This window comes from Acidobacteriota bacterium (assembly GCA_020845575.1).
Lineage (GTDB): Bacteria > Acidobacteriota > Vicinamibacteria > Vicinamibacterales > Vicinamibacteraceae > Luteitalea.
Genome location: JADLFL010000067.1, coordinates 57672 through 109526, shown reverse-complemented (window position 1 = coordinate 109526; position 51855 = coordinate 57672). Strand labels below are relative to the sequence as shown.

At 68.2% G+C, this 51855-nt stretch carries 48 protein-coding genes (1 of these 48 cut by a window edge); 33 read left to right on the top strand and 15 right to left on the bottom strand.

Features of this window, described 5'->3' with window-relative positions; translation table 11 throughout:
- Positions 1-579: 579 nt before the first annotated feature.
- Positions 580-2913, top strand: coding sequence for a CRISPR-associated endonuclease Cas1 (cas1, locus tag IT182_17780; protein MCC6165200.1), 2334 nt, complete (start codon positions 580-582; stop codon positions 2911-2913).
- A gap of 709 nt (positions 2914-3622) precedes the next feature.
- A complete protein-coding gene (locus IT182_17775) occupies positions 3623-3817 on the top strand; it encodes a hypothetical protein (GenBank protein MCC6165199.1) in 195 nt (64 codons plus the stop codon).
- 113 nt (positions 3818-3930) lie between these two features.
- On the opposite strand, the gene IT182_17770 is transcribed toward IT182_17775, so the two are convergent.
- Together IT182_17770 and IT182_17765 are read right to left on the bottom strand one after the other, a co-directional pair.
- Complete coding sequence (locus tag IT182_17770) at positions 3931-5058, bottom strand: trypsin-like peptidase domain-containing protein (GenBank protein ID MCC6165198.1); 1128 nt, start codon at positions 5056-5058, stop codon at positions 3931-3933.
- Positions 5059-5061: 3 nt separating this feature from the next.
- A complete protein-coding gene (locus IT182_17765) occupies positions 5062-5448 on the bottom strand; it encodes an Hsp20/alpha crystallin family protein (GenBank protein MCC6165197.1) in 387 nt (128 codons plus the stop codon).
- An 86-nt stretch (positions 5449-5534) separates the two neighbouring features.
- Between IT182_17765 and efp the strand changes: the two genes are divergently transcribed.
- Both efp and IT182_17755 read left to right on the top strand, forming a co-directional pair.
- The gene (gene efp, locus IT182_17760) at positions 5535-6098 is read left to right on the top strand and encodes an elongation factor P (protein ID MCC6165196.1); all 564 of its coding nucleotides are present in this window, start codon (positions 5535-5537) and stop codon (positions 6096-6098) included.
- The gene (locus IT182_17755; protein MCC6165195.1) at positions 6099-6680 is read left to right on the top strand and encodes a thymidine kinase; all 582 of its coding nucleotides are present in this window, start codon (positions 6099-6101) and stop codon (positions 6678-6680) included. It begins immediately after the preceding gene.
- 6 nt (positions 6681-6686) lie between these two features.
- Here IT182_17755 and IT182_17750 read toward each other — a convergent pair whose 3' ends face one another.
- Together IT182_17750 and IT182_17745 are read right to left on the bottom strand one after the other, a co-directional pair.
- Complete coding sequence (locus IT182_17750; protein MCC6165194.1) at positions 6687-9368, bottom strand: hypothetical protein; 2682 nt, start codon at positions 9366-9368, stop codon at positions 6687-6689.
- Between the two features lie 117 nt (positions 9369-9485).
- Positions 9486-9863, bottom strand: coding sequence for a hypothetical protein (locus IT182_17745; GenBank protein MCC6165193.1), 378 nt, complete (start codon positions 9861-9863; stop codon positions 9486-9488).
- 169 nt (positions 9864-10032) lie between these two features.
- Between IT182_17745 and IT182_17740 the strand changes: the two genes are divergently transcribed.
- Complete coding sequence (locus IT182_17740) at positions 10033-10293, top strand: hypothetical protein (GenBank protein MCC6165192.1); 261 nt, start codon at positions 10033-10035, stop codon at positions 10291-10293.
- A gap of 66 nt (positions 10294-10359) precedes the next feature.
- Here IT182_17740 and IT182_17735 read toward each other — a convergent pair whose 3' ends face one another.
- Genes IT182_17735 through IT182_17725 form a run of 3 tightly spaced genes read right to left on the bottom strand, consistent with a single transcriptional unit; the run spans position 10360 to position 11747 of the window.
- Complete coding sequence (locus IT182_17735) at positions 10360-10923, bottom strand: hypothetical protein (GenBank protein ID MCC6165191.1); 564 nt, start codon at positions 10921-10923, stop codon at positions 10360-10362.
- Between the two features lie 18 nt (positions 10924-10941).
- A complete protein-coding gene (locus tag IT182_17730) occupies positions 10942-11154 on the bottom strand; it encodes a hypothetical protein (protein ID MCC6165190.1) in 213 nt (70 codons plus the stop codon).
- A complete protein-coding gene (locus IT182_17725; protein MCC6165189.1) occupies positions 11151-11747 on the bottom strand; it encodes a CDP-alcohol phosphatidyltransferase family protein in 597 nt (198 codons plus the stop codon). The genes IT182_17730 and IT182_17725 overlap by 4 nt, the downstream gene beginning before the upstream one ends.
- Before the next feature lie 60 nt (positions 11748-11807).
- Here IT182_17725 and uvrC point away from each other — a divergent pair, with 60 nt between their 5' ends.
- The 6 genes from uvrC (at position 11808) to IT182_17695 (ending at position 18113) form a co-directional block, all read left to right on the top strand.
- Positions 11808-13766 (top strand): excinuclease ABC subunit UvrC, encoded by a 1959-nt coding sequence (uvrC, locus tag IT182_17720; protein MCC6165188.1) that lies wholly within the window; start codon positions 11808-11810, stop codon positions 13764-13766.
- A 43-nt stretch (positions 13767-13809) separates the two neighbouring features.
- Positions 13810-14442 carry a site-2 protease family protein gene (locus tag IT182_17715; protein MCC6165187.1) on the top strand — a complete coding sequence of 211 codons (633 nt, stop codon included), beginning with the start codon at positions 13810-13812 and terminating at the stop codon, positions 14440-14442.
- A complete protein-coding gene (trpS, locus tag IT182_17710; protein ID MCC6165186.1) occupies positions 14328-15428 on the top strand; it encodes a tryptophan--tRNA ligase in 1101 nt (366 codons plus the stop codon). Before IT182_17715 ends, trpS begins: the two co-directional genes overlap by 115 nt.
- Before the next feature lie 68 nt (positions 15429-15496).
- Positions 15497-16309 carry a segregation/condensation protein A gene (locus IT182_17705; GenBank protein MCC6165185.1) on the top strand — a complete coding sequence of 271 codons (813 nt, stop codon included), beginning with the start codon at positions 15497-15499 and terminating at the stop codon, positions 16307-16309.
- The gene (scpB, locus tag IT182_17700) at positions 16306-17178 is read left to right on the top strand and encodes an SMC-Scp complex subunit ScpB (protein ID MCC6165184.1); all 873 of its coding nucleotides are present in this window, start codon (positions 16306-16308) and stop codon (positions 17176-17178) included. The genes IT182_17705 and scpB overlap by 4 nt, the downstream gene beginning before the upstream one ends.
- A gap of 17 nt (positions 17179-17195) precedes the next feature.
- Entirely contained in the window at positions 17196-18113 is a 918-nt protein-coding gene (locus IT182_17695) for an rRNA pseudouridine synthase (GenBank protein ID MCC6165183.1), read from the top strand.
- Positions 18114-18149: 36 nt separating this feature from the next.
- Here the strand turns inward: IT182_17695 and IT182_17690 are convergent, their stop codons facing one another.
- On the bottom strand, positions 18150-19307 hold the full coding sequence (locus IT182_17690) for a hypothetical protein (GenBank protein ID MCC6165182.1): 1158 nt from the start codon (positions 19305-19307) through the stop codon (positions 18150-18152).
- Positions 19308-19352: 45 nt separating this feature from the next.
- On the opposite strand from IT182_17690, the gene IT182_17685 reads away from it, so the two are divergent.
- From IT182_17685 to IT182_17650, 8 genes are all read left to right on the top strand, one after another.
- Complete coding sequence (locus tag IT182_17685) at positions 19353-19628, top strand: hypothetical protein (protein MCC6165181.1); 276 nt, start codon at positions 19353-19355, stop codon at positions 19626-19628.
- Positions 19625-20281, top strand: coding sequence for a nucleotidyl transferase AbiEii/AbiGii toxin family protein (locus tag IT182_17680; GenBank protein MCC6165180.1), 657 nt, complete (start codon positions 19625-19627; stop codon positions 20279-20281). Before IT182_17685 ends, IT182_17680 begins: the two co-directional genes overlap by 4 nt.
- Positions 20282-20341: 60 nt before the next feature.
- Positions 20342-20992 carry a (d)CMP kinase gene (locus IT182_17675; protein ID MCC6165179.1) on the top strand — a complete coding sequence of 217 codons (651 nt, stop codon included), beginning with the start codon at positions 20342-20344 and terminating at the stop codon, positions 20990-20992.
- 433 nt (positions 20993-21425) lie between these two features.
- The gene (locus IT182_17670; protein MCC6165178.1) at positions 21426-23114 is read left to right on the top strand and encodes a 30S ribosomal protein S1; all 1689 of its coding nucleotides are present in this window, start codon (positions 21426-21428) and stop codon (positions 23112-23114) included.
- 65 nt (positions 23115-23179) lie between these two features.
- The gene (locus IT182_17665) at positions 23180-23512 is read left to right on the top strand and encodes an integration host factor subunit beta (GenBank protein ID MCC6165177.1); all 333 of its coding nucleotides are present in this window, start codon (positions 23180-23182) and stop codon (positions 23510-23512) included.
- A gap of 7 nt (positions 23513-23519) precedes the next feature.
- Positions 23520-24020 (top strand): HIT domain-containing protein, encoded by a 501-nt coding sequence (locus tag IT182_17660; GenBank protein ID MCC6165176.1) that lies wholly within the window; start codon positions 23520-23522, stop codon positions 24018-24020.
- Positions 24021-24197: 177 nt separating this feature from the next.
- Entirely contained in the window at positions 24198-25334 is a 1137-nt protein-coding gene (locus tag IT182_17655) for an acyl-CoA dehydrogenase family protein (protein ID MCC6165175.1), read from the top strand.
- A 2-nt stretch (positions 25335-25336) separates the two neighbouring features.
- The gene (locus IT182_17650; GenBank protein MCC6165174.1) at positions 25337-26026 is read left to right on the top strand and encodes an HAD family phosphatase; all 690 of its coding nucleotides are present in this window, start codon (positions 25337-25339) and stop codon (positions 26024-26026) included.
- Between the two features lie 83 nt (positions 26027-26109).
- On the opposite strand, the gene IT182_17645 is transcribed toward IT182_17650, so the two are convergent.
- Positions 26110-26925, bottom strand: coding sequence for a PEGA domain-containing protein (locus tag IT182_17645; protein ID MCC6165173.1), 816 nt, complete (start codon positions 26923-26925; stop codon positions 26110-26112).
- Between the two features lie 50 nt (positions 26926-26975).
- Between IT182_17645 and IT182_17640 the strand changes: the two genes are divergently transcribed.
- A complete protein-coding gene (locus IT182_17640) occupies positions 26976-28568 on the top strand; it encodes a SpoIIE family protein phosphatase (protein ID MCC6165172.1) in 1593 nt (530 codons plus the stop codon).
- A 9-nt stretch (positions 28569-28577) separates the two neighbouring features.
- Here IT182_17640 and IT182_17635 read toward each other — a convergent pair whose 3' ends face one another.
- On the bottom strand, positions 28578-29738 hold the full coding sequence (locus tag IT182_17635; GenBank protein ID MCC6165171.1) for an acyl-CoA dehydrogenase: 1161 nt from the start codon (positions 29736-29738) through the stop codon (positions 28578-28580).
- A gap of 36 nt (positions 29739-29774) precedes the next feature.
- On the opposite strand from IT182_17635, the gene IT182_17630 reads away from it, so the two are divergent.
- Both IT182_17630 and IT182_17625 read left to right on the top strand, forming a co-directional pair.
- Positions 29775-31910 (top strand): VWA domain-containing protein, encoded by a 2136-nt coding sequence (locus IT182_17630; protein ID MCC6165170.1) that lies wholly within the window; start codon positions 29775-29777, stop codon positions 31908-31910.
- Between the two features lie 144 nt (positions 31911-32054).
- Positions 32055-32306 carry a type II toxin-antitoxin system prevent-host-death family antitoxin gene (locus IT182_17625; protein MCC6165169.1) on the top strand — a complete coding sequence of 84 codons (252 nt, stop codon included), beginning with the start codon at positions 32055-32057 and terminating at the stop codon, positions 32304-32306.
- A gap of 170 nt (positions 32307-32476) precedes the next feature.
- Here IT182_17625 and IT182_17620 read toward each other — a convergent pair whose 3' ends face one another.
- On the bottom strand, positions 32477-33472 hold the full coding sequence (locus tag IT182_17620) for a c-type cytochrome (GenBank protein ID MCC6165168.1): 996 nt from the start codon (positions 33470-33472) through the stop codon (positions 32477-32479).
- A gap of 355 nt (positions 33473-33827) precedes the next feature.
- Between IT182_17620 and IT182_17615 the strand changes: the two genes are divergently transcribed.
- From IT182_17615 to IT182_17590, 6 genes are read left to right on the top strand one after another with little or no spacing between them, the layout of a single operon-like run.
- The gene (locus tag IT182_17615; protein MCC6165167.1) at positions 33828-34703 is read left to right on the top strand and encodes a response regulator; all 876 of its coding nucleotides are present in this window, start codon (positions 33828-33830) and stop codon (positions 34701-34703) included.
- A gap of 52 nt (positions 34704-34755) precedes the next feature.
- Positions 34756-37359: a valine--tRNA ligase gene (valS, locus tag IT182_17610; protein MCC6165166.1), complete on the top strand. Its 2604-nt coding sequence runs from the start codon at positions 34756-34758 to the stop codon at positions 37357-37359.
- 8 nt (positions 37360-37367) lie between these two features.
- Positions 37368-38213: a carboxylating nicotinate-nucleotide diphosphorylase gene (gene nadC / locus IT182_17605; GenBank protein MCC6165165.1), complete on the top strand. Its 846-nt coding sequence runs from the start codon at positions 37368-37370 to the stop codon at positions 38211-38213.
- Complete coding sequence (locus tag IT182_17600; protein MCC6165164.1) at positions 38210-39088, top strand: biotin--[acetyl-CoA-carboxylase] ligase; 879 nt, start codon at positions 38210-38212, stop codon at positions 39086-39088. Before nadC ends, IT182_17600 begins: the two co-directional genes overlap by 4 nt.
- The gene (locus tag IT182_17595; GenBank protein ID MCC6165163.1) at positions 39085-39846 is read left to right on the top strand and encodes a hypothetical protein; all 762 of its coding nucleotides are present in this window, start codon (positions 39085-39087) and stop codon (positions 39844-39846) included. The genes IT182_17600 and IT182_17595 overlap by 4 nt, the downstream gene beginning before the upstream one ends.
- Positions 39839-41143, top strand: coding sequence for a class I SAM-dependent RNA methyltransferase (locus IT182_17590; protein MCC6165162.1), 1305 nt, complete (start codon positions 39839-39841; stop codon positions 41141-41143). The genes IT182_17595 and IT182_17590 overlap by 8 nt, the downstream gene beginning before the upstream one ends.
- A 51-nt stretch (positions 41144-41194) precedes the next feature.
- On the opposite strand, the gene IT182_17585 is transcribed toward IT182_17590, so the two are convergent.
- From IT182_17585 to IT182_17575, 3 genes are read right to left on the bottom strand one after another with little or no spacing between them, the layout of a single operon-like run.
- Positions 41195-41872, bottom strand: coding sequence for a gamma-glutamyl-gamma-aminobutyrate hydrolase family protein (locus IT182_17585; protein ID MCC6165161.1), 678 nt, complete (start codon positions 41870-41872; stop codon positions 41195-41197).
- A complete protein-coding gene (argS, locus tag IT182_17580; protein ID MCC6165160.1) occupies positions 41869-43896 on the bottom strand; it encodes an arginine--tRNA ligase in 2028 nt (675 codons plus the stop codon). The genes IT182_17585 and argS overlap by 4 nt, the downstream gene beginning before the upstream one ends.
- A gap of 26 nt (positions 43897-43922) precedes the next feature.
- Positions 43923-44531, bottom strand: coding sequence for a molybdenum cofactor guanylyltransferase (locus IT182_17575; GenBank protein MCC6165159.1), 609 nt, complete (start codon positions 44529-44531; stop codon positions 43923-43925).
- A gap of 20 nt (positions 44532-44551) precedes the next feature.
- Here IT182_17575 and IT182_17570 point away from each other — a divergent pair, with 20 nt between their 5' ends.
- The 4 genes from IT182_17570 to lnt all read left to right on the top strand — a co-directional run bounded on the left by IT182_17570 (position 44552) and on the right by lnt (position 49152).
- Positions 44552-45133 (top strand): hypothetical protein, encoded by a 582-nt coding sequence (locus IT182_17570; GenBank protein MCC6165158.1) that lies wholly within the window; start codon positions 44552-44554, stop codon positions 45131-45133.
- Positions 45130-46782, top strand: coding sequence for a tetratricopeptide repeat protein (locus IT182_17565; GenBank protein ID MCC6165157.1), 1653 nt, complete (start codon positions 45130-45132; stop codon positions 46780-46782). Before IT182_17570 ends, IT182_17565 begins: the two co-directional genes overlap by 4 nt.
- Positions 46783-46927: 145 nt before the next feature.
- On the top strand, positions 46928-47641 hold the full coding sequence (locus tag IT182_17560) for an SPOR domain-containing protein (protein ID MCC6165156.1): 714 nt from the start codon (positions 46928-46930) through the stop codon (positions 47639-47641).
- A 14-nt stretch (positions 47642-47655) separates the two neighbouring features.
- A complete protein-coding gene (gene lnt, locus IT182_17555; protein ID MCC6165155.1) occupies positions 47656-49152 on the top strand; it encodes an apolipoprotein N-acyltransferase in 1497 nt (498 codons plus the stop codon).
- On the opposite strand, the gene IT182_17550 is transcribed toward lnt, so the two are convergent.
- Positions 49145-50965, bottom strand: coding sequence for a glycoside hydrolase family 2 (locus tag IT182_17550; GenBank protein ID MCC6165154.1), 1821 nt, complete (start codon positions 50963-50965; stop codon positions 49145-49147). The two genes, lnt and IT182_17550, sit on opposite strands and share 8 nt — an antisense overlap.
- 116 nt (positions 50966-51081) lie before the next feature.
- Between IT182_17550 and IT182_17545 the strand changes: the two genes are divergently transcribed.
- A protein-coding gene (locus IT182_17545; protein ID MCC6165153.1) for a leucine--tRNA ligase crosses the window boundary here: on the top strand, positions 51082-51855 show its 5' end (the start). The gene runs 1806 nt beyond the window's last position; the window shows 774 of its 2580 coding nt (coding positions 1-774); it begins with the start codon at positions 51082-51084; its stop codon lies off the right edge, out of view.

Here is a 51855-nt window from a genome sequence, read left to right as displayed (position 1 = left end):
TGTGCGCGCTTCCAACGCGGCACGCTGCTCAGAACTCAACTCAATCGTCGGGGCCACACGCATCGCAGATCTCCTGATAGGGATACGACGTGCAGCCCTTATTGTTTACTATTTCGGTCGCACTACAACTAGACGTTCATTGATGTAAGCGTCGTCACAACTCTCCATGTTAGCGCTCCTCGCCGTGACTCCTGTTACACGTTCTCGGGCGTTCTGAGAAATCTTCAGTCCTGTTGTCGCAAACGCTCAACCTGTGCCTGTGCCGGGGGCGTTGCGAAACTCTTCCTTTTTGTAGCGGAAAGATTGGCACATCGCGCGACGTCGCACAAGTGAGCAGGCCGTCTCGGCTCTCACCTGGACCGCTTCGGACGTCAGGTTGTCGCAAGTCGTCGCGACCATCCGTTCCTGCACCGAATTTCGACACCTCGGGCGGAGCCTTTCGTCGGAGTGCCGACGGACTGCGCCTGGCTGGCGGACAAAGGGGCCGGCGCTCGGCCGGCGTTGCCGTTGGAGGCGAGAACGCGTTGCCGGAATCGCGTGTGTTGTGATAATGATAATTATCAACGCGAGGAGAGTGACATGGCGGTATCGGGACGCGGATTCTGTGCGGCGGTCGCGGACCTGGCGCGGCTGCGGGAGGCCTGGAGGCGGGTGGCGGCCGCTCGCGGATCGGGCGGCGTGGACGGCGTGACTGTCGATCAGGTCGATCCGGCCACGGTGCTGCCGCAGCTGTCCGGGCAGTTGCTCGCCAGCCACTATCGCCCGTCGCCGCTCAGGCGCGCGGCCATGCCGAAGTCGTCCGGAGGCGTCCGGCTGCTCGGCATCCCGACGGTGACCGATCGCATCGTGCAGTCGGCCGTCGCCGCGCTCTTCGAGGAGCGATGGCCCGCCGAGCACCACCAGGCGAGCTTCGCGTATCGCACGGGGAGTAGCGCGAAGGCGGCCGCCACGGCGTTCGAGGCGCTCCTCACGCCCGAGTGCTGGGTGATCACCGCCGACATCGAGCGCTTCTTCGACGCCGTCGACCACACTATCCTGCTTGGTCTGCTCCGTGGGCTCGGCCTGGAGCGTGATGGCCTTGCGCTGATCGAGTCGTGGATTCGGGCGCCAATTCTGGACCGTACTGCGCGATACCAGCCGGTCAGAGGCATCCCCCAGGGCGGACCGATTTCTCCCGTGCTGGCCAATCTGTACCTGACCGCGTTCGACAGAGCGCTCGAACAGCGTCGCAGCCGTCACGTCCGGTATGCCGATGACTTCGTGATCGTCGAGGCATCCGAACCGGCCGCGCGCGCGACGTTGACGTTCGTGGCCGAGTGGTTGGACCGGGAGCGACGCCTCACCATCAAGCCGGCCAAGACGCAGTACGTCCGCCTGGCCGAGGGTTGTTCGTTCGTGGGCTTCTGGTTCACGCCCGGTGCACGGGGCATCCCGCTGGCCAAGCGCCAGGAGTTCATGTCGCGCATCACGTCGCTCACCGACACGATCGCATCGGGCGGAGACCTCGCGACACTCGTCGAGGAGCACAACGAACTCGTCGTGGGATGGCGGGCGTACTACTTCGGGGTGAACTCGCATCTGGATGGACAGCTGACGCAACTGGACCAGTGGCGCTCCGAGCGCGGCAGGCGCGCACTGGGGGCGCGGGGGCTCGACAGCGCCTTCGTGGACGTCATCCTCCAACGCCTGGTTCGTCCGGTTGCGACTCCGGTGGCCCTGGACCCGTACGCGAACGCTGTTGCGGCCGTGTCCGCGATCCCGGGCTTCGACTGGCTGCCAGACGACACGGGTGTCGACCCGTGGCGCATGCGCCTCGAACCCGTCGGCGCCAAGCCGCCGCGCACGAGCACCAAGTCACTACGCGTGCAGGCCCAGAGTGCCACGCAGCTTCCGGCGCTGCTCGCGGGACAGGCCCTGCATGTCCCCACGCATGGGGCCTATCTCTCGAAGCACCACGGCACGCTCGTCGTCCGCCGACAGAAGACCGCCGTGTTCGAATGCGCGTTCAACGACGTACGGCATGTGGCGATCGAGGCGGAGGGCGTGGGCCTGTCAGGGAGCGCGTTGGCGGAGTTCGCGCGCCGGCGCGTCAGCGTGCTCGTGTGCCGGAGCAACGGACTGCCGCTCGCGCGCATCGTTCCCGTCCGGTGCGAGACACGCCCCGGACTGGCCGAGAGACAGGTGTCCATGCGCGTCGGCCCACGCGGGACGGCACTGGCGATTCAGCTGCTCACCGCGAAGATCCTCAATCAGCGCGCGTTGCTGCTGTATCACTCGAAGTACCCGTCGCGTCCGGACGCGCTGCGGCGGCAACTCATCGAAACGGCACGGCAACTCGACGCGGCGGCGGGTGAATTGCAGATGTACGCCGGGCGACCGCTGCCAGACGTGCGTGCGCGTCTGCTCCTGATCGAAGCGCGCGCCGCGCTGGCGTACTGGCGTGCCTTTCGGCTCCTGGTGCCCGCGACCTACGGCTTCCCCGGCCGTCGCAAGCAGGACGCGACCGACCCGGTCAACGCGGCGCTGAACTACGGGTACTGGACGCTGACGGGACGGACATGGCAGGCCCTCGAGACGCAGGGACTGCATCCCTACATCGGCTTTCTGCATACGAGTCGGCGCGATCTCCCGGGGCTGGTCTTCGACGCGATGGAGGAGTTCCGCGCGCCTCTCGTCGATCGGGCCGTGCTGGCACTCCTCGGCCGTCGCGCCGTGCTGACGATGAAGGCCGACGGCGTCCTGCGCACGCGTGCCAGAGTCCGGATCGCGCGTGCCATGAATCGAGCGCTCGGACGCCGTATTCGCGGCCGTCCGTCGCGGACCGTCCTCGAGCGCATCCACGTCCAGGCCAAACGCGTCCGGTTGGCCGTATCGAAGGACGCGCCGTACCGCGGCTTCCGCATGCAATGGTGACGTTGGTCATCGTCAATGTCGGTCGCCAGTCGGGATTGGCGGCGATCGAGCGAGAACTGCGACGAACGGGATTCGTCATGGCATTTCCGTGCGTCTTCTGGCGCCGCTCGGCCGATACCGGTGACGGAGCGTGGATCGCGAGGGCACGCCGGACCCTGAAAGGGGAGTGGTACCGCGTCGCGGTGATCAAGGTGCCTGACACGCGATGGGCGAGGACGAAGTGGCTCCATCCGGCGGTCGCCGGTTCCGGAGGTGGACGTGGAACTCGAAGCGCTCGCGTTGTATCCGATGGTCATCAACGCGCTCCGCGGCAGGCCAGGCGTGTCGCTTCGCCAGAGACGGGACGCGCTCTGGACACAGGTGCGCTGCGGCGTCGAGACGATGAGTGACGGGCGTTCGTTCGCCAGACCGTCCCTCGATGTCGGGAGTGACCCGGGCCGGCCGGTCTTCGCGTTGCGGATCGAACTCGTGCGCGGGCGTGACGCTCAGACGGCCGGGGTGGCGATTCCGTTGCAGCCCGCCGCCGAGTCGAGGAGCGCGGATCCTGAACAGCGAGTACTGGCGCCGATCTTCATCTCGCCGGAGAAGATCCTGTTCGAGTTTCGCCGGGCGGAGGTGCTCTTTGTCGGCGCTGACGGCCGGGCCGAACTCCGCTTCGCCGCCATCGACATCATTCTCCGGAGAGATCGGCACGAAGACACTGTGGTCCGTGGACACGACGTTCGTGTCGCTCGTCACACGATGCGAGCAACACATCGGCGGGCTGATCGACATGTTTCCACAAGCCACCAATCGCCCGCCGCCAAGACAACGGTCGGTGCCACGCGGCGACGTGCGTCTGTCGTTTGCCACGCGGACACCCGATCCTGGCAACAAGGGCGGCGGTTCCGGCGGAAAACCGTGATCGTGGCCAGTGCCGCTTTGCGCCTTCGCGCTCTACCCTTTCTGCTTTGGTCCTTCCGCCTTTGTCGCTGTCCTTGTCCGTTACCCCTTACCCTTTTCTCTTTGTCCCGATCCCTATCGTGGCCTGGCCGGCGCTTCGGTGATCGGGACCTTGATGTCGAACTCATCGCGTGCGCGGCGGACGCGGAGGGTGGCGACCGAGCCGACCGGAGTGGTGAGCATCGACCGCTCGAACCCTTCGGTGTTGGTGATCGGCGTGCCGTTGAAGCCGATGATGACGTCGCCCGCGCGCAGCCCGGCGGCCCAGGCGTCGCCCGCGTTGCGGATGCGGTAGATCACCACGCCGTCGAGAGAGGTGACGTTCAGATCCTGCGCCAGGCCCGGATTGAGCGGCGCGATGCGCAGGAGGCCGGCGATGGTGCCGCGGCTCACCTTGCCTGTCTGCTCCAGTTGCGTCGCGATGTCGCGCGCGAGATTGCTCGGCACCGCGAAGCCGATGCCCTGGTAGCCGCCGCTCTCGCTGTAAATCCACGTGTTGATGCCGATCAACTCACCGCGCCGATTGACCAGCGCGCCACCCGAATTGCCCGGGTTGATGGCGGCGTCGGTCTGGATGTAGTCGGCCACGACGGAGATCTGCGCGTTGGTGCGGCCCAGAGCCGACACGATCCCGAGCGTCACCGTTTCGCCGAGCTGATACGGGTTGCCCACCGCCATCACCCACTCGGCGACGCGTAAGCGGGAGCTATCGCCCCACGTGATGGGCTGGAGCGTGGGCTCCTTGACGCGCAGCAGGGCCAGGTCCGCGTGCGGATCGACACCGACCAGTTCCGCCGGTCGCTCCCGCCGGTTCCACAGCACCACACTCAACTGCGTGGCCTCCCCGATCACGTGCGCGTTGGTGAGCACGTACCCGACGTCGCCCTTCTTGCTGATGATGACGCCCGAACCCGCGCTCTGCATCGGCTGCTCGTCGAAGAAGCCGAACGGCAGCCGTACCTGTCGCGACCCCACGGCCGAGACGTTGACGACGCTCGGGATGACGCGTTCGGCGACGTCGGCCAGTTCGGGCAGGCTCCCGTTCGATGCCGAGCCGCGCGACGCGACGGGCTGGGCCGGTGCGGGTGCGGCGGGTGCGGGCTGGGCGTCGGCCTCGCCGGCCGGGCCAAAACGCCCCGTCACAACCATGCCGGCGACGAAACTGGCCACCACGAGCGCGAGTGGGAGCAGCAGGCGGCGCATGGATCAGCCGACCTCGACCCGTCGTCCGGCGGATTCGGACACCTTCGGCAGCGTGACCGTCAGAATCCCATCCTTGAAGTCGGCCTGCACGGCGTCGACGGCCAGCGGGCCGTGGAAGGTGAATCGCCGCACGAACTGTCCGTGACCGCGCTCGAGCCGGACGTACCCCGCCGGTTCGCAGCCCGGGCTCGCTCGGCGGCCTTTGATGGTGAGCGTGTCGTGCGTGGCCGCCACCTCGACATCCTCGCGGCGCACCCCCGGCAACTCGGCCACGACGATGAAGGCCGCGTCCGTCTCGCTGACGTCAGCAGGAGGTGTCCAGCCCGAATCGCCTCGACGATCGGCCTGTCCGGCCCGGCTGCGGTATTCGCGGAGCGACTCCCAACGCATGGGCATCATCGTAGCAAACCGCCGCGTGCTACCATCCTGCGGTTTGCGTACTCGACCGGGCGCGTGCCGGTCTGTCCAGGAGTGTCATGAGTTCCGTCGCCGCTACCCGTCTTCGCAAGGGCAACCTCATCAAGCACAACAACGAGTTGTGCCGCATCGTCGAGACACAGCACGTCACGCCAGGCAACCTTCGTGGTTTCGTGCGCGCCAAGATGCGCAAGGTCAAGGACGGGACGATGTTCGAGCACCGGTTCCGCTCGGAAGACATCGTCGAGCGCGCCATGCTGGACGAGCGCGAGATGCAGTACCTGTACAAGGACGGCGACACGTTCTACTTCATGGACACCTCGTCGTACGAGCAGATCGGGATGTCCGAGGAGGCGCTGGGCGACTCGATGCACTACCTCCTGCCCGAGACGACCATCAGCGTCGAGTTCTACGAGGGCAACCCGGTGGGCATCGAACTGCCGGTGACCGTCGATCTGAAGGTCACCGACACGGTACCCGGCATCAAGGGCGCCACCGCCAACGCGCAGACCAAGCCCGCGACGCTCGAGACCGGATACGTGGTGACCGTACCGGCGTTCGTGGACGTGGGCACCGTCGTGCGCGTCAGCACCGAGACAGGGGAGTACCTCTCCAGGGTGTAGATGGATCAGTCTTCTCAGCGTCCCACCCCGTCGTCCGGGTGGATCGAGGTCATCGTCGGCAGCATGTTCAGCGGCAAGAGCGAGGAGCTCATCCGCCGGCTGCGCCGCGCGCAGATCGCGAAGCGCCGCGTGCAGGTGTTCAAGCCGGCGATCGACGTCCGCTACTCCGAGACGCACATCACGTCGCACAGCGAGATGCGCCTGCCGTCGATGGCGCTGCGCTCGTCGGCGGAGATCCTTGCGAGCGTGGCCGACGACACCGAAGTCGTGGGTATCGACGAGGGGCAGTTCTTCGACGTCGACCTGCCGGCCGTGTGTACGACGCTCGCCGATCAAGGCAAGCGCGTCATCGTCGCGGGCCTGGATCAGGACTACCTGGGCCGCCCGTTCGAGCCGATGCCGCAGCTGCTGGCGATCGCCGAGTACATCACCAAGACTCTGGCGATCTGCATGGTGTGCGGCGAACCCGCCAACCACACCCAGCGCCTCGTGAAGAGCGAGGCCCTCGTGCTCGTCGGCGCCACCGATTCCTACGAAGCCCGCTGCCGCCGCTGCTTCGATCCGACCCTCGCACAAGAGTGACGGGCGTCAGTGCCTGGCGGGCAGTTGCGCGTCCAGATGCTCGAACTGCTCAGCGAGTCCGGGATACGTGTCCCTGAACTGCTGCTGCATCAGTGACTGCACCTTCGTCAGAAAGCCCGAGCCGAGGTGCAGGCGGCTGAAGCCCGGGGCGACGATGTGCTGGGCGAGGAACGGTCCCGCGAACATCGCGTAGGTGCCGCTGAAGAGCAGGGCCCAGACGTGATAGAGCGGGTGGCGCTTGAAGTCCTTCAGCGTCACCGCCAGCGTGAAGTCCGTTTCGCCGGCCGCGAAGGTGAAGTGCGTGGAGTCGCCCGGCAGCGACTTGCCGGCCCCCACCACCGAGATCGTCATCGCGATGAGCATCGACTTGAAGTAGTAGTCCTGCGCGGCATCGAGGTACGAGCGCAGCGCAGCCTCCAGCGTATCGGCGTCGGCCGGATATCGGCGCTGCAGCGTGCCGAACAGGACCGTGGTCTGCTCGACCCTCGCCGTGAATCGCTCCGGGATGATGCGGGTCGGATCGTCGGCGAAGTGACCGGCGCGTCTGGCCACGTCGATCTCGGGATACGTACGCGCCAGGGTCCGCATCTGCGTGTCGAGCTCGCCGAGGTACATGTCGGTCAGCCACGTGGCGTGCGCGACACAGTCGGCCCAGTTGTCGGCGAACATGCCAATCGCGTTGTTGTAGAGCACCGACACGACCTCGCGCGATCGCAGCGGCATGGCCGTGAACCAGTCGGCCGCATACATCGCGCGCTCCGATGTCGCCAGCAGGAACGGCAGGTGCAGGCCCTGGAGGAAGACGACGAACATCGTGTCTGTCAGTGCCGGCCCGACACGGGCGTGCCAGTAGTTGACGTCGAGGAGCTGACGGACCTTCGGGTTGCGCCGCAGCACGTTCAGCGCGGTCATGACCGTCGGCGTCTCGCCGCTGCGCGCCAGTTCCTGTCGGATCTCCTCTTCCAGTTGCGGGCCGATGTTCTGTCTGATGTCGCGCAGTTCCGCGACGAACCTGTCCAGTCCTGCCTCGTCCACGATCGACGCCAGCCGGATCTGCAGATCCTTCAGATTCTGTACGGCCTCGTCTCTCCGATACGGATACGGCGCCTTGCCCGACGCCTTCTCGCCGACGTTGCGGTCCTGTTGCGCGAAGACCTCCGCCCGCGTGACGGTCACCTCCTGCGCGGGCCCGTCAGTCCGGGGCGCGAAGAGACGTTGGACTGCCGTGCGGCCGACAGACTCGTGGAATCGGCGCACCGCCTCCTGCAGTTCGCCGACCGCTTCGCGCGTCTTCCGCGTGTCGAGCACCGTGTCGCTGAGGAACGGATCGACAGCAGACGTGATCAGGGCCTCGATGTCCGAGAGCACCTGCTCCAGGATCGAGAAGTTCACGCCCACGCCTTCCACGGCTTTCGTCGTGGTGCGCGACCGTCGCGTACCAGCTACCTTGGCCGAGACCTCGGGGGCCACCGTGGCGAAATAGACGATCAGGTTCCGCCACGTCTCCCTGAGGAAGTTCTTGATGTAGACGCCACGCGCGCGTGTGTAGAGCGGACGCTGGATGCCCGCCCGCCGCGCGGCGAACGTGGCCCGCTCGAATCCGATGAGCACCGTGTAGGGCACGAGCGACGGCAGCGCCTGCAGGAAGTCCAGGCCGTACGTCTGATACAGCCCGACGAGCGGCCCCGGATCCCCGAGTGCGGCTTGCGCATCGTCACAGGCGGTCGCCATGAGCAGCGTCATCAGGTCGTGCGTGTGATCGGTCGATGCGCGCAGGAGTCCGGCCGCCAGCTCTGCGCGACCGTGGAACCCCTGGGCCGCCAGCAGCGCTTCGACGCGCCGGTTCACGACGGGGTTGTCGCTCCGGGCGAGTGTCTGTCGCACGTGCGCGACGAGATCGTCGCGCGTCAGGTCCTCGCGCTCGGGCGGAAGGAATCGCTCGTAGATGGTCCTGAACGCCAGCCGCACCTCGCGGAACTCCTCGTTGCCGATGGCGGCGTTGCCGAAGGAGCTGAGGGGGATCTGCGTGGCGGCGGCCAGCAGTGTGAGCTGCACGATGCTGCTGGCGATGGTCTCCTCGGGATCCGTGCTGATGCTCGTGTCGTCGGCCTCGGCCATGTGCATCGCCGTCATCTCGCTCGAGACGATGCCGCGCGCCACGCTCGTGAGACCCATGAGCAGGGCCACGCCGACCAGCGTCGTCTCGATCTCGTGGAGCGTGCGATGCCGCACGTCGGGGCCGAAACCGGTGAGGCGCACGACGTTCATCACCGCGGCGAGGATCAGGTTCGCGAGCGGGAACGTGTGCGCATGGGCGTGGCCCACGTCGTGGCTCTCGGAGGATGTCGTCAGGCCGACGAGCCCGTCGAGGCGCTGAAGCAAGCGCGAGACGTAGGAGTCATCCTGCAGGGCGATGCCGCCCATGGCGTCGGCGAAGTTCAGCGTCCCGAGGAGATCGAGGAACTGGAGCGCCACGGGGGCGTTCGCCAGATGCGTGGCCAGCGCGTCGATCTCGGCGTCGCTGGCGTCCTGCGCGAAGGCGGCATCGACCGTGGCGCCCGGCATGCCAGAGACGCCGGCGGCTATCGCGGCGGCGATCGCCGCGCGCAGGAACGCGCGCCGTTGTGGTACCGCGTCGTGTGCGGCGACCGTCTCGGCGTCATCCTGAGGGGCGCGGCCATCTGTCATCGCGCATGATTATGGCCGCGTACCGGCGATGTCGAATCATCGATACGCCATAGGGGCGTCAGCGGTGAGGCGGTCGGCGAGGGCCGGCTCTCCGCGCCCGGCCCGGTGTCGTACCTGTTACACCGGCGACGTCGTCATCGTGATGCCCCACCACAGCGCGAGCACGGCGTAGGGCACGAGGAGCACGAAGGCGTACGACCCGAGGTCGCCCGCGGTCGAGAGGCGCAGCAGCGTGAGGCTGCCCATCATGAAGTGGAGCAGGTTGGCCAGCACCAGCGGTCGCTGATAGATGCCGCCGATGCGCTGGTTGCGCGCGAGCCAGTCGAGCCACGCGAACGCCAGTGCCATCGCGCCGGTCAACCGCGCGAGGAGCACGACAGGGCCCGTTGCCCGCTCGCCGACCTGCGCGAGCAGTTCCTGCGGCATGAACGTGAGCGCCAGACCGATCGCCACGAGGAAGGCAGCACTCGAGAGGCACAACCACTGTGTCCGCATCGCGGCCCATCGTCAGGCGATGTCTGCCTCACGTCAAGCGACACGTAGCTGCCAGGCTCTCTGCAACACGTAGCTGCCGGACTTTGTCCGGCAGTCAGTGATGCCCGCCCGCCGGATGGAATCCGGCGGCTACACGCGTGCGACACCACTTCGGATTGGACGACGAGTGATGCCGGTCGACAAGTTCAGGCACGTCGGCGACATGGAACGCGCGAACTGGCTGCCGCCGGGCGATCCGCGACTGTTCCGCGCGATTCGCGCGACGTGGACGCTCGCGGATCGGATCGCCCGACCCCACTTCCCGCCAGGGGTCTACAAGCACAGGACCGCCGCATCCGCAGACGCGCTGCGCGCCGAGTGGGAGCAGGCGAACTTCGAGGCGTTCCACGCCCGCCGCGCGCAACACGCGGCAGGCGACGCCACGCGTTGACCGTGCGCCACGGGCTGACCTGTCCGCCGTAGCCAGACGGGCGAAGGTGGAAGCCCGTGTCTCCGCTCACGCGTCGTCCCTGTCGTCGTGCGCGCCGAGGTCGAGAGATTTGCCCCAGAAGTCGATGTCGTGGTGTGCGATCTTGTCGCGCAGCAGGCGGCGGGTGGCGCCGTAGAACTCGGTGGGCACCGCGAGCGTGCGCGCCACCTGCTTCATGCGCGGGATGAGAACGAGCGTCAGCTGATCCTCACCTTCGCGCCACGTCAGTCCGCCGATCTCGTGGTAGGGCAGGAAGCCGCTGTCCACCCACACGCCGTCCTGATAGAAGCCGCGGCCGATCCTGATGCTCAGCGGGACGAGATACCCGTAGTAGGTGAGCATCATCGCTTCGCCGAAGACGGCCGTTGGCGGGAGGCGCAGGTACAACAGCTTGAAGATGAGCACCATGCCGAGCATGGCGGCCATGGCGAGCGAGAGACCGTAATAGCGTGGAGTGGGGCAGGGCCACGTGAGCAGGGCTCGCGAGCGCATGCGCAGGAAGCGCACGACGTCCACGAGGATGCGCACGTTGGCCACGAGAAACCCTGCGCCGAGGACCAGCAGTACGCGCGAGAGCAGGGTGTCTGGCACGGCGGCGACCGGGAAGCGTCAGGGCTCGAGGATCCAGCCCAGCAGACCCATCCCTCGGGCCATCGGGTCGCCCAGCCAGTCAGGTGGGGTCAGCCACACGAAGGCGAGGATGGCCAGGACCATGAGGTCGTACGGAATCGTGGTGCGTTCGTACGTCCAGTAGAAGACGCGCCAGACGGCCAGCAGCGGCAGGGGCAGGCGTTCTTCGATCGGCACCCGAGGTTCGCTCATGCCGCCACCTTCCGAGCTTCGAGCTCACGCCATGTGTGGTAGATGCGGCCGGCCACCGTCAGCGCCGACAGCACGAGGATGACCCAGAGCACGGCCGCCATGCGATTGGTGAACGCGCCGATCATGAACAGCACGATGCGCTCCGGACGCTCCATGAAGCCCACCTTGCACTTGTCGATGAGCGACTCGGCTCTGGCCCGGGTGTAGCTCGTGAGGACCGTGAAGGTCATCGCCAGCGCCGTCACGAGCACGTAGTCGGCGCGCTGCAGCGACGCGTACAGGTAGACGAGCCCGAGAAACAGCGCCAGGTCCGAGAACCTGTCCATCACCGAGTCCCAGAACCCGCCGAACGCGCTGGCCGTGCCCGTCTGGTGTGCCACCTTGCCGTCGATGTAATCGAAGATGTTGGCGGCGACGATGATGAGGCCGGCGAGGAAGAACCGTCCGAGCGCCAGCGCCCACGCCCCGGCGAGATTGATGCAGACGCCGATGAACGTCAGGACGTTCGGGTGGATGCGCAGCGCCACGCAGAGGCGGATGATGGCGCTCAGCGGGAACCAGAAGATCGCGCCAACGGCGCTCGTGAAGGTCATGTGCCCGCCGCTTATAATGGAGGGTCCGGGTCGCCTCCTGCAACTCGACAGGGAAGACGCATGGCGATAGAAGACCTCAAAGCCCAGATCGCGCGTCTGCCCGAACAGCCCGGCGTCTATCTCTACCGCAACCAGGCGGGAGACACCATCTACGTGGGCAAGGCCCGCGCGCTGCGCGACCGGGTGCGCAGCTACCTCGGTGCCCGCGGCACCTCACCGAAGACCGAGGCCCTCCTCGACGAAACGCACGGCCTCGACGTCATCGTCACCGACTCGGTGGTCGAGGCGCTGGCGCTCGAGAACAACCTGATCAAGGAACGGTCGCCGAAGTACAACATCAAGCTGCGCGACGACAAGACGTATCCCTACCTCCGGCTGAGCGAGTCCGAGGCGTTCCCGCGCGTGTCGGTGGTGCGGCGGGTGGCCAACGATGGCGACTACTACGCCGGCCCGTTCATGCCGGCGTCGCTGGCGTGGCAGACGCGCAATCTGTCGCACAAACTGTTCGGGATCCGATCGTGCCGCGAAGTGATCACGGGCCAGCGCGGTCGTCCGTGTCTCGAGTACGACATCAAGCGGTGCCTCGCGCCGTGCGTCGCGTCGATCTGCACGGCGGAGCAGTACGGTCATGCGGTGCGCGATGCGCGGCTCCTCCTCGAGGGCCGGAGCGACGAGCTGATCGAGGACCTCGAGTCGCGGATGTACGCCGCGGCCGACGAGGAGCGGTACGAGCAGGCCGCGCAGCTGCGCGACACGATTCGCACGCTCGAAACCCTGCGCGATCGCCAGCAGAAGATGGCCACGCCGCGCCTGGGCGATCGCGACGCCATCGGCGCGAAGCTCGGACCAGGTGGCGCCGTCGTTCAGGCCTTCCAGGTCCGCTCCGGCCGCGTCGTCGATCGCGTCGAGCTCGTGACGAACGCGGACCAGGCACGTGACGCGCGGATGGAGGACCTGCTGGAGCGCGCGCTGACGCACCTCTACGCCGACCATGCGCCGCCACCGGAAGTGATCGTCCCGCGGACGCTGCCCGACATGGACCTGCTCGCGGAGTGGCTGTCGGCTCGCGCCGGACGCCAGGTCACGCTGAGCGTGCCGCAGCGTGGCGACAAACGTGCGCTCCTCGACCTCGCCGAACGGAACGCGTCGCTGTCCTACGACGCGCGTTTCAACGCCGACGGCGCCGCGCACTACGAAGCGCTCGAAACGGTGCAGGCCGCGCTCGGCCTGCCCGCGCTGCCGCGCCGCATCGACTGCTTCGACATCTCAACCCTGCAGGGCGCGGAGACCGTCGCGTCCATGGTCGTCTGCCAGGACGGCCGCATGAAGCGGTCGGAGTATCGGAAGTTCAGAATTCGGCAACCGGCAACGGGCAACCGGCAACCGGATAGCGGACAGCCTCCGGCAACCGGCAAGGAACCGACAACCGGCAACGGGCAACCGGAAAGCAATGCCGGAAATGCCGAGAATGCGTCCCTGGAGGCCGGTTGCCGGTTGCCGGTTGCCGATTGCCGGTTTCTTGACGATTTCGCGGCCATGCACCAGGTGGTGTCGCGGCGGTACAGGAAAGTGGCCGAGGACGATGGGCCGTGGCCGGACCTGATTGTGATCGACGGTGGGAAAGGGCAGCTCAACGCGGCGTACGAGGCGCTCGAGGGGCTTGGACTCGACCACCTCGTGGCCGTGGGGTTGGCCAAGCAGGAGGAACTCGTCTTCACGCGCGACAGCGAGGACCCCATCGCCTTCGGTGACGGGACGCCCGCGCTCCGCCTGCTCCAGCGCATCCGCGACGAGGCGCACCGCTTCGCCGTCACGTTCCATCGCGCCGCGCGGACCAACAGGGATCTCCGGTCCGAACTCGACGACATCGCCCAGGTCGGCCCGCGCCGGCGCAAGCAGCTGCTGACGGCGTTCGGCAGTCTGGCCGGCGTGCGACGCGCCAGCCGGGAGGAACTCACCACGGTGGTCGGCGCGCGGGTGGCCGACGCCATCCTCCGCCATTTCGCCAGCGGCACCTGACGCGTCCTGCTCGCTGCTGGTACCCTATGGGGTCTTTGCCGTCGTGGAAATCGGAACCATTGTCCTGACGTTCATCGGGCTGCTCCTGGCCCTCACCGTGCACGAAGCCGCGCACGCATGGGCCGCGTCGCGCCTGGGCGATCCCACCGCGCGCCTCCTCGGCCGGCTCTCGCTGAACCCGCTCGTCCACATCGACCCCGTCGGGACGGTCCTGCTGCCGCTGGTGGCGTTCACCATGAACGCGCCGATCATCGGCTGGGCGAAGCCCGTGCCCGTCGATGGCCGGCACCTGCGCCACTTCAGGCGCGACTTCATGTGGATCGCGCTGGCTGGGCCGGCGAGCAACCTGCTGCTGGCGGTGATCGCGAGTCTGGCGCTGCGCGCGCTGCCGTTCCTGCCGCTCACGGCGGGCACGCTGGCGGTGGTGGAGCCGCTGGGGCAGTTCTTCTACGCGTTCTTCCGGATCAACATCCTGCTGGCCGTGTTCAACATGATCCCCGTCCCTCCCCTCGACGGCAGCAACGTCGTCGCGGCGATGTTGCCGGCAAGGCTGGCGCATCAATGGGATCGGATTCGGCCGTTCGGCATCTTCATCCTCTACGGGCTGATCCTCACGGGCACGCTGAGTGCCCTGATCGTCCCGCCGACTCGTTTCCTCGTCGGATTGCTGTCGTGACCAAGCGTGTGGTGTCGGGCATGCGCCCGACCGGCAAGTTGCATCTGGGGCACCTCGTGGGCGCCCTGCGGAACTGGACCAGCCTGCAGGAGCAGTACGACTGCTTCTATTTCGCGGCCGACTGGCACGCGCTGACCACCGACTACGCCGATACGAGCAAGCTGCCCGGCTATGTGATCGACAACGTCACGGACTGGATTGCGGCGGGCGTCGATCCGGAGCGATCGACGATCTTCGTGCAGTCGCTCGTGCCCGAGCACGCGGAACTGCACCTGCTGCTGTCGATGATGATCCCGATTCCGTGGCTGGAGCGCGTGCCCACGTACAAGGAGCAGCAGGATCAGCTCACCGAGAAGGATCTGTCGACGTACGGATTTCTCGGGTATCCGCTGCTGCAGACGGCCGACGTCATCATCTACGACGCGCACTACGTGCCGGTGGGCGAGGACCAGGTGCCGCACCTCGAACTGTCGCGAGAGGTGGTGCGACGCGTGCACCATATGCACGGCCCGATCTTCGTGGAGCCGCAGGCCCTGCTCACCAACTTCCCGCGTCTGCCCGGTCTCGACAACCGGAAGATGAGCAAGAGCTACCAGAACACGATCGATCTGTCGGATAGCGCGGCCGACGTCGAGGCCAAGGTGCGGCAGATGTACACGGACCCCAAGCGCGTGCGCGCCGACATTCCGGGCACCGTCGAAGGCAACCCCGTGTTCATCTACCACGACGCATTCAACCCGGATCGCGACGAGGTGGAGGACCTGAAGACCCGCTATCGCGAAGGCCGCGTCGGCGACGTCGAAGTGAAGAAGAAGCTCGCGCGGGCGCTCAACGCCGCGATGGATCCCCTGCGCGAACGGCGCGCGGATCTCGCCGCCAACCCAGAACGCGTGCGCGAGATCATCCACGAAGGCTCGCGCAAGGCGCGCGCCGTGGCCGTCGAGACCATGCGCCGCGTGCGCGACACGCTGCATCTGGCCTACTGATGTCCGCCTCCAACCCACAGCCTGCCGTGAGCGACGTTCGAGCCGCAGGCCCGCACGGAGTCGAAGGCATGGACTCCGGGCTCGAACGTTTTCCGGTCAAGCTCGAAGTGTTCGAGGGCCCGCTCGATCTCCTGCTGCACCTGATCAGGAAGCACGAGCTCGACATCTACGACATCCCGATTGCGCTCATCACGCGTCAGTACCTCGACTACATCGGGCTGATGGAGGAGTTGCAGCTCGACGTCGCGGGCGACTTCCTCGTGATGGCGGCCACGCTGATCCACATCAAATCGCGCAGCCTGCTGCCGCGCCCGGCGCCCGAGCAGGAGGAGCCCGAAGAGGATCCGCGCGACGCGTTGGTGCGTCGGCTCGTCGAGCACCAGAAGTTCAAGGCGGCGGCCGAACTGCTCCACGACAAGGAGACCGTGCGCAGCGCGCAGTGGGCCCGCCCAGACGAGCGTATCGCCCTGCTCGCGGGCGAAGGTCTCGACAAGGAACCGGAGCTCGAAGTCGACCTGTTCAGCCTCATGACGGCCTTCAAGGCCGTGGTCGAGCGGGCCAGGCAGCGCCCGGCGGTGTACCTGCCGATGGAGCAGATGCCGCTCGAGGTGCGCATCGAGCAGTTGATGGTGCGCCTGGCCGGCGTCGAGGCTCTGGGCTTCGAGGAACTGTTCGACGATGTGGCGGGGCGCGGCGACCTGATCGTGACCTTCCTGGCCATTCTGGAGATGATTCGTCTCAAGGTGCTCCGCGTGTTCCAGAGCGGCTCCGGCGGACCCATCCGCGTGTATCGCCGTGACAGGCCCGCCGATGCCCCCCGCCCGATCGAGCACCATGAGCCTGCCGCGCCGCCGCAAGGCACGCCCGGATCGCAGTCATGAGCGACGAGCAGACCCCTGACGTGAACGTCGAAGACGCCGTGATCGAGATCGAGCCCCCCGCCGAGGAGGCAGGGCCGTTCGAGCCGATCGTCGGCGACCTCCAGGACCCGGAGCTGTTCGACCCCGACGAGGTGGCCAACGCGCCGCGCGCGCCGCATCCGCTCAAGCCCGTGGTCGAGGCATTGATCTTCGCGTCGCCGGAGCCGCTCACGCTCAAGGCGATGGGCCGCCTGCTCGACGATCAGCCGCGCGAGGACATCCAAGCCGCGCTCGCCGAGGTCCGCGAGTCGTACGGCAGATCCGACGGGCTGCAACTGGTGGAGGTGGCCGGCGGCTACCAGATCGTCACGCGTCCCGAGTTGTACGAATGGGTGCGCCGGCTGTTCAAGGAGCGCACCACGTCGAAGCTGTCGGTGCAGGCGCTCGAGACGCTGGCCGTGATCGCGTACAAACAGCCGGTCACGTCAGGTGAGATCGCCGAGATCCGCGGCGTGAGCGCCACCACCGGCGTGCTCAACACGCTGCTCGATCGCAAGCTCGTGAAGATCGTGGGGCGCAAGCAGGTGGTCGGGCGGCCGTTCATGTACGGCACCACGCGTGAGTTCCTCGACAAGTTCGGCCTGCGCGATCTGTCGGACCTGCCCAAGGTCGAGGACATGTCGGAGGCGCTCGGCTTCGACCTGCCGTCGCCCGTCGACGAGGACGAGAGCGTATCGCTGCCGTTCGACGATGCGCCGCCCGTCGAGCCGCTGCTGTTCGAAGAGTCGGAACTGCAGGCAGCCGCCATGCCTGCCGCCGACGTCGCGGACGACAGCGTCGCCATCGATGCCGACGAGGCCGTCGACGCGCCGCCGGACGAGGACCGCTGAGCGGAGCGCCGCACGCCATGACAGCCCAGCGACTCCAGAAGATCCTGTCGGCCTCCGGCGTCGCGTCGCGGCGTGTCGCCGAGACGCTCATCGCCGAAGGCCGCGTGCGCGTGAACGGACAGGTCGTGAGCGAACTCGGCGCCAAAGCCGACCCGGATGCCGACCGTATCGACGTGGATGGCCGTCGCCTGCACACGGCGGTGGCGAAGCGGTATCTCCTGCTCTACAAGCCGGTCAACTACGTGACGACCCGCTCGGACCCGCAGCGTCGTCCGACGGTGTTGACGCTGCTCGGTGATGCGGGGCAGGGACTGTACCCGGTCGGGCGCCTGGACTTCGACTCCGAAGGACTCATCCTGCTCACCAACGACGGTGAGTTGGCCGATCGCCTCACGCACCCGCGCCATGAGGTGCCGCGCGTGTACGAAGTCCGGGTGTTCGGCGTGCCGTCGCGCGAAGTCCTGACCAGGCTCGAGACGGGCGTGCCGCTCGACGGCCGCCGCACGGCACCGGCCAAGGTGCATGTGATCGAGAGCTTCACCAAGAAGTCAGGCGAGCAGTCGCTGCTCCAGATCGTCATCCACGAGGGGCGTAACCGTCAGGTGCGCCGCATGTGCCAGGCCGTCGGCCTGCCCGTGATCACCCTCGCGCGCACGGGCATCGGTACGCTCACCGACCGCCGCATGAAGCCCGGGATGTATCGCGAACTGCGTCCAGCCGAAGTACAGCAACTCCGTGCCGATGCCGGACTCGCCCCCGGCCCCGCTCCGGCCCGCACGCGCACCAGCACCGCCCCGCAACCCGGTGTCCAGTTCGGCCACGCGAAGACCCCATCCGGCATCCCCCGCACCCGCGGCGGCAAGCCACGCACGACAAAGAAGATCACGCTCAGGGAAGCGTCACGCGCAGGACGGACGAAAGCGCGACAGAAGTAATTCTGCATTCGTCATTGGGCATTCGTCATTGCCCGATCACCAGGGCAGTTCGGCCCACAGTCGCACGAGCGCGATCAGTTCGCCGGGGGATGGAGTGCGCTTGACTTCGGCGTGATCGATCATCGTCGAGACGTACACGCGCGTGGGGGTGCCCTGCGCGCGCAGGTAGCGGCCAAGTGCGGGGGCCTCGCTCTCGGGCACGACGTTGTCGCCGTGGGCGTGCATGACGAAGACGGGGGCCGTTGGCGCGGGTGACTTGACGGGCGAGAGAGCGGCCTCCTGCCCCCATCGATCGATGTAGGGGAGTATGCGCTTACCCAGTTCGCCCGCGTGGCGCGTGTTCACGAGGTACATGAACGAGCGGGCGTTGTCGGGCAGCGTCTGTTCCATCGCGCGTGCCCGGTCGAACTCCACTTGTGCCTGCGCCTTGTCGAACATGTCCACGTGCGACGCGTGCAGGAACTGGTGGACGGCGGCGCGCAGCGGCGCCACCTGCGCCTCCGGCACGAGATCGCCGGCGAGGTTGGTGAGCAGGATCACGCCGCCGTAGTCGTGTGGCGGATAGGGGACGCCGTCCGGCGTGATGCCCGTACACAGATAGCGCATCACGTCGGGCAGGCTGGCGTGACCGCCCATCGAGAACACGAACGCCACGCGATCGCGGAGGGCGGGGCGTCCGGCGGCGACGATCGAGAGTCCGCCCGAGAAGGAGATGCCCAGCAGGCCGACGTGCCCGTCCGGCGCTTGCGGCACGTCGGGCGACGCGAGCACGGCGAGTGCCGCGTCCTCGATGTCGTCGGTGAGACGCGGCGTGATCAGGTATTCCTTCAGATCCGGCAGCGTCGGCGTGATGACGGGCGTGCCCGATTGCGCGAGTGCGTCGGCGAACTCGACGAGCCGAGGTTCGTCGATGCCGAGCCCGTGGACGCCGCTTGTCAGCAGGAGCGGCCGCGTGCGCACGCGCTGCGGCAGGTACAGCCGCGCCTCCCGGGCGCCGTGGCGTCCCGTGTACGCCAGCATCTGCCGCTCGACCGACGTCTGCTGCCACCCGGCCACGTGCCGCGCGACAACGCCCTGGAGCTTGCCGATGCGCACGAGCAGACCGATCGCGCGCCCGTACCGGCTCTGCGAGAGGCCGAACCACGAAGCGAGCAGGACGGCGCCGAGGAGCAGCAGGCCGAGCAGGATGCGCACGGGGTATCTTCAACCGCTTCGTGGCTTTTCAGCTACCCTGCCTGCGTGAGAGCCGACGTGCGGCGCATGGCATCGAGGGTCGTCTGGTGGGACACGCCCGAACGGGCGGTGGAGCGCCTCGACGACTTCCTGGCGCGCGTCATGACGCTCGGGACGCTCGACGACGTGAACGCTGTTGAGGCCATCTACGGGATTGCGCGCCTCCGGACGGCCGTTCTCCAGGCGTCGCCCGGCATCTTCGACGTCCGCTCCTGGCACTACTGGCACCATCGCCTCGGCCTCGGCGATGCCGGCCCGCTCCCCGTGCGGCGTTTCGAATGACCACGTTCACCCCACACGTGGAGATCCTGCCCGCCGCGCAGCGTCGGCTCTGGGACGAATTCCGCGCATCGCTTCCGGCCTCGTTCGTCCTGTATGGCGGGACGGCGCTGGCACTGCGTACCGCCAGCCGTCAGTCTGAAGACTTCGACTTCTTCACCAACGCGCCGGTCGATGCGCATACGCTGCAGGCGACGTGCCATTTTCTGGCTGGTGCCGAGTTGATACAGGCCGCGCCATCGACAGCGACGTTTCTCGTGGACCGCGGTGGGCCGGTGAAGGTGTCGTGGTTCGGCGGGTTGGTGCTCGGTCGCGTCGGTGAGCCGTCGGTGTCGTCCGATACGGATGTGCGCGTGGCCTCGTTGCTGGATCTGGCCGCGCAGAAGGTCCGGGTCGTGCAGGTTCGGGCGGAGCGCAAGGACTACCTCGATCTGGCGACGCTGCTGGCGCACGGCATCACGCTGCCGCTCGCGCTCGGCGCCGCGACGGCGCTCTATCCCGACTTCGCGCCGCTTGTCAGCCTCAAGGCGTTGTCGTACTTCGGCGATGGCGATCTGGCCGATCTGCCGGATGCCGTGAAGCGCACGTTGTCGACGGCTGCGGAGCGCGTGCGAGTGATCGATGACGTGCCGCGATTGAGCGACACGTTGATGTGATCTTGCGCGTTGCGGCGCCTCCACTCGGGATCGCGCGCCGGCTTGATATCCTCACCGGCGGTGTTGATCGCGATCGATGGGCCTTCGGGGGCGGGGAAGGGGACCGTGGCGCGTGCCGTGGCGCAGGCGCTCGGCTGCCGGCACGTGGACACGGGTGCGATGTATCGCGCCGTGGCGTGGCTGGCCGTGCGGCGCGGGCTGGAACTGGATGACGAGGCGACCGTGGAGACCCTGGCTCGCGAGGCCACGCTCGTCGCCGAGCAGGGCGTCGTGACGATCGACGGCCACGACGTGACGCGGGCGATCCGGACGCCGGCGATCGACGCCGCCGCCGCGCGCGTGGCCCGCCTCGGGCGTGTGCGCGCGACGCTCGTCGAGCGCCAGCGTGCGTATGCGGCGGCCGGCGATCTCGTGATGGAAGGGCGCGACATCGGCACCGTCGTCCTGCCGCAGGCCGACGTCAAGGTGTACCTCGACGCAACACCCGAGGAGCGCGCGCGCCGCCGCGCCGCAGACAGCGCCCACGCCGCCAACGGCGGCGACGTCGCCGCTATCGCGACGGCCCTGTCGAACCGCGATTCAAGCGACCGCACCCGCACGGTGTCGCCCCTGACCCAGGCCACCGACGCCACCTACATCGACACCACCGGCCTCCCGATCGCCACGGTGGTCGACCAGGTGATGGCGCTGGTTCGCCAGCGCACGGCGTAGGGGTCTGGCTCGGAGAGCCGGACCTACCACCTGTGGCCCGCCCGCGGTGGGCAGGCCTACATCCCGATCCTCGTTGTGGGTATCTTGCCGCCCGGTGCCCGGTGCCCGGTGCCCGGTGCCCGGTGCCCGGTGCCCGGTGCCCGGTGCCCGGTGCCCGGTGCCCGGTGCCCGGCCTGCCGGTTGCCGGTTGCCGGTTGCCGGTTGCCGGTTGCCGGTTGCCGGTTGCCGGTTGCCGGTTGCCGGTTGCCCTTAAATGGTGTAAATTCTGTCGGTTGCCCGCATAGCGCGTGCCACAACCGACAGCCGCCGGCGCTGGAAAGTCCGGCAAACGCCCACCGAGGAGGATTCAGTACGCATGTCAGATCAACTCACGGACCAGCCGGACGTACGCGAAGGGGGTGCCCGGCCGTCCGCTGCCGCCACCACCAAGGCCATGTGGACGGCAGATGATCACGAGATGGACCCGCAGGAGTTCGCCAGCCTGCTCGACCTGTACGACAACAGCTTCCGCAACATCACGGAAGGCGAAGTCGTCAAGGGCACGGTGCTCTCGGTATCCGCCTCCGCGGTGATTGTCGACGTCGGGTTCAAGTCGGAGGGGATGATTCCCCTCGACGAATTCCTCGACGAGAACGGTGACGTCATCGTGCAGCCCGGCGACACCGTCGACGTGCTGCTCGAACGCACCGAGGATCGGGACGGCCACATCGTGCTCTCGCGCGAGAAGGCCGAGAAGATGAAGATCTGGGACGAGGTCGAGAAGGCCTTCGCCGATCGCAAGGTCGTCATCGGCCGCGTGATCGAGCGCATCAAGGGCGGGCTCGCCGTGGACATCGGCGTCCGCGCGTTCCTTCCCGGCAGCCAGATCGACGTTCGTCCCGTGCGCAACCTGGACGCCCTCAAGGGCCAGGAACTGCGCATGCGCGTCATCAAGGTCAACAAGAAGCGCGGCAACATCGTGCTCTCGCGCAAGGTCCTCCTCGAGGAGGAGAACGCCGAGAAGAAGAAGCACACGCTCGAGACGCTGGCCGAGGGCAAGGTCATGCGGGGCGTGGTCAAGAACATCACCGACTACGGGGCGTTCATCGACCTCGGCGGCATTGACGGCCTGCTCCACATCACCGACATGTCGTGGGGCCGCGTGCAGCACCCGTCGGAGCTGTTCAAGGTCAACGACGAGGTCGACGTCATCGTCCTCAAGTTCGATCCCGAGAACGAGCGCGTGTCGCTCGGTCACAAGCAGCTCACGACCGACCCGTGGTCCGACGTGGTGGAGCGCTACCCTGTCACGGCGCGCGTCACCGGCCGCGTGGTCAGCCTCACCGACTACGGCGCCTTCATCGAACTCGAGCCCGGCGTGGAAGGCCTCATCCACGTGAGCGAGATGTCGTGGAGCAAGCGCGTCAAGCACCCGTCGAAGATCCTCAACGTGGGCGACTCTGTCGAGGCGATGGTGCTCGGCGTCGATCCGTCGGCGCGCCGCATCTCGCTCGGTCTCAAGCAGGTGGAGACCAACCCCTGGCACGAGCTCACCGACAAGTATCCGGTGGGCACGAAGATCAAGGGCAAGGTGCGCAACCTCACCGAGTTCGGTGCGTTCGTCGAGGTGGAGGACGGCATCGACGGCCTGATCCACATCTCGGACATGTCGTGGAGCAAGCGCCTCAAGCACCCGTCGGAGATGCTCAAGAAGGGCGACGTGGTCGAGGCGATGGTGCTCAACATCGACGCCGAGAACCAGCGCCTGTCGCTCGGCCTCAAGCAGCTGGCCGCCGACGTGTGGGACGACTTCTTCGGCCGCGTGCAGGTCGGTGACGTGGTCGAGGGCAAGGTCGTGCGCATGACCTCCTTTGGCGCGTTCGTCGAGCTGGCCGAGGGCATCGAGGGGCTCATCCACGTGTCGGAGTTCGATGCCGACAACGGGGAAGAGAAGGTCGACCTGCAGGTCGAGCAGGCCTACCCGATGAAGGTCATCAAGTTGAGCCCGGCGGAGCGCAAGGTCGGCCTGAGCATCAGGGCGCTCAAGGACGATTCCTACCGCGCTGACTGGGGGCAGTACATCAGCGAGGCCTCGTCCACGGGCGGCGCCACGCTGGGCGATCACTTCAAGCAGCAGCAGTAAGCAGACCCCGACGCCGGCCCGGCACACATGCCCGGGCCGGCGTCGTACTTTTCCCGAGGATTCCCATGACCAAGGCGGATCTCGTCGAAGAGGTCTCCCGTGTCTCCGCGCTCACCAAGAAGGACGCCGAACTGATCGTCGAGACGGTCTTCCAGTCGGTGGTCCGCGCCCTGCAGGACGGCGACAAGGTGGAACTCAGGGGATTCGGCAGCTTCCGCCTGCGTCGACGCGAGCCCCGCCAGGGCCGCAACCCCAAGACCGGCGATCGCGTGGACGTGCCGTCCAAGCACGTGCCCTACTTCAAGCCGGGCAAGGAACTGAAGGATCTGATCAACGCCAGTACCGTCGACGACGAGCCGGAAGCCGTCGAAGCCGGCGAGGCATCCGTCGCCTCCTGAGCGCGCGATGGATCACCTCTGGTCGCCCTGGCGCCTGCAGTACGTGACGACGGGCGGCAGCGTGCCGCCGGGATGCGTCTTCTGCACCGCCGACGCCGGTGCCGACGCCGCGCAGGATGCGCTCGTCGTCCATCGCGGCACGACCTGCTTTGTCATCCTCAATCTGTTCCCCTACAACAACGGCCACCTGATGGTGGTGCCGGGTCGTCACATCGCCACGCTGGGTGACGCGACGCCGGAAGAACTGCACGAATTGATGCAACTCACGCAGCGCGCCGAACGCGTGCTCCGCCACGCCTATCAGCCGCACGGACTCAACGTCGGGATCAACATCGGCAAGGCCGCGGGTGCTGGCGTCGCCGATCACCTGCACATCCACGTGGTTCCGCGCTGGAACGGCGACACCAACTTCATGACCACCGTCGGCGAGAGTCGCGTGTTGCCCGAGACGCTCGACGCCACCGCCGCCCGCCTGCGCCCGCTCTTCGATCCCGCCGGCGTCTTCTAGGGGCGACCCTTGTGGTCGGGCCAGCGACGAACACCGGAACCACACAGGAACCAGCCGTGCGCACGCATGAACGGCCTCCTGGCGTGGCAGGCAGTGTCCCGCGTATCACAGCCACCCCACGCGGCGGTCACACTCGACTGAGTGGCGAAGTGCGGCGCCTCTGCTACGCTGAGTCCCGTGCGCGTCACCCCCAGCGATCGGCAGCAGGCGTTTGCGGACCTCGCGCGTCGGTTCGCCGACGATGTCGTCGCGCCCGTGGCGGCGGACATTGACGAGCGTCACGCGTTTCCGCGCGACTTGATCCGACAGGCCGGGGCTCTCGGGCTTGGGGGCATCACCATCCCCGAAGAGTGGGGCGGTGCCGGTGCGGACGATGTGGCGTACGTGCTCGCGCTCGAAGCGATCGCACGCGCGAGTGCGACGGTCGCCGTGATCCTGTCGGTGACCACGTCGCTGGTTGCCGAGACGTTGTTGCGGCACGGCACCGCCGAGCAGCGCGCCGCATGGCTGCGTCGCCTCGTCACGGGCGAGGCCATCGGTGCGTTCGCGCTGTCGGAGGAGCAGGCGGGATCGGACGCCGCCAATCAGCAGACGCTGGCCATACCCACGGGCGATGGCTACCGTCTCACCGGCACGAAGGTGTGGGTGGCCAACGCCGAAGCCGCAGACGTCGCCATCGTCTTTGCGAGCGCGGATCCCGCGCAGCGCGCGCGACGCATCTCCGCGTTCCTCGTGCCGATGTCCGCCCCCGGCGTCACGCGGCGCAACCTCACCGATTCACTCGGCGTGCGAGGTCTCGGCTGCATGGATCTCGTGCTCGATGATGTGGCCGTTGGCGTGGAGGACGTGATCGGCGAGCCGGGACAGGGATTCGCGATCGCGATGCAGGCGCTCGACGGCGGCCGCATCGCGATTGCCGCGCAGGCGCTCGGCGTTGGAGAGGCGTCGCTGCAACAGGCGCTCGCCTACGCGAAGCGTCGTGTCGCGTTCGGGCAGCCGATCGCGGACTATCAGGCGGTCCAGTTCATGCTGGCCGACATGGCCACGGGACTCGAAGCCGCGCGGATGCTGACATGGCGCGCGGCGACAACGAAGGCGCGCAGAGGGCGCGTGACTGTCGAAGCCGCGATGGCCAAGCTCGCCGCCTCGGAGGCCGCGCACGCCGCCGCCGATCGTGCGATGCAGATTCTCGCCTCGGAAGGGTATCGTCGTGGCTCGACGGCGGAACGCTTCTTCCGCGACGTCCGCGCGACGGAGATCTATCAGGGCACGTCGGAGGTGCAGCGCATGGTGATTGCCGAAGGAGTTGTCTGACATTGCCTGATCTGTCCACGTTTCGTCCGCGTGGTGTGGTGTTCGATCTCGACGGCACGCTCGTCGACAACATGCCGCTGCACGCGCAGGCGTTCGAGCGTTTCGTGGCGGCGCACGGGTTGCCGGCGATGACGATGGACGTGCGGCGCCGCATCGACGGGAAGCGGAACAGCGAGATCTTCCCGATGCTGTTCGAGCGCGAACTGTCCATGGAAGACGTGCTGCAGTTCGAAGAAGAGAAAGAGGGCGCTTACAGGCAGCTGTCGCGCGGCAGGCTGGCGCCCGTGCGCGGCGCGCTGTCGCTGCTCGCGCGCCTCGACGCCCGCGGGATCCCCGTGGCCGTCGCCACGTCGGCGCCGCTGAAGAACGTGGAGCACAGCATGAAGGAATCGGGGCTCGGGCTGCACCTGACGCTCGTCGCGCGCGGCGACGAGGTGCCCCGCGGCAAGCCGTTCCCCGACGTGTTCCTGCTGGCAGCCGAGCGCCTCGGTATTCCGCCGGACGCCTGTCTGGCGTTCGAAGATGCCCCGATAGGCGTGGCCGCCGCCATCGGCGCGGGCATGACCTGCGTCGGCATCACCACCACGTTCACCGAGGAGCAGTTCAACGGGAACATTCCCGCCCCGCACGCGGTCATGCCCGACTACGAGGCCTTCCTCGACGGTCCCGGACACTGGCTCTTCGATGCGTGACGGTCGGCACTTCCGTCACGCCAGGGGCTGAAGCCCCTGGCCTCCAGCCGATGCCCGATGCCCGATGCCCGGTCCATCATTCGTCATTGTGTCCGAGCGGCCTGGACGTCGCGGTGGAAGACGAACAGCGGGTCGGCGTTCTCGGCCGTCGTGGTGAAATTCCACGTGCGGCCGCCGCGCTGCGAGAGGCGGAGCCGCTTCTCCGTGTAGTCCACCGAGAACGTGCCGACGTTGGCGTAGGGCAGCGAGAAGGCATCCCTGTGCGACGTCTCGTACCGGAACCCCTCGCCCGTCGCGCGCAGCGTACCTTCGCAGGACCCCACCGTGTGCTTGTGGATCACCGGAACCTCGAGGTCGATGGCCGCGACGGCCGCCGCCGACGCTGCAGCGGGCGGCAGCGTGACGGCGACTGTCGTCGGCCCGTCTTCGGCGATGTCGACGTTCTGCACCACGGGCGGACGCCCTTCCAGTTGCACGTTCAGCTGGAACGCTCCGGCCGTCACGTCGCGCGACGCCAGCGGCGTGGTGCCGAGGTACTTGCGGTTCAGGAAGACGTACGCACCAGGCACGTCGCTCGTCACGCGGAGTTCGCGCGGTTCGCGTGCGGGAGGCGCCGGCTCCGGCGGCTCGGTACGGCGGCGGGGCGCGTTGGCGGCAGACGATGACGGTCCCCGCGATGGCGTGCTGGTTCGTTCGGTCGGCGCGGGGCGTTCGTTGGCGCTAGATGGGGTTGCCTTCGCCTCTCCGGCTTGCGCGGCGGTCTCCGCGGGAGTCGGAGCGGGAGCGTCACCACCAGCGATGAACCAGATGACGATCGCGGCGGCGACGATCGCCGCGCCCGCCAGCAGCATCCACGGGCCACGTCCCGACGGTGTGCCTTGTTCCTCGAGGCTGCGCATGGCAGCCAGCCTACCATGTCACGACGTAAGCACGGACTAACGCGAATCGCATGACACCTGCCGGCCTGAAACTCGTCCCCGGTTCCCCCGGCGCGACGACAGAGATCCTCCCCGAAGCCACTCCGATCGTCATCGGGCGCGACCCGCTCTCGAACGTCGTGCTCGCGGAGCCCAGCGTGTCGCGACGCCATGCACAGGTGACCTGGCGCGACGAGGCGTTGATCCTCGAAGACCTTGGCAGCGCCGTGGGGACGTTCGTGAACGACGTCCGCATCACGGCGCACATCCTGGCCGATGGGGATCGCGTGCGCTTCGGCCGGCGCGTCCAGTTCGACGTGGTGAGCCAGACCATCGCCACGCTGCTGGAGTCGGCAGGCCCCGACGACCGTAACGCCGGCGTGAGGCATCTCCAGGAACTGCTCGACGTTGCGCGGCAACTGAACAGCGCGGCCGTGCTGCCCGAAGTGCTGGCGGCGGTCTTGCGGTCGGCCATCCGCATCATGCGCGCCGATGCCGGCGCGCTCGCGCTCATCAACCCGGACCAGAAGCTCGAACTCGTCCTGCGCCTGCCGGGACTGGCGTCGCCACCCGTCGGGCAGCAGGAAATGGACCTGCTCACGCAGGCCGTGAAGGGGCGCCGCACCATCACGAGTCAGGCGATGCACGAGACGCTCGTCGGCGGCGCGGTGGGGTCCCGCCCAGACATCGTGGCCACTCCGCTCATGGTTGCCAGGCGCGCGCTGGCCGACGACTCGTCGTTCATCGGCCGCCTCGACGCAGTGGGTGCGCTCCTCGTGTCGCGCCCCGCCAGCATGCATGTGGTGCCGCACGAGGAGATTGCCATCTTCGAATCGCTGGCTGCAGACGCGGCCATGGCGATCGATTCGGCGCGGCTCTACAAGGACGCCCGTGCCAAGGCGCGTTACGAACATGAGATGACGATCGCCAAGGACATCCAGGCCGCGCTCCTGCAACCGCCGCCTGAGGTGCCCTTCGCGTCGACGTTCGCACAGACCGAGTCCGCCGCGTCGGTCGGCGGCGACCTGTATCAGGGCGTGATACGGCCGGATGGCAGCCTGGCCCTCACGCTCGGCGACGTGTCGGGTAAGGGGGTCGGGGCGTCGCTCATCATGGCGCTCGCGACGGGCATGCTGCGCCTGCTGCACGACCTCGGCCAGCCCTTGTCGGACATCCTGCCCACGCTCCACACGGAGTTGCTGCACTACAGTCCCGGCAACAAGTACCTCACGCTCGGTGCCGCGGTGCTGCATGGCGATGGTCGCCTCGAACTCGCCAATGCGGGACACTGCGCGCCCGCGCTCGTGCGCGCGTCAGGCGAGGTGACGATGCTCGAGTCGGGAGGGCCGGTGCTCGGACTCCTGCCGTTCGGTTCGTGGGACGTGGAGACGATCACGATGTCGCCTGGCGACGCGCTCGTCATCTACAGCGATGGGGTCAGCGAGTCGACCTCTCACACGGGCGAGGACTTCGGGACGAGTGGCATCGCGTCGACGCTGGCGGCGGTCGCCGGGCGCACGCCATCGGAGATGGCGCATGCGCTGCTCGACGCGGCGGTCGAGTTCAGAGACGGCCGCCCCGCAGGCGACGACGTCTCGCTGCTCGTCGTGCGGTACGAAGGGTGAGGCCTGCGGTCAGGCGAGCAGCGCTTTGGCGATCGTCTGCAGTTGCAGGTTCGACGCGCCTTCGTAGATCTGGCCGACCTTCGCGTCGCGATACAGCTTCTCGACGGGCGCGTCCTTGACGAAGCCATAGCCGCCGAACAGGTTGATCGCGAGCGACGCCGTCCGTTCGGCGACCTCCGACGCGTGCAGCTTGCACATCGCCGCTTCGGTGAGGAACGGCTGTCCCGCATCGCGCAGGCGTGCCGCGTTGTACACGAGCAGTCGCGCCGACTCGACCTCCATCGCCGCCCGTGCGAGCTGGAACCGCACGCCCTGGAAGTCGGCGATGGCCTTGCCGAACTGCCGGCGTTCCTTCGTGTAGCGAATGGCGTGATCGAGCGCGCCCTGCGCGAGGCCGAGCATCTGCGCGCCGATGCCGATGCGTCCTTCGTTCAGCGTTTCGATGGCGACCTTGTAGCCGCGTCCCACCTCGCCCAGCACGCTCGACGCGGGGATGCGGCAGCCGTCGAACACGAGCTCGCAGGTGCTGCTCGCGCGGATGCCGAGCTTGTCCTCCTTGCGTCCGATCGTGAATCCGGGCGTGTCGCGCGGCACGAGGAACGCGGTGATCCCGCGATAGCCCGCCGTGGGATCCACTGTCGCGAATACCACGAAGAGCGCCGCCTCCGCGGCGTTGGTGATCCACAGCTTCCGGCCGTCGAGCACGAAGTCGTCGCCGTCGCGCGTGGCGCGCGTGACGAGCGCGAACGCGTCGCTGCCCGATCCCGCCTCGGAGAGGGCATAGGCGCCGACGGCGTTGGTGGCCAGGCGCGGCAGCCAGGCCTGTTGCTGCACCTCGGTGCCCCAGCGGCGCAGGGCGCTCACGACGAGCGTGTTGTGGACGTCGACGAGCAGGGCCACTGACGGATCCACGCGCGACAGTTCCTCGACGGCGAGCACGGCATGGAAGAACGTGCCGTCGGCGCCCTCGAGCCGTGCCGGCACCTCGATGCCCATCAGACCCAGCTCGAAGAGACGCGACACCACGGCAGGATCGAGACGCGCAGCCTCGTCCATGGCGCGAACGCGCGGAGCCACCTCCTGCTCGGCGAATTCGCGGATGCTCCGGCGCAGCAGGCGCTCGTCTTCGGAGAGGGTCGTGAGGGCCACGGGCGTCGCGGCAGCGGGCATCGTCACCAGAACGCGATGCTATCATCACCGATACACATGCTCGGGTCAGCGCTGCGCAGTGCCGTCGCCGTCCTGACGTTCTCGGCCACGCTGGTCGGCGTGGCGGCACAACAGTCGTCCGCGCCGCCGGCATCTTCGCAACAGCCACCCTCGGCGCGGCCGCCGGCGACTCCGCCTGCCGACGCCGAACCGCCGCAGGATCCCGATGCTCCGGCGCAGCCGACGTTCCGGACCGACATCAACTTCGTTCGCGTCGACGCCATCGTCACGGACAAGCAAGGACGTCCGGTTGCGGACCTGACGCCGGCGGACTTCGAAGTCCTGGAGGACGGCAAGCCGCAGACCGTCGAGACCTTCAAGCTGATTCGCGTCGACGGCCATCCGCCGCCAGGAGAGTCATCGGCGCGCGAGATCAACTCGATCTACGCCGAGGAGGCCGAAGCCCGCCGCGACGATGTGCGGTTGTTCGTGATCTTCTTCGACGACTACCACGTGCGCCTCGGCACGAGCCTCTCGGTGAAGGATCCGCTGGTCCGGTTCATCGACACGCAGGTCGGCCCGCTCGACATGATCGCGATGATGTATCCGCTCGATCCCGTGCGCGCGGTGAGCTTCACGCGCAACAAGAAGGCGGTGATCCAGCAGATCCTCTCGTGGCAGGGCCGCAAGTACCGGTACATCCCGCCGCGCAACATCTTCGAGGAGCAGTACGCGAACTATCCCACGCAGATCGTCGAGAAGATCCGCAACCAGGTGAGCCTGACAGCGCTTCGCGGCCTGATGACGCGCCTCGGCGGCCTGCGCGAAGGCCGCAAGACCGTGATCGTGGTGAGCGAGGGCTACACGGACTACGTGCCGCCGCAGCTGCGTGGCAACAACGCGCAGAGCGGCATCGTGGGCGTCGGCACGTCGGCGTTGACCGGCGACGCGTCAATCGATCCGATGGGGGCGCTGGCGGAGGATCGCAACAGGTTCTTCGGCGACATGGACGTGCAGAATCTCATGCGCGACGTGACGAGGGAGGCCAATCGGAACAACGTGTCGATGTACATGCTCGACCCGCGCGGCCTGGCGGGCTTCGAGTTCGACATCGACGAGGGCATAGGCCTGACGATGGACGGCACGGCGCTGCGTGCGACGCAGGACACGCTGCGGGTGATGGCCGACGAGACGGATGGTCGCGCGATCGTGAACCGCAACGACATCGGCGGCGGGCTCGCGCAGATGATGCGCGATGCCAGCGCGTACTACCTCCTCGGGTACTCGTCCAGCGCCGCGCCGACAGACGGCCGGTTCCATCAGATTCGGGTGCGCGTGAAGCGGCCGGGCGTGGAAGTGCGCGCGCGTCGCGGCTACTGGGCGCTCAGGGCGGACGAGGCCGCGACGGCCATGGCGGCACCGGTGGCGGGACCACCGCCCGACGTGGGGATCGCCTTGTCGGAGATCGACAGGGTTGCGCGCGCGAAGAGCGTGCGCACCTGGGTGGGGTATGCGCCGGACCCGAGCGGCAAGACGCGCGTGCTCTTCTCGTGGGAGCCCGTGTCGGCGGCTGCCGGCGCGCAGGCCTCGGGCGTCGAACCCGTGTCACAGGTCACCGTGATGGCCGTGAATGAAACCGAAGGACCGGTGTTCCGCGGCAAGGTGCAGGGCGCGCCGGCAGGACCCTCCGCAGGCGGTCCTCCCGTGCCGGGCGGTGGACAGACGTCGTTCCTCATCGCGCCGGGCACCGCGCAGGTGAAGGTGTCGATGGAAGGGACGTCCGGCGGTGTTGTCGATTCGGACATCCTCGAACTGGCGGTGCCCGACTTCAGCAAGGACCCTCAGGTGGTGGGGACGCCCGCGCTCTTCCGGGCGCGGACGCAGCGCGACATGCAGGCGCTGATGGCGGCGCCCACGGTGCAACCGACGGCCGCCCGTCAGTTCAGTCGTACCGAGAAGCTGCTGCTGCGCGTCACGGTGACGGGTGCCGAACCATCGATTCGGTTGATGAGCCGTGCGGGCGACGGCATGAGCCCGCTCGTCGTGCGGCCCGCTCCGGAGGGCAGTCCGTTCACGCACCAAGCCGAGATCCCCCTCGCGAGCCTCCCGGCCGGCGATTTCCTGATCGAAGTGAAGGCCGGCGCCGCCGACGATGCGCCGCGCCGGCTGACCGGCCTGAAGGTCACCAACTGATCCCGGTCACGCACCGGACTCCCGAGATGATGGGATGGAGCGCACGGGCTTCAGCCCGTGCGGGGTAGCCGCCGCGTTTCATCCGACGGTCAGATGTCGGACACGGCATTGACCGTGCATCGAATGTCGAATGAAATGCATGACATGGGCAAGGCGACCGTGTCCGTGCGGGAACTGCAGCAGAACCCGAAGGCCGTGATGGGGCGTGTGGAACGGGGCGAGACCGTTGAAGTGACTCGTCACAGGAGGCCGGTGGCGCGACTGGCTCCCGTGCGTCCGATCGGCAAGGCCACGGCATGGCCGGATCTGGAGGCGCGGACCCGCGCCGTGTTCGGCGATCGCGTGTTGCCGATGAGCGGTGCTGCGCTCGTCATCGAGAGTCGCGGAGAGCGATGACGACGTACGTCGACTCGAGCGCGCTGGTCCCGCTGTACGTTCCGAAGCAGTTCTCTACGTGAGCGCGACGGGCCGACGGCAGGCAGTTGGCCCTCGCGAAGGTGAGTGGCCTCTGGACCGTTGACATCAAGCACCGCCGCACCAGTCCGAAACGCGACCACGCGTCGTTCTTACGGGATCGCCGTGCCGGCCTGCAGGTAGCCGACCTTCTCGACCGCGTGGTCGACGGCGGGCAGCGTGCGCAGGTAGGCGTAGATGGCGCCGAGGTCATCGGACGTCATGCCGGCGTAGGCCTGCCACGGCATCGGCGTGTTGAATCCGCCTGCGACCACCAGTTGCGGTTCGACCGCGGCGCTCTTGAAGCGCTGCACGAAGTCGGCTTCGGTCCACGCGCCGATGCCCGAGGCGTGCGGTGTCAGGTTGGCCGCGCGAGCCACGACGCCATTCGGGAACGCGAACGGCGTGCCTCCGGCCAGCGTACGTCCCGGCAGCGGCTGCCGGCTGTCATCCATCGGCGTGTGGCAGTGCGTGCAGCCGGCCATCTGCACGAGGTACTCGCCCTGCGCGACACGATCGTCTGTCGCCGGTCGCGTCGCAACGCGCGCGGGCTGCTGCGGCATCGTACGCACGATGAGCGGAAGCGGGAAGTTCAGTCGCGTGGGCTCCGGTGCGTGCGACGAGGCTGGAATCGTGCGCAGGTAGCTCACGATCGCCTTCGCGTCTTCGGGATCCATGTGCGCACCGTAGTCGAGATACGGCATGAGCGGGAACAACGGCGAGCCGTCGCGCGAGACTCCAGCAGTCATCGCGCGCAGGATCTCGCCGTCGGTCCAGTCGCCGAGCGCGCCGGGCGTGATGTTGCGCGACACGACGCGGCCGGGCATCCCCATCGACTCGTCGAACACTTCGCCTCCGGCACCATACGTGCCGTCCTTGACTGGCCCGGCGTAGCGTGCCCAGTCGCGCTGGCTGTGGCAGTCGGTGCACGCGGCAACGTGGTCGGCAAGGTACTTGCCGCGCGCGATGCGCTCGGACGTTCGCTCGATCGTGACGTCTGGCGCGGGCCCGACCTTCGGGTAGCCGAGCATGAGATACGTGAAGCCGCCTGCCGCGATGGCGGCCACACAGCAGACGAGCAGGACGAGTGTCTTGATGAAGATACGCATGGTATGAGTCCTGCGCGGCCGGTTGGAAGGAACGCCACCTGCTGGCGTCTGCGGCCGCACGCATGAGAGTGGAGCGCTGTGTCTGAAACGTGACAGTATCGTCTTACGGATTATGATCGGCAACCGGCAACCGGTCAGCCCTTCGGGCCTGCGGCTCGGCTCGGTGCGCATCCGGGGCAGCAGAACGACCCCAACTCGATAACGACGGAAGAGCGAACGAACGAACGCGAGGGGTGTGGGAGGGAGGGACGGGCTCGCTTGCGCGAGGCCGGCACTCCCGCTTTGACGGACCTCGGCGTTGCAGGGTTCCGGCGGTGCTTGACGCGGGCGCGCCTGCGTCACTACGCTCACGGCCATGAGCTACACCCTGTTGCTGGCCGACGACAGCGTCACGGTCCAGCGCGTGATCGAGCTGACCTTCGCCGAGGAGGGTTTCAAGGTCGTCTCGTTCAGCGATGGAGACGAGGTCGTGGGCTATCTCGGCGCGGGGAACACGCCTGACGTCATCCTGGCCGACACCACCATGCCCGCCCGCGACGGGTACGATGTGGCGGCGTGGGTGCGCGGCCAGGCCTCGCTGGCCGCCGTGCCCGTCGTGCTGATGACGGGCGCGTTCGAGCCCATCGACGACATGCGGGCGGAAGCGTGCCAGGCCGACGCGGTGCTGGTGAAGCCGTTCGAGCCGCAGCAGGTCGTGTCGCTCGTGAAGCGCATGCTCGGGGGCGAACGCGGGGAGTCGCTGGGAGAGTTCGCGCCGCCCAGACCTGGCGCCACACCGCCGGCCGCTGAGGGCGTCGCGACGCTGGCGCCGGGACTGGACACGTACGCCTCGCGCCTCGAACAGCACCTGGCCATGCGGCAGGGACGTGCCGCGCTCGCCCCTGTTGCCCCTCCGGAGCCGGCCGAAGAGTTGCCGTCGGCTCAGGCGTCCGCGCCGGATGCGGCGGTGGAGGTCGTAGAGGAATCGGCCGCTGCCCCCGTCGCCACACCACCTGCCACCCGGGCTGGCGCGTTCGCGGCCATCCTCGCGGAGGAACGTGGAGAAGGCCCCGCGGCGGTCGGGCCGTCGAGCGCCCTCATATCCGACGCGCTCCTCGACGACATCGCGCGCCGCGTGGCCGCGCGGCTGACAGATTCGGTGCTCCGGGAGGAGGTCAACGCGCGCGTCGTGGAGATCGCGGAACGCATGATCGCGGCCGAGATCGATCGAATCAAGACCGGGACCGTCTGACGATGGCGCGCCTGATGAAATCCGGCGCCTTCACGAGTACGATCGTCGGGTGATGTCAGAGGCGTCGAGCCAGTCCCCGTCCTATACCGTCCCGGAGAAGCCGGCCCTCGAGGGCCTCGAAGCGAAATGGCAGCCCCGCTGGGACGCCGAGCAGATCTACAGGTTCGACGGCACGCGGCCTCGTGACGAGGTCTTCGCGATCGACACCCCGCCGCCTACGGTGAGCGGTTCGCTCCACGTCGGCCACGTGTTCTCTTACACGCACACCGACGTCATCGCCCGCTACAAACGGATGCGCGGCTTCTCCGTGTGCTATCCGATGGGCTGGGACGACAACGGCCTGCCCACCGAGCGCCGCGTGCAGAACTACTACGGCGTCCGCTGCGATCCGTCGTTGCCGTACGACCCGTCGTTCGAGCCGCCGGCCACGCCGGGCAAGCAGCCGATCTCGATCTCGCGTCCGAACTTCATCGATCTGTGTGCACGCCTCACGGCGGAAGACGAGAAGGCGTTCGAGCACCTGTGGAAGTACCTCGGGCTGTCGGTCGACTGGTCGCTGACCTACGCCACGATCGGCAGGCGCGCGCAACGGATCTCGCAACTCGCCTTCCTCAGGCTGCTCGCCCGGCAACAGGCGTATCAGCTCGAAGCGCCCACGCTCTGGGACGTGGACTTCCGCACGGCCGTTGCGCAGGCCGAACTCGAGGATCGCGAGGTGCCCGGCGCGTACCACACGATTCGCTTCGCACGCGCCGACGGCAACGGATACGTCCAGATCGACACCACGCGGCCGGAGCTCCTGCCTGCCTGCGTGGCGCTCGTGGCACATCCCGATGATGAGCGGTACAAACCGCTGTTCGGCACCGAAGTCATCACGCCGCTCTTCGGCGTGAAGGTTCCCATCCGCCCGCACCACCTCGCCGATCCCGAGAAGGGCACCGGCATCGCGATGATCTGCACGTTCGGCGATCTCACCGACGTCATCTGGTGGCGTGAACTGAACCTGCCCGTCAGATCGATCATCGAGGCCAATGGCACGTTGCGTCAGATCGCGTTCGGCGGCGACGCATGGCCATCGGTCGACCCTGCTCGTGCCGAGGCCGCATACGCACCGCTCGTCGGGCGTGGCGCGTCGCAGGCACGCACGCGTCTGGTGGAGCAGTTGAAGGAGTCGGGCGATCTGCTCGGCGAGCCGCGACCGATCACGCACGCCGTGAAGTTCTACGAGAAGGGCGATCGTCCGCTGGAGATCGTCACGAGCCGGCAGTGGTTCATCAGGACGATGCCGCATCGCGAGGCGCTGCTGGCGCGAGGCCGCCAGCTCGAGTGGCATCCGCCGTACATGCGCGCGCGGTTCGAGAACTGGGTGGAAGGCCTCAACGGCGACTGGTGCGTGTCGCGGCAGCGCTTCTTCGGCGTGCCGTTCCCCGTGTGGTATCCGATCGCTGCCGACGGCACCGTGCAGTACGACGCGCCGATCGTGGCCGACGAGGCGCGACTGCCAGTGGATCCATCCACAGACGCCCCTGAGGGATACGACGCCTCGCAGCGCGGCGTCCCGGGCGGCTTCATCGGCGATCCCGACATCATGGACACGTGGGCGACATCGTCGCTCACGCCGCAGATCGTCGCGCAGTGGGGCGAGGACGCCGACACGTTCGCGCGTGTGTTCCCGCTGGACCTCCGGCCGCAGGCGCACGACATCATCAGGACGTGGCTCTTCTCCACGGTGCTGCGCGCGCACCTCGAACAGGATTCGCTGCCCTGGACGCACGCGGCCATCTCGGGCTGGGTGCTCGACCCCGACCGCAAGAAGATGTCCAAGTCGAAGGGCAACGTCGTCACGCCGATGGGACTGCTCGAGGAGCACGGCTCTGACGCGGTCCGCTACTGGGCCGCGAGCGGCAGGCCTGGCGCAGATACGGCGTTCGACACGGGGCAGATGCGCGTGGGACGCCGTCTCGCGATCAAGCTGCTCAACGCCGCGAAGTTCGCGCTCGGACGCACCGAGCCGATGGGCGCCATCACCGCGCCGGTCGATCGCGGGCTCGTGACGAGGCTTGCCGCGCTCGTCGCCGACGCGACGGCCGATCTCGAGGACTACAACTACACGCGCGCGCTCGAGCGCACCGAGCAGTTCTTCTGGGATTTCTGCGACAACTACCTCGAGCTCGTGAAGGCGCGCCGCTACGGCGATCTCGGCGTCGATGGGGCGGCATCGGCCAACGCGGCGATGGTGGTCACGCTCGGCACGCTGCTGCGTCTCTTCGCGCCGTTCCTTCCGTACGTCACCGAGGAAGTGTGGTCGTGGTGGAAGCAGGGATCGGTGCATCACGCGGCGTGGCCGACGTCGACCGAAGTGCTCGACGCGATCGGCGGGACGGCCGATGAGGCAGGCAGCGACGCGCTCGCCATGGCGTCGTGGGCACTCGGCGAGATCCGCCGCACCAAGTCGGAAGCGAAGAAGCCGCTGCGCACACCAGTCGTCGACTTCCACGTGACGGCGTCGGCCGCCGATCTCGCGGCCTTCGAGGCCGCGCGCGCCGATGTGGCCGCTTCGGGCTTCGTCAGGCAGGTGCGAACGTCCGAGGGCGATCCGCGTGCCGCGGCAGTCGAACTCGGCGAACTGGAACCCGCACCAGAGGTCAACGCGTGAGCACCTCGCTGGCGCCGCTCGACAAGGCGCTGTACCGGGAACTGGTCCGCCGTGCGCTGGCCGAGGATCTCGGATGGGGCGACGTCACCACCGAAGGCACGGTCGAGGACTCGCAGCGCGGCCACGGACGCCTGCTGGCCAAGGAGCCATGCGTCATCGCCGGCCTCGACGTTGCCGAGGAGACGTTTCTGCAACTGGATCCCGCGAGCGTGATGGTGCGCCATCGCGCCGACGGCGACTTCTGCGAGGCGGGCACGCTCGTGGCGGAAGTCACGGGCCGGGCGCGCGCCCTGCTCACCGCGGAACGCACGGCGCTCAACTTCATGCAGCGCATGTCCGGCATCGCCACGATGGCGCGGCGCTATGCCGAGGCTGCCGCCGGCCATCCGCTCGTCGTGCTCGACACGCGTAAGACGACGCCGACGTTACGCGTGCTGGAGAAGTATGCCGTGAGGGCCGGTGGGGCGACGAACCATCGGTTCGCGCTGGACGATGGGATCCTGATCAAGGACAACCACATCGCACTGGCGGGTGGTGTGCGGCAGGCGCTCGAGCGGATGCGCACCGCAGCCGAAGACATGGTCGTCGAAGTGGAAGTGCGGACGCTCGACGAGCTCGACGTCGCGCTCGATGCCGGCGCCACGCGCATCCTCGCAGACAACATGGACCTCGACACGCTCGCCGAGACGGTGCGTCGTTCGAAGGGGCGCGCGCTCGTGGAAGTGTCTGGCGGCGTCACGCTCGATCGCATTCCGGCCATCGCCGCAACGGGTGCGGACTTCGTCTCGGTGGGTGCGTTGACGCATTCGTCGCCCGCCGTGGATCTCAGTTTCAAGATCGCGCCGGTCCCGTGAGCACCACCACTGCCGCCTGGCTCGCCGCCGTGCGAGACGGTGTGGCGCGCGCGTTGCCCACGGCAGGTGCGTTCGCGCGCCACGTCTCGATTCACGCCACGACGTCCTCCACCAACGACGATGTCGCGCGTGCGGCGGGTGAGGGTGTGCCGGAGGGATGGACGTCGATCGCGGCTGCGCAGACGGCCGGCCGCGGTCGTCGTGGCGCAACGTGGCACTCTCCAGACGCGCATGGCCTGTATCTCTCCACGCTCCTGCGACCGGAAACCTGGCCTGCCGTCCGCGCCGACGCGGGATCGCCGGTGACGTCGCTGGTCACGCTGATGGCGGGCGTGGCCGTCGTGTCTGCGTTGGGCGACATCGGTGCGACGGGCGTGGAACTCAAGTGGCCCAACGACGTCATGGTGCGAACACACCAACCCCTGGCATGGCGCAAACTCGCCGGCATCCTTGCCGAAGGGGCCGGAGACGGCGCCGCACTGCGGACCATCGTCGTCGGGATTGGCATCAACGTCGTGTCGACGTCCGCACCGCCTGACGTGGCGGCACGCATGATCGCGCTCGACAGCGTGGTGCCATCGCCGCGCGACGGCGTGGCGCTCGTATCGCCACTCGTGACCGCGCTGCTCACACGCGTGTCGGAAGGTGTGACGCGTCTCGCCGACGGACGCGCCGCAGAGGTCCGTGAGCGGTGGCGAGACATGGCTCCCTCGGTGGATGGCACGCGTGTCCGCTGGCACGCGCATGGCGTGATGCGCGAGGGGCGTACGGCAGGCATCGACGAACGCGGTGCACTGCGCGTGCGGAGCATCGACGGCGACCACGTCGTCCACGGCGGCGAGATCGAGTGGCTGCTGGAGACAGCCGACGCATGACGCGGGGAACGGATGCGAAGGCCGAGGGTGTCGACATCGGGGCGTACTGCCGCGAGGTCGAAGCCCACCTGTGCCGCGTGAACGGCGGGCACCTCGTGCGCATCGTCGGGCCGGCGTTCCTGCTCGTCTCAGGCTGGGCATCCGAAGGCATTCCCGTACGCATCGTGCTGCACGGCGTGGATCGCACGCAGGCGCGACGCGCGGCACGTGGTCCCCAGAGGCGTCCCCTTCGCATCGAGTTCTGCGAGGCCGACGTGCGGGATGCGTTCGAGCAATGGCGGCGGGCCGTTGGTGCCCACGTCGTTCAGAGTACGGATGCTCAGACTGTCGACGACGCGGCAGATGGGCCCGCGTCACCTGCCGCGCGCGGTCCGTCGCTGCCGCGGCACATCGAGCGCGTGCTCGTGCGGCTGTCGGCTCTGCTGGCCACCGGCGACGTTTCCCCGCTGCTGCGTGACGCGCTCGGTGCCGCGATCGGCGCCGCCGACGCCTGTCTCGATCAGGCGCGCGGCGCTCGCGGCGATGCGCGTGCGACGCTCATCGCGAAGTTGGGGACGATCGACGAGGAGATGACGAGCGCGGCCGTGCGTGCGCTGTCGACCGCCGAACGCGAGGACCTGCGTCGACATGCCGCGGAGGAGTTGGCGCCGCATCGCGGTTCCATGCCCGCGCCGGCGTTGGCCGACGCGGAAGCGACGCTGCTGCGCGAACTGGCGCGGCGGCGGTTCCTGCTGCCACAGGTGCGACTCGATGGCTGATGAGACTGTTGCCGTCACGCTGGAGAAGCCCGTGGCCGGCGGGCGATCGCTCGCACGGATCGACGGTCGCGTCGTGCTCGTGAGCGGCGGGATCCCCGGTGAGCGTGTGCGGATCGCCCTCGAACGCTCGGGCAAGGGTGTGGCGTTCGGCACGGTGGTCGAAGTCGAGGGGGCGTCGCCGGATCGTATCGTGCCCGACGTCGATCCCCTGTGCGGCGGCCTGGCGTTCGCGCATGTGGCCTATCCGCGACAACTCGATCTGAAGCGCGCGATCGTCGAAGACGCGCTGGGGCGCATCGGCCGTCTTCGCGACCTTCCGCCGATCGATATCGTGGAATCGCCGACGCGGGAATGGCGCCTGCGCGCGCGTCTGCACGTCAGTGGCGGCCGTGTCGGTTTCTATCGCGAAGGGACGCATGCCCTGTGCGACGCCGGGCCGTCGGGGCAGCTCGCCCCGGGCCTGCTCGACCTGGCCCAGGACATCGTCGGCCGTCTGAGGCCCGACGTGGCGCGGACCGTCGAGGCGATCGTGGTGACGCAGTCTGTCGATGGCGCGGCGCGCGCGGCGCATCTGGAACTGTCGCGTCCGCTGCCACGGCATGGCGACGTGTGGAGCGCGGGCGTGCAGGGGAGTGACGAGTACACGGGGGTGAGCGCAGGGCTCGCCGCATCGCGCCATCCCGTCGCGATTGCGGGGCACCCGTGGGTGCGCGAGTCGATGGCGAGCCTTGGCGTGACAGCGCCGGACGCGCCGGCGCTCGTGCGGCATGCGTCGGCCTTCTTTCAAGGCAACCGCTGCCTTCTGCCGCGACTCGTTCCCCATGTGATCGGGACCATGCGTGGCGATGCCCGCGTTGTCGATCTCTACGCCGGCGTTGGCGTCTTTGGCATTAGCGCGGCGGCCGCCGGTACGTCGTCGGTCGTGTGCGTCGAAGGCGATGCCGTGGCCGCCGAAGACCTCGTCGTCAACGCCGCGCCGTACGGTGCGCGTGTGCGTGCCGTCCGCGGCGACGTCGAGGGATTCGTGAAGCAGGACGCCGCGACGCTCGCCGACGCGCATGTGATCGTCGATCCTCCGCGGACCGGGCTGTCGCGTGTGGCGAGCGAGGCCCTCGCGTCGGCACATCCGTCAGCGGTGACCTACGTGTCGTGCGACCCGGCCACGCTGGCGCGCGACATGCAGGCGCTCGTCGCCTCTGGCCTCCAGGTCACATCCATGACGATGTTCGACCTGTTCCCGATGACCGCCCACGTCGAGACGGTGGTGTCTCTCCGACGGACTCCGTCCGCCGGATGACATCGGGCGGCTACACCTGACTGGGGGAGTGGCCGCGCGCCCCCGTTCGGCCTATGGTGCGCAGGCGGCGGCGAAGGCGCGGAAGAGGGGAAGGAACTCGCCCGTGCGCCAGAAGTTCTCGGGGTGCCACTGCACGCCCACGCAGAAGGGGAGCGCCGGGGCCTCGATGGCCTCGACGATCCCGTCGGTGGCGATGGCGGTGACGACCAGGGGCCTCGCGACGACTTTCGCCGCCTGATGGTGCCGGCTGTTCACTGTCGTCGGTGCGCCGTGGGCGACAGCCCGCGCGACGTGCGAGTCTGGCCGCACCTCGATCGCGTGAGCGATCGTGGTGAACGTCTCGTCCATCGCATGCGCGAGCGCGAGCGACACCTGCGACGGCACGTCCTGGATGAGCGTCCCGCCGGCGGCCACGTTGAGGATCTGCATGCCGCGACAGATCGCGAGCAGCGGCAGCGCCTCGCGCAGGCAGTGCCGCGCGACTTCCAGTTCGAACGCGTCGCGCACGTCGCCCGCCAGCGAGTTGGCCGGGTGCACGTCTTCGCCGTAGTGCGCCGGATCGACGTCGGGCCCACCTGCGAGCACGACTCCACCGCTTCCATGCAGCGCGGCGGCGATGTCGCCGTCGTGATCCACGACGCGGACGTCGAGGCCAACGGCCTCGAGCGACCGCAGATAGTCGTCGTCTCTGCTGCACCGGACGTACGTGACGCGCGTCGTGCGGCTCACATGCGCCCCGGCACCACGGCGCCCATCAGGTCGAGCGCGCGCGTCATCTGCTGGCGGAAGTAGCTCGCGGCAGCGGCTCGCCACACGCGCACGTCGGCGCGCTCCTCCGAGAGGATGGGGCAGCGATGGTAGAAGCCGCTGAACGCCTGCGCGAGGCTGAAGGCGTACTTGGCCACCACGGCGGGTTCGAGCGTACGCACGGCCGATTCGGCGACTTCATCGAGCCTGCCGCAGGCGAGCACCAGGTCCCACAGCGCGTCGGCATCGTCGCCGGACGCGATGGCGTCGCCGGGCAGGACGGCGATCGCAGTGGCGATGCCAGCCTCGTCCATCTGCTCGCGTTCGCGGAGCTTGGCGAGGATGTTCCCCGCGCGCACGGCAGCGTACTGGAGGTAGGGACCGCTCTCGCCCTCGAAGCTGAGCGCCTCGTCGATGTCGAACGCGATGACCTTGGTGCGCGAGAACTTCACCATGAAGTAGCGCACCGCGGCGATGGCGATGGCTTCCGCCGTGGCCCGCGCGTCGGCATCCGTGAGGTCGGGGTTGCGCTTGCGCACCTCGTCGAGCGCCTTGCCGATGAGGCGATCGAGCAGATCGTCGGCCTTGACGCCAAGGCCCTTGCGGCCGGACACCTCCACGAACGGCTTGCCGTCCGGATCGGCGTCGTACCCGAGCTCGCGCGCCGTCTTGTGCGAGAGCGCGACCATCTCGTACGAGAAGTGGATCGACTGTTCCGCCTGCGCGCGATGGCCCATGGTCGCCAGCGCCTGCTTGAGGAGCTTCTGCAGGTAGGACTGCCGCGTGTCGATCACGTTGATCACGGTGCCGGCGTTGCCGAACTCGGGGTGCGGCGTGACGCCGTCGTCGGTCGTGGTCGCCCAGAGCGTGCCGCCGTCGAGCCGCGTCGCGAACGGCCGATACGCGAAGTCCTTGCCGAGCAGCCCGAACTTCCAGAACTGGTTGGCGATGTCCTTGCCGACGTACGTCACGGTGCCGTCGGACCTGACGATGACCTTCTCGCGCGAGTTGGGTCCGCCTTCGTCGCCTTCGGCCTGGTCGTTCGCGTCGTCGCGCGCCGGCGCGCCGGCCTGCTCGATGGTCGCGTCGACGTCCTCGTCGATCTCCATCACCCAGCAGCCCTTCAGCTTGCCTTCCTGTTGGAGATACACGGTGCCGTTGCGCTTCAGGATGTCGAACGCCGTGGCCCAGAAGTGCAGGCGCAGGATGTCGCCTTCCCACGAGAGGAGGTCGTAGTCGATGTGCAGGCGGCCCATCGTGCGCAGGTGGCAGCGGACGATCGCATCGGCGACCACCGCGCCCATCGCGGCCGTCGCGTTGCCGCCGTGCTCGATCGCGTGCAGCGTGGCCTTGCGGATCCCGATGCGCGACTTGTCGGCGTCGTACCACTCGGTGACGCGCGCGTACAGGTCCCAACAGTCGTAGTCGAAGCGTTCACCAGCGGCGAGCGCCTTCACCTCGTCGAGCGTCCTGTGTTCGAGGTGCTCGAAGCCGACCACCACGTCGGCAACCTGCACGCCGGTGTCGTCGATGTAGTTCTGGATCTCGACGGGCGTGCCGAGAAACCGCAGCAGCCGGCCGACCGTGTCTCCGAGGATCGCGTTGCGCAGATGCCCGATGTGCGCGGCCTTGTTGGGGTTGATCGCGGTGTGCTCGACGATCGTCTTGGGTCTTGCCGCGAGCGCGGCCACCGACGCATGACCGAGGTTGCCGCGCAGGAACGCCGCGCGATCGAGGAACACGTTGATGTAGCCGCCGCCCACGGCCTCGATGCGCGAGACGCCGGGGATGGCTGGCAGCGCGGCCACGATCTCCTGGGCGATCGCGCGCGGTGCCTTGCGCAGCGTGCGCGCGAGCTCGAACGCGCAGGGCAGGGCGATGTCGCCGAGTGCGCGCGAGGGCGGTGTCTCGATGACGAGCGTGGCGGGAACGGCAGAGGTGCCGTAGAGCGTGGCGAGCGTGTTCTGGAGCGCCGTGCGTACGGCCTGCTGCAGAGGCAGGATCATCGGTTTGACTCGATCAGATCAGTGGGTTAGCATGCCGGGCAGTCGTGCAGCGTCAACTCGAGCGCCCGCGCATAGGTAAGCGGATCGTTCACATTCCAGAGCGCGCCCCGGGCGGTCGCAGCCTCGGCCACGACCTTCACACAAGGCACGAGGTTCTCGACGGCGCGCAGACGCCTGTCGCCATCAATCCACATGGCGCGCAGCGCGTCGGCGCTATCCCGCCGTACGGACAGGCACGGTGCGAGCCGTCCATCGGCGTACTGCACCACCGCCGCGGCAGCGTCCGCGCCTGCTCGCAGCACGTCGCGAAGCAGGGAGCCGGGGATGACGAGCAGGTCGGCCGCGAGGATCAGCGCGTGCGACGAGTCGATGGCGCCGAGCGCCGTCAGGACGCCGCCCAGCGGACCCTCGTCGGGGTACCGATCGGGCACCGTCCGGATGCCCGGACGCGGCGTGCCGCCGACCACCAGCACGTCATCGGTCACCGCCGCCAGCGTGTCGACGGCCCTGTGCAGCAGCGTGCGGCCGCCAATCGGCAATCGCGTCTTGTCGACGCCCCCGAACCTCCGGCTCCGGCCACCCGCGAGCACGACGCCGGTCCAGCGCGCATCAGGACCGGCAGGACGCCCACTCACCGCCGAAACGTTACCAGAAAATGAGTGAGGCGAGAATCGACAGGCTGCTCGCGGCGGCCCTCCACCAGGCCATCGCGGACCTGCTGCCGATGCGGCTGGAGTTCTACGAGAGCTATCTCCGTCCCCGCGGCTGGCGGGAGGATGCGGTCAACCTCGCGCCCGTCGCCGCCGTGCTCAGCTTCCTTCGCCGCGAAGACGAGGACACGTACGATGCCGTGATGGGGAAGGCGGCGGCGTACGCCTCGGAGTGGTGGATGCTGGCGCAACCCTGGCACGTGCGGTCGGCAGGCCGCATGCTGCCCGTGCGCATGAGGCTGCGGCAGCTCGCCACGCTGGCTCGCCGCCATTTCGAGACGTCGTACCGCGGTACCAAGGTTCGTACGCGCGTCAGGCGCCGGCAGATCGAGATCGAGATCCGCGGATCGATTTTCTGCAACGCGCGCGACCACGCGCAGCATCCGCAGTGTCGCTACTATCTGGCGTTCGTCAACGCACTGCTCGTGCGAGAGGGGATGCGGGGCGAGGGGCAGATCGTGGCGTGCCGGGCCGTCGATGGCGACACGTGCCTCCTGCGCATCGACGTTCAGGAGGATGGCGCATGAGTCGCGCACGGTCGTCCCATGCGGCACGCGTGGCGTGCGCGGCGCTCGCGCTCATCGGCTGCGCGACGGCCGTCGCCGCGCAGACACCCGCGGCCGCGCCGCGCGTGCTCGTGATGCCGCTGCAACCCGCGGGCGACGATCCGCGCGCGTTGTGGCTAGGCCAGGGTGTGGCGCTCCTGGTCGGCGACGCGCTCACGGCCGTCGGACGTCCTGCCATGTCGCGGACCGATCGCCTGGCGGCCTTCGATGCGCTCGAACTCCCCGACGACCGTCAGCTGTCGCGCGCCACGCTCCTGCGCGCTGCTGAAGTGATCGGCGTGCGGGAACTGGTGACGGGCACCGTGGCCGTCGACGGCGACAACCTCTCGGTGACCGTGCGTGTCATCGACGTCGATGCCGGACTCGTGCGGCCCGAGGTGCGCGAGCGGGGGCCGCTCCGGGACGTGTTCGCGCTCAGCGACCGCGTGGCTGCGGCGATTGCGGGTGTGCCTGTCGTCGAGACGCCCTCGACCAGCGACTCACCTCCGTCGCTCGAGGTCTTCGAGGCCTTCACCAAGGGCCTCGTCGCCGAGACGCCCGCCACGCAGCTGCGATTCCTGCGGCAGGCCGTCGCCGCCGCGCCGCAGTACGGTCGCGCGCATCTGGTCATCTGGGAGGTCTGCACCGACGAGGAGCAACACGCGTGTGCGCTGGCCGCGGCCGACGCCGTGCCCGCCTCCTCGCGTTTCAAGCGCCGCGCGCGCTTCGCGGCGGGCGTGTCCCTCATTCGTCTCGCGCGGTGGGACGACGCTTTCGCGACGTTCAAGGCCCTCCTCGACGAATCGCCGTCGGCCGCGGTCTACAACAACATCGGCGTCGTGCAGGCGCGCCGTACGACAGTCACCCCACAGACCGGCAAGCCGGCGTGGTATTTCACCAGGGCGTCTGAAGCGGCCCCCGAGTCGCCGGACTATTTCTTCAATCTGGGGTACGCCTACTGGCTCGACAAGGACGTGCCCGCCGCCATCTACTGGCTGCGTGAAGTGGTCCGCCGCAGGCCGGCAGACGGCGAGGCGCACTTCATTCTGGCGGCGGCGCTGCAGGCGTCGGGCAACGGCACCGAGGCGGTACGAGAACGGGAACTGGCGCGACAGCTCTCGTCGCGCTTCGACGAGTGGCAGCACCGGCCACGTCCCGATGCCATCGGCGGCGTGCCGCGCGGCCTCGAACGACTGAGCGACGCGGAAACCTCGCCGATTCGCGTCGATTCGGCGCTCGTGACGGGGACGCAGCAGGAATATCAGCAGCTCGCGCGGTTCCATTTCGACCGTGCCGAACGATTGGCGGAGCGGCAGGAGGATCGCGAAGCGATCGTCGAGTACCGCAAGGCGCTGTACCTCTCGCCGTACGACGCACAGACCCACCTGGCGCTGGGGCGTGTGCTGGTGCGCGCCGGACGCCTGCGCGACGCGATCGAGTCGCTGACCATCTCCTTGTGGAGCGCCGAGAGCGTCGAGGCACGGCTGCTGCTGGCCGACGCGTACCTCTCGGCGGGTGACGCGGCCGCCGCGCTGCCGCATGCCGAGCGGGCTGCGGTCCTCGCACCGGAGTCGACCGAGGCGCGAGCCCTTGTGACCCGCATCAGGGCCACGCCACCGAAGACACCGTAGACACGAGGGTGTTACACTCGCGGCTTGTCTGGACCGTAGAGTGCCGGGGCACGTTGCACTCGCGATCCGGTCGTCCCTGGATTCGTCTCCAGCAGACGCAGGACCCTGGCCTCCCAGCCCGTCGGTTCGCGTCCTGGGTGCGCGCATGGCCCACGAACTTCACGACGACGGCTTTCACGAGATTCAGCTGAGCGGCAAGCAGCTGGTGTTCCTGTTCATGGCGACGACAGTCGTGTCGGCCGTGATCTTTCTCTGCGGGATCCTGGTCGGGCGCGGCGTCCATACGGCGCGCGGTCTCTCCGGCACCGGGATCGCCGACGCGACAAGCATCGGCGTCGACGACGACACCGCCGCGGCACCGTCGACAGGCGAGCCGACGCCCGTCGCGGGTCTCAGCTATCCCGAGACCCTGCCTGCCCGCGACGCCGCACCGGCGCCCGTGGCGGCAGGTGCGGCGAGTGACCTCGCGAGCACGACCACGCCCGCACCGACTCCGCCACCGTCCGTGGAGCCGACGCCGGCTCCGACGGAACTCGCGAAGGCTGCGCCTCCGACGCCAGCACCGCCTCCCGCCACACCGGCTGCCGCTCCAACTGCCACACCAGCGGCACCACCTGCCCCCGCGGAGGATGGCGGGTTCACGGTGCAGGTGACGGCGCTGAAGAACAGGCCCGAGGCCGACGCCATCGCGCAGCGGCTGCAGTCGCGCGGCTACAAGGCCTATGTCGTGGCGCCGCCCGCCGGGGGGCAGGTGATCTACAAGGTGCGCGTCGGGATGGACCTGCAGCGGCAGGAAGCCGACGCGGTCATGCGTCGCCTGCAGAAGGAAGAGAAGTTCAAGCCCTGGATTACGCGCTAGCGATCCTGTCGGGCGTGCTGTACGCCCTCAGCATGCCCAAGCCGGCGCTGGCGCCCCTCGGATGGGTTGCGCTGGCGCCGCTGTGCCTGGCCGTCGCACGCTCGGCCACCCGCCCCGCGCCGCGCGGGATGCGGCCGTTCCTGCTCGGACTCACCGCCGGCCTTGTCGCGTTCGCCGGCACCGTGTCGTGGACCTCCGATGTGCTGGCGATCTTCGGCGGGCTGAACGCCGTGCTCGCCTGGGCGCTCGCGGCGCTCCTCATCGCGTACCTTGCCATCTATCCGGCCCTGTTCAGTGTCGCGCTGACCACAGCGCTGGTGCGTGGCGGCCTGCCCGCGCTCGCGCTGGCACCGGTGCTCTGGGTGGGCACCGAATGGCTGCGCGGCACGCTCTTCACGGGATTCCCGTGGGTGCTGCTCGGATACAGCCAGGCCGACGCGATCGCGCCGCTCCAGGTGACGAGCCTCGTCGGGATTTACGGACTCTCGGGTCTCGTGGCGTGCCCATCGGCAGCCCTGGCGCTGTTGCTCGTACCGGACCGGCGACGGGCGCGCACGCGCATCGTTGGTGCCGCGGTGCTCGTCACGTTGCCGCTGCTGCTGGCCGCATGGGGGCAGTGGCGCGTGCGGGGCGAGGCGCTGATTCAGGGGCCTGCCGTGCGTGTGGCGGCCATACAGGGCAACATCCCGCAGGACGAGAAGTGGGATCCCGCGCATCGCGACACGATTCTGCAGCGATATCTACTGCTGACGCGTCAGGCCGCGCTGCAGGGCGTCGATCTGGCGATCTGGCCCGAGTCGTCGACACCCTTCGTCTTCGGTCGCGATGCCGCGCTCACCGCCGCGATGCGCGACGGTCTCGCGGACGTCCGCATTCCCGTCGTCTTCGGCACCGACGAGGTCATCGGTCCGAAGGAGTTCTACAACTCCGCGATGGTGATGGACGCCGCCGGTCGTATCGCCGGCTCGTATCGCAAGATGCAGCTCGTGCCGTTCGGCGAATACATCCCCGTGCGGCCGCTGCTGTTCTTCGCCGAGCCGCTCGTCGAGGGATTCTCGGATTTCAGCGCCGGGCGCGAGGTGACGCTGCTGCCGATTGGCGAGCATCGGCTGTCGGTGGCCGTGTGTTACGAAGCCGTGTTCCCGTGGCTCTCGCGACGCGCCGTACGCGAGGGCAGCCAGTTGCTCACGACGATCACCAACGACGCGTGGTACGGCTGGTCTGCGGCGCCCCATCAGCACTTCCAGCAGGCGCGCGTCCGCGCCGTCGAGACGGGCCGCTACCTCGTGCGCTCGGCCAACACCGGCATCAGCGCCATCATCGATCCCTACGGCCGCATCGTCGTGCAGTCGCCGCTGTTCGAAACGGGTACGTGGGCGGGCGAGGTCCGCTGGCTCGACGGCACCACGCCGTACGTCCGCATTGGCGATTCCCTGGCATGGGCCTGCACGATGGTCACCGTGCTTCTACTGGCGCTGGGAGTCGCTGGAGCGCGGGCCGGGCTCACCTGAGCATGTCATTGAGCGCCTTGATCGCGGCGACGTCGAACTTCGGCTTGCGATCGTAGGTGAGGAGCCCGTTGATCTCCTGCTCGACGTCGGTCAACTGCGTGTAACAGATGCCGATGATGCGCGGCACCTTCGCGATGCCCTCGTAGAGGCCGCGCAACCGGGCGAGTGCTGACTCCGGCGTCTTCTCGACGCCCGAATAGCCCCACGCGCCCTCCGGTGCGGGCGAGCCAGGGACGTGATAGGCGATGCCGCCGAACTCAGACAGGAAGATCGGCGACCCGTTGTACGCATAACCCGGGACCAGCGCGGCGCGGCTGTTGTCGGGGATGCGCGCGTCGGGCTTCTCCAGCACTGCGTACTTCTGCGCGAGCATCTCGCCCGTGCGCGCGTAGTCGTGGATGCCGAACACGTCGGTCGTGTCCACGTGTTCCCATCCGTCGTTCTCGATGACCAGGCGCGTCTGGTCGATCGACTTCGTGAGCATGTAGTTGGCCTTGAGGTGCGCCTGCTGGCGCGCGTCGCGCAGATTCGGCGTGCCCCAGCTCTCGTTGATCGGAATCCACATCACGATCGACGGATGGTTGATGTCGCGTTCCAGTACCTCGAGCCACTCGCGCGTGAACCGGCCGACGTACTGGTCGTCATACAGGTAGGCGTTGGCCATCTCGCCGGACACGAGGAATCCGAGCCTGTCCGCCCAGTACAGGAACCGCGGATCCTCCACCTTCTGGTGCTTGCGCGCACCGTTGAAGCCCATCGCCTGCATCGTCTTGATGTCGTACTGGATGGCCTCGTCGGACGGCGGCGTCAGCAGCGACTCGGGCCAGTAGCCCTGGTCGAGCACCATCTTGAGATAGGCGCGGCGGCCGTTGAACTGCAGCGCCTGTCCGTCGACAACGATCTCCCGATAGCCGTAGTAGGTCTGCACGCGATCGAGCACCGTGGTGCCGCGCACCAGTTCGAGCGTGACGTCGTACAGGTTGCCCTGCCCGATGTTCCACCGCACCGGATCGTGGACGGTGAGGCCGAGCGATGCCCGTCCGCCTTCGGTGGTGGCCTCGCCGCGCACGACTTCCACATCGCCGCGCCGCACGGTGGCTCGCAGGATCTGGCCGTCGCCGGCGCGCGCTATCCGCGCGTCGAAGCGGACGGCGCCATCCATCGCAGGATGCGTGCGGACGTGCGTGAGGTAGCTGTCGCCCACGGCCTCCAGCCACACCGTCTGCCAGATGCCCGTCGTGCGCGTGTAGAAGATGCCTTCGGACCTCTCCTTCCAGTACTGCTTGCCGCGCGGGATGAAGCGATCGGTCGGAGGGTCTTCGGCACGGAGGACGATCCTGTTGGCGCCGTCGCGCGCGACGTCGGTGATGTCGAAACTGAAGGGTGTGCTGCCGCCTTCGTGGTCGCCGAGCTTCTGGCCGTTCAGCCAGACCGTGGCGCGGTAGTCCACGGCGCCGAACTTGAGAAGCACGCGCCGCCCCTTCCACGCCGCCGGCACCTCCACGTCGCGGGCATACCAGACGACGGGATGGAACGTGCGATCACCGATGCCGCTCTTCGGACTCTCGAACGCGAACGGCACCACGATCTGCCGATCGAACGTCCGTTCGCCCGCGTACCACCGCTCCCGCACGCCCGCATCCCCATCGTCGAACGCGAATCGCCAGGGACCGTTCAGGTTCAGCCAGTCCGCTCGCTCGAACTGCGGATTCGGGAACTCGGGCCGTGGAATCGACGGCGCTTGCGCGGCCGCAAGCGCGGGCACGCCGACCACCAGCAGCGCAAGGCTGACTGCACGAAACGTCCTGAGCATGGGCTCAGCATAGCCGGGAATGACGAATGCCGAATGACGAATGCCGAACGTCCGCGTGCACCCGGTTGCCGGTTGCCGGTTGCCCGTTGCCGACAGTTATACTGACCCTCTGAACCGTGGCCGACTATTCCCCGCAATCCATCGAGCAGAAGTGGCAGGAACGCTGGACCGCGACAGGGGCCTTCGAGGTCGCTGAAGACGCGTCGAAGCCGGCGTTCTACTGCCTGGAGATGTTCGCCTATCCGTCGGGCCGGGCCCATGTGGGGCACGTCCGCAACTACATGATTGGCGACGTCGTCGCGCGCCTGAAGCGCATGCAGGGGGCCAATGTCCTCCATCCGTTCGGGTGGGACGCCTTCGGGTTGCCCGCCGAGAACGCCGCGATCAAGAACGGCCTGCACCCGGAGCAGTGGACCCTCGACAACATCGCGTACATGAAGGGCCAGTTGCAGCGCCTCGGCATCAGCTATGCCTGGGGACGCGAGCTGGCGACCTGCCTGCCGGACTACTACCGCTGGAACCAGTGGCTCTTCAACCGGATGCTGGAGCGCGATCTGGCGTACCGTCGCCGGTCGACCGTCAACTGGTGTCCGAGCTGTCTCACCGTCCTGGCCAACGAGCAGGTGATCGACGGCGCGTGCTGGCGCTGCGGCTCGCAGGTCACGTCGCGCGAACTGGAGCAGTGGTTCCTGCGCATCACGCACTACGCCGAGGAGCTGCTCGAAGGCACGTACAACCTGCCCGACTGGCCCGAGAAGGTGCTGACGATGCAGCGCAACTGGATCGGGAAGTCGGAGGGCGTGCAGGCGACGTTCCCGATTGCCGACGATGAGGGGCGTGCCACGGCCGCGGGCATCGAGGTCTTCACGACGCGCATCGACACGATCTTC

What these genes read in the sequence shown, in the direction of transcription:
- cas1 (MCC6165200.1), top strand. Translation starts at nt 580, where the DNA reads ATGGCGGTATCGGGACGCGGATTCTGTGCGGCGGTCGCGGACCTGGCG.
- IT182_17770 (MCC6165198.1), bottom strand. Translation starts at nt 5,058, where the DNA reads ATGCGCCGCCTGCTGCTCCCACTCGCGCTCGTGGTGGCCAGTTTCGTC.
- IT182_17765 (MCC6165197.1), bottom strand. Translation starts at nt 5,448, where the DNA reads ATGCGTTGGGAGTCGCTCCGCGAATACCGCAGCCGGGCCGGACAGGCC.
- efp (MCC6165196.1), top strand. Translation starts at nt 5,535, where the DNA reads ATGAGTTCCGTCGCCGCTACCCGTCTTCGCAAGGGCAACCTCATCAAG.
- IT182_17755 (MCC6165195.1), top strand. Translation starts at nt 6,099, where the DNA reads ATGGATCAGTCTTCTCAGCGTCCCACCCCGTCGTCCGGGTGGATCGAG.
- IT182_17750 (MCC6165194.1), bottom strand. Translation starts at nt 9,368, where the DNA reads ATGACAGATGGCCGCGCCCCTCAGGATGACGCCGAGACGGTCGCCGCA.
- IT182_17745 (MCC6165193.1), bottom strand. Translation starts at nt 9,863, where the DNA reads ATGCGGACACAGTGGTTGTGCCTCTCGAGTGCTGCCTTCCTCGTGGCG.
- IT182_17740 (MCC6165192.1), top strand. Translation starts at nt 10,033, where the DNA reads ATGCCGGTCGACAAGTTCAGGCACGTCGGCGACATGGAACGCGCGAAC.
- IT182_17730 (MCC6165190.1), bottom strand. Translation starts at nt 11,154, where the DNA reads ATGAGCGAACCTCGGGTGCCGATCGAAGAACGCCTGCCCCTGCCGCTG.
- IT182_17725 (MCC6165189.1), bottom strand. Translation starts at nt 11,747, where the DNA reads ATGACCTTCACGAGCGCCGTTGGCGCGATCTTCTGGTTCCCGCTGAGC.
- uvrC (MCC6165188.1), top strand. Translation starts at nt 11,808, where the DNA reads ATGGCGATAGAAGACCTCAAAGCCCAGATCGCGCGTCTGCCCGAACAG.
- trpS (MCC6165186.1), top strand. Translation starts at nt 14,328, where the DNA reads ATGGGATCGGATTCGGCCGTTCGGCATCTTCATCCTCTACGGGCTGAT.
- IT182_17705 (MCC6165185.1), top strand. Translation starts at nt 15,497, where the DNA reads ATGGACTCCGGGCTCGAACGTTTTCCGGTCAAGCTCGAAGTGTTCGAG.
- scpB (MCC6165184.1), top strand. Translation starts at nt 16,306, where the DNA reads ATGAGCGACGAGCAGACCCCTGACGTGAACGTCGAAGACGCCGTGATC.
- IT182_17695 (MCC6165183.1), top strand. Translation starts at nt 17,196, where the DNA reads ATGACAGCCCAGCGACTCCAGAAGATCCTGTCGGCCTCCGGCGTCGCG.
- IT182_17680 (MCC6165180.1), top strand. Translation starts at nt 19,625, where the DNA reads ATGACCACGTTCACCCCACACGTGGAGATCCTGCCCGCCGCGCAGCGT.
- IT182_17670 (MCC6165178.1), top strand. Translation starts at nt 21,426, where the DNA reads ATGTGGACGGCAGATGATCACGAGATGGACCCGCAGGAGTTCGCCAGC.
- IT182_17665 (MCC6165177.1), top strand. Translation starts at nt 23,180, where the DNA reads ATGACCAAGGCGGATCTCGTCGAAGAGGTCTCCCGTGTCTCCGCGCTC.
- IT182_17660 (MCC6165176.1), top strand. Translation starts at nt 23,520, where the DNA reads ATGGATCACCTCTGGTCGCCCTGGCGCCTGCAGTACGTGACGACGGGC.
- IT182_17645 (MCC6165173.1), bottom strand. Translation starts at nt 26,925, where the DNA reads ATGCGCAGCCTCGAGGAACAAGGCACACCGTCGGGACGTGGCCCGTGG.
- IT182_17640 (MCC6165172.1), top strand. Translation starts at nt 26,976, where the DNA reads ATGACACCTGCCGGCCTGAAACTCGTCCCCGGTTCCCCCGGCGCGACG.
- IT182_17635 (MCC6165171.1), bottom strand. Translation starts at nt 29,738, where the DNA reads ATGCCCGCTGCCGCGACGCCCGTGGCCCTCACGACCCTCTCCGAAGAC.
- IT182_17630 (MCC6165170.1), top strand. Translation starts at nt 29,775, where the DNA reads ATGCTCGGGTCAGCGCTGCGCAGTGCCGTCGCCGTCCTGACGTTCTCG.
- IT182_17625 (MCC6165169.1), top strand. Translation starts at nt 32,055, where the DNA reads ATGGGCAAGGCGACCGTGTCCGTGCGGGAACTGCAGCAGAACCCGAAG.
- IT182_17620 (MCC6165168.1), bottom strand. Translation starts at nt 33,472, where the DNA reads ATGCGTATCTTCATCAAGACACTCGTCCTGCTCGTCTGCTGTGTGGCC.
- IT182_17615 (MCC6165167.1), top strand. Translation starts at nt 33,828, where the DNA reads ATGAGCTACACCCTGTTGCTGGCCGACGACAGCGTCACGGTCCAGCGC.
- valS (MCC6165166.1), top strand. Translation starts at nt 34,756, where the DNA reads ATGTCAGAGGCGTCGAGCCAGTCCCCGTCCTATACCGTCCCGGAGAAG.
- IT182_17595 (MCC6165163.1), top strand. Translation starts at nt 39,085, where the DNA reads ATGACGCGGGGAACGGATGCGAAGGCCGAGGGTGTCGACATCGGGGCG.
- IT182_17590 (MCC6165162.1), top strand. Translation starts at nt 39,839, where the DNA reads ATGGCTGATGAGACTGTTGCCGTCACGCTGGAGAAGCCCGTGGCCGGC.
- argS (MCC6165160.1), bottom strand. Translation starts at nt 43,896, where the DNA reads ATGATCCTGCCTCTGCAGCAGGCCGTACGCACGGCGCTCCAGAACACG.
- IT182_17570 (MCC6165158.1), top strand. Translation starts at nt 44,552, where the DNA reads ATGAGTGAGGCGAGAATCGACAGGCTGCTCGCGGCGGCCCTCCACCAG.
- IT182_17565 (MCC6165157.1), top strand. Translation starts at nt 45,130, where the DNA reads ATGAGTCGCGCACGGTCGTCCCATGCGGCACGCGTGGCGTGCGCGGCG.
- IT182_17560 (MCC6165156.1), top strand. Translation starts at nt 46,928, where the DNA reads ATGGCCCACGAACTTCACGACGACGGCTTTCACGAGATTCAGCTGAGC.
- IT182_17550 (MCC6165154.1), bottom strand. Translation starts at nt 50,965, where the DNA reads ATGCTCAGGACGTTTCGTGCAGTCAGCCTTGCGCTGCTGGTGGTCGGC.